47 protein-coding genes and 3 pseudogenes are annotated in these 52,461 nt (G+C 73.3%); 24 read left to right on the forward strand and 26 right to left on the reverse strand.

Annotated features, from left to right (window positions below):
- Window positions 1-169 precede the first annotated feature (169 nt).
- The gene (locus AB0D48_RS19110; RefSeq protein WP_362397722.1) at window positions 170-718 is read right to left on the reverse strand and encodes an ATP-binding protein; all 549 of its coding nucleotides are present in this window, start codon (window positions 716-718) and stop codon (window positions 170-172) included.
- Window positions 719-916: 198 nt separating this feature from the next.
- On the opposite strand from AB0D48_RS19110, the gene AB0D48_RS19115 reads away from it, so the two are divergent.
- Window positions 917-2,053: a PLP-dependent cysteine synthase family protein gene (locus AB0D48_RS19115; protein ID WP_362397724.1), complete on the forward strand. Its 1,137-nt coding sequence runs from the start codon at window positions 917-919 to the stop codon at window positions 2,051-2,053.
- 356 nt (window positions 2,054-2,409) lie between these two features.
- Here the strand turns inward: AB0D48_RS19115 and AB0D48_RS19120 are convergent, their stop codons facing one another.
- On the reverse strand, window positions 2,410-2,901 hold the full coding sequence (locus AB0D48_RS19120; protein ID WP_362397727.1) for an SRPBCC family protein: 492 nt from the start codon (window positions 2,899-2,901) through the stop codon (window positions 2,410-2,412).
- Between the two features lie 475 nt (window positions 2,902-3,376).
- On the opposite strand from AB0D48_RS19120, the gene AB0D48_RS19125 reads away from it, so the two are divergent.
- Window positions 3,377-5,767, forward strand: a complete 2,391-nt coding sequence (locus AB0D48_RS19125; protein ID WP_362397871.1) for a hypothetical protein — start codon at window positions 3,377-3,379, stop codon at window positions 5,765-5,767.
- Here the strand turns inward: AB0D48_RS19125 and AB0D48_RS19130 are convergent.
- The 5 genes from AB0D48_RS19130 to AB0D48_RS19150 form a co-directional block, all read right to left on the reverse strand.
- On the reverse strand, window positions 5,718-8,207 hold the full coding sequence (locus AB0D48_RS19130; protein WP_362397730.1) for a right-handed parallel beta-helix repeat-containing protein: 2,490 nt from the start codon (window positions 8,205-8,207) through the stop codon (window positions 5,718-5,720). The two genes, AB0D48_RS19125 and AB0D48_RS19130, sit on opposite strands and share 50 nt — an antisense overlap.
- Before the next feature lie 102 nt (window positions 8,208-8,309).
- On the reverse strand, window positions 8,310-8,909 hold the full coding sequence (locus AB0D48_RS19135; protein WP_362397733.1) for a hypothetical protein: 600 nt from the start codon (window positions 8,907-8,909) through the stop codon (window positions 8,310-8,312).
- 404 nt (window positions 8,910-9,313) lie between these two features.
- Window positions 9,314-10,138: an MOSC N-terminal beta barrel domain-containing protein gene (locus AB0D48_RS19140; RefSeq protein WP_362397736.1), complete on the reverse strand. Its 825-nt coding sequence runs from the start codon at window positions 10,136-10,138 to the stop codon at window positions 9,314-9,316.
- Window positions 10,139-10,193: 55 nt separating this feature from the next.
- Window positions 10,194-10,700, reverse strand: a complete 507-nt coding sequence (locus AB0D48_RS19145) for a DUF6643 family protein (protein ID WP_362397739.1) — start codon at window positions 10,698-10,700, stop codon at window positions 10,194-10,196.
- Between the two features lie 246 nt (window positions 10,701-10,946).
- A complete protein-coding gene (locus AB0D48_RS19150; RefSeq protein ID WP_362397741.1) occupies window positions 10,947-12,125 on the reverse strand; it encodes a glycosyltransferase in 1,179 nt (392 codons plus the stop codon).
- A gap of 413 nt (window positions 12,126-12,538) precedes the next feature.
- Between AB0D48_RS19150 and AB0D48_RS19155 the strand changes: the two genes are divergently transcribed.
- Window positions 12,539-13,330, forward strand: coding sequence for an aspartate/glutamate racemase family protein (locus AB0D48_RS19155; protein ID WP_362397744.1), 792 nt, complete (start codon window positions 12,539-12,541; stop codon window positions 13,328-13,330).
- A gap of 3 nt (window positions 13,331-13,333) precedes the next feature.
- Here the strand turns inward: AB0D48_RS19155 and AB0D48_RS19160 are convergent, their stop codons facing one another.
- A complete protein-coding gene (locus AB0D48_RS19160; RefSeq protein ID WP_362397747.1) occupies window positions 13,334-14,260 on the reverse strand; it encodes an ADP-ribosylglycohydrolase family protein in 927 nt (308 codons plus the stop codon).
- Entirely contained in the window at window positions 14,257-14,847 is a 591-nt protein-coding gene (locus tag AB0D48_RS19165) for a TetR/AcrR family transcriptional regulator (protein ID WP_362397750.1), read from the reverse strand. The genes AB0D48_RS19160 and AB0D48_RS19165 overlap by 4 nt, the downstream gene beginning before the upstream one ends.
- A gap of 150 nt (window positions 14,848-14,997) precedes the next feature.
- On the opposite strand from AB0D48_RS19165, the pseudogene AB0D48_RS19170 reads away from it, so the two are divergent.
- Window positions 14,998-16,021: pseudogene (locus AB0D48_RS19170) on the forward strand (NAD(P)/FAD-dependent oxidoreductase).
- A 38-nt stretch (window positions 16,022-16,059) separates the two neighbouring features.
- On the opposite strand, the gene AB0D48_RS19175 reads toward AB0D48_RS19170, so the two are convergent.
- Window positions 16,060-16,527: a VOC family protein gene (locus tag AB0D48_RS19175; RefSeq protein WP_362397753.1), complete on the reverse strand. Its 468-nt coding sequence runs from the start codon at window positions 16,525-16,527 to the stop codon at window positions 16,060-16,062.
- Window positions 16,528-16,721: 194 nt separating this feature from the next.
- Between AB0D48_RS19175 and AB0D48_RS19180 the strand changes: the two genes are divergently transcribed.
- The 4 genes and pseudogenes from AB0D48_RS19180 to AB0D48_RS19195 all read left to right on the forward strand — a co-directional run bounded on the left by AB0D48_RS19180 (window position 16,722) and on the right by AB0D48_RS19195 (window position 19,804).
- Window positions 16,722-17,237, forward strand: a complete 516-nt coding sequence (locus tag AB0D48_RS19180) for a hypothetical protein (RefSeq protein ID WP_362397756.1) — start codon at window positions 16,722-16,724, stop codon at window positions 17,235-17,237.
- Window positions 17,238-17,280: 43 nt separating this feature from the next.
- Window positions 17,281-18,924, forward strand: coding sequence for an apolipoprotein N-acyltransferase (lnt, locus tag AB0D48_RS19185; protein WP_362397758.1), 1,644 nt, complete (start codon window positions 17,281-17,283; stop codon window positions 18,922-18,924).
- 9 nt (window positions 18,925-18,933) lie between these two features.
- Window positions 18,934-19,395 (forward strand): annotated as a pseudogene (locus tag AB0D48_RS19190) (NUDIX domain-containing protein); the annotation flags it as partial.
- Window positions 19,396-19,489: 94 nt separating this feature from the next.
- Window positions 19,490-19,804 (forward strand): hypothetical protein, encoded by a 315-nt coding sequence (locus tag AB0D48_RS19195; protein ID WP_362397761.1) that lies wholly within the window; start codon window positions 19,490-19,492, stop codon window positions 19,802-19,804.
- A gap of 16 nt (window positions 19,805-19,820) precedes the next feature.
- Here AB0D48_RS19195 and AB0D48_RS19200 read toward each other — a convergent pair whose 3' ends face one another.
- A complete protein-coding gene (locus tag AB0D48_RS19200; protein ID WP_362397764.1) occupies window positions 19,821-20,585 on the reverse strand; it encodes a trypsin-like serine protease in 765 nt (254 codons plus the stop codon).
- Between the two features lie 264 nt (window positions 20,586-20,849).
- On the opposite strand from AB0D48_RS19200, the gene AB0D48_RS19205 reads away from it, so the two are divergent.
- A complete protein-coding gene (locus AB0D48_RS19205; protein WP_362397767.1) occupies window positions 20,850-22,139 on the forward strand; it encodes a bifunctional GNAT family N-acetyltransferase/ATP-binding protein in 1,290 nt (429 codons plus the stop codon).
- Window positions 22,140-22,235: 96 nt separating this feature from the next.
- Here the strand turns inward: AB0D48_RS19205 and AB0D48_RS19210 are convergent, their stop codons facing one another.
- From AB0D48_RS19210 to AB0D48_RS19230, 5 genes are all read right to left on the reverse strand, one after another.
- A complete protein-coding gene (locus tag AB0D48_RS19210; protein ID WP_362397770.1) occupies window positions 22,236-22,838 on the reverse strand; it encodes a hypothetical protein in 603 nt (200 codons plus the stop codon).
- Window positions 22,835-24,463: a serine/threonine-protein kinase gene (locus tag AB0D48_RS19215; protein WP_362397773.1), complete on the reverse strand. Its 1,629-nt coding sequence runs from the start codon at window positions 24,461-24,463 to the stop codon at window positions 22,835-22,837. Before AB0D48_RS19215 ends, AB0D48_RS19210 begins: the two co-directional genes overlap by 4 nt.
- Window positions 24,464-24,571: 108 nt before the next feature.
- Entirely contained in the window at window positions 24,572-25,828 is a 1,257-nt protein-coding gene (locus AB0D48_RS19220; RefSeq protein ID WP_362397776.1) for a Tm-1-like ATP-binding domain-containing protein, read from the reverse strand.
- A 48-nt stretch (window positions 25,829-25,876) separates the two neighbouring features.
- Window positions 25,877-26,356 carry an NUDIX domain-containing protein gene (locus tag AB0D48_RS19225; RefSeq protein WP_362397779.1) on the reverse strand — a complete coding sequence of 160 codons (480 nt, stop codon included), beginning with the start codon at window positions 26,354-26,356 and terminating at the stop codon, window positions 25,877-25,879.
- A gap of 47 nt (window positions 26,357-26,403) precedes the next feature.
- Complete coding sequence (locus tag AB0D48_RS19230) at window positions 26,404-27,432, reverse strand: cation diffusion facilitator family transporter (protein ID WP_362397782.1); 1,029 nt, start codon at window positions 27,430-27,432, stop codon at window positions 26,404-26,406.
- A gap of 180 nt (window positions 27,433-27,612) precedes the next feature.
- Between AB0D48_RS19230 and AB0D48_RS19235 the strand changes: the two genes are divergently transcribed.
- The 3 genes from AB0D48_RS19235 to AB0D48_RS19245 are packed head-to-tail and all read left to right on the forward strand — an operon-like array spanning window position 27,613 to window position 29,425.
- Window positions 27,613-27,777: a hypothetical protein gene (locus AB0D48_RS19235; protein ID WP_362397785.1), complete on the forward strand. Its 165-nt coding sequence runs from the start codon at window positions 27,613-27,615 to the stop codon at window positions 27,775-27,777.
- Window positions 27,774-28,460 carry a hypothetical protein gene (locus AB0D48_RS19240; RefSeq protein WP_362397788.1) on the forward strand — a complete coding sequence of 229 codons (687 nt, stop codon included), beginning with the start codon at window positions 27,774-27,776 and terminating at the stop codon, window positions 28,458-28,460. The genes AB0D48_RS19235 and AB0D48_RS19240 overlap by 4 nt, the downstream gene beginning before the upstream one ends.
- Complete coding sequence (locus AB0D48_RS19245; RefSeq protein ID WP_362397791.1) at window positions 28,460-29,425, forward strand: serine/threonine-protein kinase; 966 nt, start codon at window positions 28,460-28,462, stop codon at window positions 29,423-29,425. Before AB0D48_RS19240 ends, AB0D48_RS19245 begins: the two co-directional genes overlap by 1 nt.
- Here the strand turns inward: AB0D48_RS19245 and AB0D48_RS19250 are convergent.
- Window positions 29,422-30,693, reverse strand: coding sequence for a streptophobe family protein (locus AB0D48_RS19250; RefSeq protein ID WP_362397794.1), 1,272 nt, complete (start codon window positions 30,691-30,693; stop codon window positions 29,422-29,424). The genes AB0D48_RS19245 and AB0D48_RS19250 overlap by 4 nt on opposite strands.
- A 141-nt stretch (window positions 30,694-30,834) precedes the next feature.
- On the opposite strand from AB0D48_RS19250, the gene AB0D48_RS19255 reads away from it, so the two are divergent.
- A complete protein-coding gene (locus tag AB0D48_RS19255) occupies window positions 30,835-32,124 on the forward strand; it encodes a DUF6777 domain-containing protein (RefSeq protein WP_362397796.1) in 1,290 nt (429 codons plus the stop codon).
- A gap of 33 nt (window positions 32,125-32,157) precedes the next feature.
- Here AB0D48_RS19255 and AB0D48_RS19260 read toward each other — a convergent pair whose 3' ends face one another.
- The gene (locus AB0D48_RS19260) at window positions 32,158-32,727 is read right to left on the reverse strand and encodes a hypothetical protein (protein ID WP_362397799.1); all 570 of its coding nucleotides are present in this window, start codon (window positions 32,725-32,727) and stop codon (window positions 32,158-32,160) included.
- A 611-nt stretch (window positions 32,728-33,338) separates the two neighbouring features.
- On the opposite strand from AB0D48_RS19260, the gene AB0D48_RS19265 reads away from it, so the two are divergent.
- Window positions 33,339-35,414 (forward strand): SpoIIE family protein phosphatase, encoded by a 2,076-nt coding sequence (locus AB0D48_RS19265; RefSeq protein WP_362397802.1) that lies wholly within the window; start codon window positions 33,339-33,341, stop codon window positions 35,412-35,414.
- A gap of 106 nt (window positions 35,415-35,520) precedes the next feature.
- Here the strand turns inward: AB0D48_RS19265 and AB0D48_RS19270 are convergent, their stop codons facing one another.
- Window positions 35,521-36,333, reverse strand: a complete 813-nt coding sequence (locus AB0D48_RS19270) for a DUF4328 domain-containing protein (RefSeq protein ID WP_362397805.1) — start codon at window positions 36,331-36,333, stop codon at window positions 35,521-35,523.
- Between the two features lie 247 nt (window positions 36,334-36,580).
- Between AB0D48_RS19270 and AB0D48_RS19275 the strand changes: the two genes are divergently transcribed.
- A complete protein-coding gene (locus AB0D48_RS19275; protein WP_362397808.1) occupies window positions 36,581-37,933 on the forward strand; it encodes an acyltransferase in 1,353 nt (450 codons plus the stop codon).
- Between the two features lie 19 nt (window positions 37,934-37,952).
- On the opposite strand, the gene AB0D48_RS19280 is transcribed toward AB0D48_RS19275, so the two are convergent.
- Window positions 37,953-39,887, reverse strand: a complete 1,935-nt coding sequence (locus AB0D48_RS19280; protein ID WP_362397811.1) for an ABC transporter permease — start codon at window positions 39,885-39,887, stop codon at window positions 37,953-37,955.
- Window positions 39,888-40,081: 194 nt separating this feature from the next.
- Window positions 40,082-40,894 carry a molybdate ABC transporter substrate-binding protein gene (modA, locus tag AB0D48_RS19285; RefSeq protein WP_362397814.1) on the reverse strand — a complete coding sequence of 271 codons (813 nt, stop codon included), beginning with the start codon at window positions 40,892-40,894 and terminating at the stop codon, window positions 40,082-40,084.
- A 229-nt stretch (window positions 40,895-41,123) separates the two neighbouring features.
- Here modA and AB0D48_RS19290 point away from each other — a divergent pair, with 229 nt between their 5' ends.
- Window positions 41,124-41,522 carry an RNA-binding S4 domain-containing protein gene (locus tag AB0D48_RS19290; protein WP_362397817.1) on the forward strand — a complete coding sequence of 133 codons (399 nt, stop codon included), beginning with the start codon at window positions 41,124-41,126 and terminating at the stop codon, window positions 41,520-41,522.
- 146 nt (window positions 41,523-41,668) lie between these two features.
- Here AB0D48_RS19290 and AB0D48_RS19295 read toward each other — a convergent pair whose 3' ends face one another.
- From AB0D48_RS19295 to AB0D48_RS19310, 4 genes and pseudogenes are all read right to left on the reverse strand, one after another.
- Window positions 41,669-42,103 carry a PTS fructose transporter subunit IIA gene (locus AB0D48_RS19295; protein ID WP_362397820.1) on the reverse strand — a complete coding sequence of 145 codons (435 nt, stop codon included), beginning with the start codon at window positions 42,101-42,103 and terminating at the stop codon, window positions 41,669-41,671.
- Entirely contained in the window at window positions 42,100-42,714 is a 615-nt protein-coding gene (gene dhaL / locus AB0D48_RS19300; protein ID WP_362397823.1) for a dihydroxyacetone kinase subunit DhaL, read from the reverse strand. The genes AB0D48_RS19295 and dhaL overlap by 4 nt, the downstream gene beginning before the upstream one ends.
- Window positions 42,715-42,769: 55 nt before the next feature.
- Window positions 42,770-43,019: pseudogene (locus tag AB0D48_RS19305) on the reverse strand (dihydroxyacetone kinase subunit DhaK); the annotation flags it as partial.
- A 15-nt stretch (window positions 43,020-43,034) separates the two neighbouring features.
- Complete coding sequence (locus AB0D48_RS19310; protein ID WP_362397874.1) at window positions 43,035-44,171, reverse strand: phospholipase D-like domain-containing protein; 1,137 nt, start codon at window positions 44,169-44,171, stop codon at window positions 43,035-43,037.
- An 881-nt stretch (window positions 44,172-45,052) separates the two neighbouring features.
- Between AB0D48_RS19310 and AB0D48_RS19315 the strand changes: the two genes are divergently transcribed.
- The 8 genes from AB0D48_RS19315 to AB0D48_RS19350 all read left to right on the forward strand — a co-directional run bounded on the left by AB0D48_RS19315 (window position 45,053) and on the right by AB0D48_RS19350 (window position 51,642).
- Window positions 45,053-45,403 (forward strand): MerR family transcriptional regulator, encoded by a 351-nt coding sequence (locus AB0D48_RS19315; protein WP_362397826.1) that lies wholly within the window; start codon window positions 45,053-45,055, stop codon window positions 45,401-45,403.
- 648 nt (window positions 45,404-46,051) lie between these two features.
- Window positions 46,052-46,255: a cold-shock protein gene (locus tag AB0D48_RS19320; RefSeq protein ID WP_362397829.1), complete on the forward strand. Its 204-nt coding sequence runs from the start codon at window positions 46,052-46,054 to the stop codon at window positions 46,253-46,255.
- Window positions 46,256-46,578: 323 nt separating this feature from the next.
- A complete protein-coding gene (locus tag AB0D48_RS19325; protein WP_362397832.1) occupies window positions 46,579-48,114 on the forward strand; it encodes a DEAD/DEAH box helicase in 1,536 nt (511 codons plus the stop codon).
- A gap of 46 nt (window positions 48,115-48,160) precedes the next feature.
- Window positions 48,161-48,565, forward strand: a complete 405-nt coding sequence (locus AB0D48_RS19330) for a CBS domain-containing protein (protein ID WP_362397835.1) — start codon at window positions 48,161-48,163, stop codon at window positions 48,563-48,565.
- Window positions 48,566-48,617: 52 nt separating this feature from the next.
- Window positions 48,618-48,929: an SCO5918 family protein gene (locus tag AB0D48_RS19335; protein WP_362397837.1), complete on the forward strand. Its 312-nt coding sequence runs from the start codon at window positions 48,618-48,620 to the stop codon at window positions 48,927-48,929.
- A 261-nt stretch (window positions 48,930-49,190) separates the two neighbouring features.
- Window positions 49,191-49,994, forward strand: coding sequence for an alpha/beta hydrolase (locus tag AB0D48_RS19340; RefSeq protein ID WP_362397840.1), 804 nt, complete (start codon window positions 49,191-49,193; stop codon window positions 49,992-49,994).
- Window positions 49,994-51,280, forward strand: a complete 1,287-nt coding sequence (locus AB0D48_RS19345) for a SpoIIE family protein phosphatase (protein ID WP_362397843.1) — start codon at window positions 49,994-49,996, stop codon at window positions 51,278-51,280. The genes AB0D48_RS19340 and AB0D48_RS19345 overlap by 1 nt, the downstream gene beginning before the upstream one ends.
- Complete coding sequence (locus tag AB0D48_RS19350) at window positions 51,277-51,642, forward strand: STAS domain-containing protein (RefSeq protein ID WP_362397846.1); 366 nt, start codon at window positions 51,277-51,279, stop codon at window positions 51,640-51,642. The genes AB0D48_RS19345 and AB0D48_RS19350 overlap by 4 nt, the downstream gene beginning before the upstream one ends.
- Before the next feature lie 57 nt (window positions 51,643-51,699).
- Here AB0D48_RS19350 and AB0D48_RS19355 read toward each other — a convergent pair whose 3' ends face one another.
- The gene (locus tag AB0D48_RS19355) at window positions 51,700-52,068 is read right to left on the reverse strand and encodes a PRC-barrel domain-containing protein (protein ID WP_362397849.1); all 369 of its coding nucleotides are present in this window, start codon (window positions 52,066-52,068) and stop codon (window positions 51,700-51,702) included.
- Between the last annotated feature and the right edge of the window lie 393 nt (window positions 52,069-52,461).

Raw genomic sequence — 52,461 nt, forward strand, 5'->3', positions numbered from 1 at the left:
CCCCGGGGTCGGACCAGCACGGTTTGGGCCCGGCCCGGCCCGGTCCGGCTCGATCCGGCTCGGTTGAGCCCGGCCCGGCCCGGTCCGGCTCGATCCGGCTCGGTTGAGCCCGTCCCGGCCCGGCCCGGCTCGGTCAGGCCACCGGGGCGGGGCTGCCGCCGGCCGTGCGCTACCCGGGCCTGACGCCGACCGGCGCCGGTACCGACAGGCCTGTCGACACGGCCACCGGGTCCACGGCGACGATCGTGGTCCGGGCGGGTTCCCGTACGGGCTTGGTCCGGAGCCGTACCGGATGCGCCGGAGCCGTCGGCGCGGGGGCCGCCGTGAGCGAGAACCACACCACCTTGCCCGGACCGTCCGGCTGGTGCCGGGCGCCCCAGGCCTCGCTGACCGCCTCCACGAGGGCGAGCCCGCGCCCGCAGGTCTCCAGTGAGTCCGCCTCTCCCGCCCGGAGCACCGGGAGCCGCGGATCGCTGTCGATGACCGAGACCGTGAGCCGCCCGAGGCGGTATTCGATCTCGACGGTGCAGGTCTTGTCCGGTTGCGCGTGGCGGTGGACGTTGCTCAGCAGTTCCGTCACGCCGAGCGCGGCCCGGTCGATGAGCGGATCGAGCTGCCAGTGGCGCAACTGCGCAGAAACGATTCTGCGAATCTGGCCTATGCGCGACGGCAGCGCCTGCAGTTCGACGACGCAGTGCCTGCGGGAATGACTGATCACGGCTGCGACTCCCCGACATGAGTGTTACGGGTGCTGCACCCTCGGTAATGCTCCACCAGGGTCACCCACGGTGCTCCACAGTGCAACCGAACGCGACCGAAAGCGATTCGCATGGAACCCCAAAGTGACTGTTTGTGCAGGTGAGGGAGGTACATTGCGAAAGCAGGGGGTTAATACACGCACGAAGGAGCACGGCGCATGAGCACCACCGGCACCAGCGGTACGACTGCCGCCACCATCGACGTCGACCGCAGCGACGCGGACTACCGCGCCTGGCTGAAGGAGGCCGTCCGCAAGGTCCAGGCGGACGCCAACCGCTCCGCGGACACCCACCTGCTGCGCTTCCCGCTCCCCGAGGCCTGGGGCATCGACCTCTACCTCAAGGACGAGTCCACGCACCCGACGGGCTCCCTCAAGCACCGCCTCGCCCGCTCGCTGTTCCTCTACGCCCTCTGCAACGGCTGGATCCGCCCCGGCCGTCCGGTCATCGAGGCCTCGTCCGGCTCCACCGCCGTCTCCGAGGCGTACTTCGCCAAGCTGATCGGCGTGCCGTTCATCGCCGTCATGCCGCGTACGACCAGCCCGGAGAAGTGCCGCCTCATCGAATTCCACGGCGGCGAGTGCCACTTCGTGGACGACTCGATGAAGATGTACGAGGCGTCGGCGGAGTTGGCCGCGCGTACCGGCGGCCACTACATGGACCAGTTCACGTACGCGGAGCGGGCCACCGACTGGCGCGGCAACAACAACATCGCGGAATCGATGTACCAGCAGCTGCGGCTGGAACGTTTCCCCGAGCCCGCCTGGATCGTGGCCACCGCCGGCACCGGCGGCACCTCCGCGACCATCGCGCGCTACGTGCACTACATGCAGCACGACACCCGCATCTGTGTCCCGGACCCGGAGAACTCCTGTTTCTTCGACGGCTGGACCCGCAACGACCCGGACGCGAGCAGCGATTGCGGCTCGCGCATCGAGGGCATCGGCCGGCCGCGCATGGAGCCGAGCTTCGTTCCGGGTGCAATAGACCGGATGATGAAGGTCCCGGACGCGGCGAGCGTCGCCGCCTGCCGCGCGCTGGAGGCGGCCCTGGGACGCAAGGCGGGCGGCTCGACCGGCACCGGTCTGTGGAGCGCGCTGAAGATCATCTCGGAGATGGTGGCCGAGGGCCGTACGGGCAGTGTCGTCACCCTGCTGTGCGACCCGGGCGACCGCTACCTGGACAAGTACTACTCCGACGCGTGGCTGGCCGCGCAGGGGCTCGACATCGCCCCGTACACGCAGACGATCGAGGCACTGCTGACCACGGGCGTCTGGCGCGAGCCCGCGGCCTGACCGTACCGTGCCCCGCCGCGGGTGAAGTCCCCGTGTTCGGCCGGGAGTCGGCCGGCTCCGTCGTGCGGGCCCGTGAGCCGGCGGCGAACCGGGGGAAGCCCTGACGGGGGCCGATCACGTGGTGCGCGCCGCGATGGCGCCGTCCGAGGTGCGGCCGGACGGCGGCCGGGTGCGGGGATCTGGTCGCCAGGCATCCGGCGCTCCGACGGGGCGGGCGGGCGGCGGGCCCGGGCGGGTGCGGGGAACACGAGGCGGATCGGGAGCGGGGTGCGGGCGTCGCCGTCGGCGTGTACGAGCCGCCACCGCTCCGGCGAGGTGAGCGACGTCCCGCCGCGCACCGGATGACGGGACGGGGACTACTGCTCCGCCCCGCGCCGTACGGTGAGGCGACCGTCGAGCGTACGGACCGCCGTGCGGAAGGAGTGGCCCAGGCCCGGGCGGGCAGCGGCGAGGGCCAGTCGGAAGGCGGCGGGCCCGTCCGCGGCGAACGTCCAGCGGACGTGGGTGCCCGAGCCGGCGGGTGTCAGCCGCCACTCCTCCAACAGGGCGCGGACTCCCCGGGCGTTGGTCTCGTCGACCCGGTACGCGTAACGCTGCTCGGGGTCCGCGGCCATGATCGTTTCCTGGAAGCGCACTCCGCCCATCAGCTTGATCTCGCGGCCCGCGCCGCCGTGCGTGGGGCGGGCCAGCGTGACCGCCCTGAACCACCGCGGCCAGCCGTCGACCTCCTCCGCCAGTGCCGCGTACACGGCCTCGGGCGCGGCAGCGGTCTGCGCGGCGAAGACCAGCCGCACCGGCGCGTCGTCGATGAAGTCCAGCCCCACCGGGCGGAGTCGGCGCAGAGCCATGGCGTTACCCCCTGGGGCGGTGTACGGAAGGCGGGTGCGGAAACGAGGCCGGGCGGAACACGAGTGCGGGCGGAACACGAGTGCGGGCGGAACACGAGTGTGGGGGGAACGCGAGTGCGGGCGGACCGCGGGTGTGGGCGGAACACGAGTGTGGCGCGGCGCCACCATAACTGACCGGCAGTCAGATGTCCGCTCCGGCCCCGAAACCCGCGGCGCGGGGGCTGGGCAGGCGGCACGCGGCGCGGGATGCTGGAGCCGCGCCGATCACGCCCCGCGAGCGGAGGCCGCCTTGCCGGAAGCCCCCAGCCCCGAACCCCCCTCGGCTCCCCGACCCTCCCTGGCTCCCCGACCGTCCGTCGCCCCTGAACGGCCGCCGGCCCCTGAACGGCCGCCAACCCCCGAACCGCCGGCTCCCCGACCGCCCCTCGATGCCGAGCGGCCGCCGGCTCCCGCACCGCCGTCTCCCGGCCCGCCGCTGGCCCCAGAACCGCCGCTCGCCCTCGAACTCCTGGTCCACGGCGTCGCCGGCGCCGCCCCCGCCGAGCTGCTCGGCGACCCCCGCACCGTGCGCGTCACCGGCGACTCCACCGCGGCCGTCTTCCGTCGCACCGAGGACGCCGACGCCGAGGCCCACCCCGAGCACTACCGGGGGCGGCCCGTCCCCGAGGCCTACTGCTGGTCCCGGCTCACCTCCGGCAACGGCGCCCGCGCGCTGTGGCTGCTGCTCCTGCCCTTCATGGTGGCCAACCTCGCCCACTGGGCCCGCCCGGCCACGCCCGCCGCCGACCCAGCGCCGCGCACGGTGCGCACGTACGGGGTGCTCGTACGGATCCTCGCGCTCAGCCTGACCGTGCTGCTGATCGCGGCCGCCTGCGAGGTCGCGCTCGACCTGGTCGCCTGGCAGTGCGCGGGCTCCGGCAGCTGCACCGGCTCCCGCTCCTGGCTCCGCTTCCTCGCGCCCGGCGGCGGCTGGTGGGCACGGCCCGGGAGGCGGCTCGCCCTCGCGGCCCTGGTCCCCGCCGCGCTGACCGGGCTGCTCTGGTTCCTGTCGAACCGCACCTGGAGCGCCTACGAGTCCCACCCGCCGCCCGCCGGCGCCGCCGACCCGGACACCGCGTCGGACACCGCGCCCGCGCTCGGCCGCCCCGGATTCTGGTACGGGCGACGGCTCGTGGCCCGGCTGCGCGCCGCGCACACCGCCGCCGGGCTGCTCACCGTGGCCGCGGCCGTCGCCGCACCCACCGCTCGCCACGACCGCGGGGCCGGTTCCGCCGTACTCGAAGTCCTGGGCTGGGCTGCCCAGTCGCTGCTCGTCGCCGGGGGACTCACCGTGGCCTGGGTCGTCTGCCGGCGCGGCCGCACCGAGGCACGGGCAGACCACCGGCTCGACCGGGCCGCCGTCACCCTGCTGCCCGGCGCCGCCCTCGCGCTCCTCGCCGCCGTCCTCCTGTACGCCTGCTGGCCGCGGCCCGGCTGGACCTCCGCCGGGCGGCTCCCCGGGGACTTCGCGTTCGGGGTCCTGATGCTGGGCCAGGGCGTGTGCGTGCTCGCCCTCACCGGCGTCGCCGCGTACCTGCACCGCCGGGCCCCCGACCCGGCCGCCGCCCTGCACGGCCTCGGCGGGCCCGCCGTCGCCATGCTCGGCTGCGCGCTCGGCGGGGTGATGTCCGGCGGGGTCGCCCAGCGCGTCGCCGACTGGCTGGACGGGGGAGCCACCCCCGGAATGGCCGGAGCGCCGCTGCCCGGGCCGCCCGTACTGCTGTCATGGCAGGCTGCCGTGCTGCCCCCGCTCCTCCTCGTACTGGCCCTGCTCGCCGCCTGGTTCGCGGGGCGCGGAGCCCGGGCCCGGCGCCGGCTCGCCGTGACGGTCGGCGCCGAGTACCCGGGAGAGACGCCGGACGGGGCCCGCAGTCGCCGGATCGCCGGGGCCCGGGCCGCCGCCGCGCTCACCGACTCCGCCCCGTGGTTCGTGGGGGCCGTTTCCGGGATCACCCTGCTGCTCGGTGCGGGCGCGCTAGCCGGAGCCTGGCTCAGCGGCCGGGTTCCGGGTGAGGCGGCACGCGGGACCGGGCCGCTGCTGGAAGGCGCCGCGCGCGCCGCTCAGGACGCCGGGTCCTGGCTCATCGGCTTCGGCTTCGTCCTCTTCGTCACCTGGGGCCGCCGCGCCTACCGGGACCCCGCCGCCCGCCGCACCATCGGCATCCTGTGGGACGTGGGCACCTTCTGGCCGCGCGCCGCCCACCCGTTCGCGCCGCCCTGCTACGCCGAGCGCGCCGTCCCCGACCTGACCTGGCGGATGACCGGCTGGACCGGCCGCACCGGCGGCCGCCTGGTGATCTCCGGCCACTCCCAGGGCAGCGTGCTCGCCGCGGCTGCCGTCTGGCAGCTGCCGCCGCCCGTCCGCCGCCGGGTCGCCCTGCTCACGTACGGCTCCCCGCTCGGCCGCCTCTACGGCCGCTGGTTCCCCGCCTACTTCGGCCGCGTCCCGCTCACCGCGCTGCACCGGGACGTCGACTGCTGGCGCAACCTGTGGCGGGCCACCGACCCCATCGGCGGCCCGGTCCTGCCCGGCACGCGGGAAGGCGTGGACCGCGGCCCGCTGGCCGACCCGCTCGCCTACGGCCGCAGCGCCCGCCACCCGCTGCCCGCGCCGATCCTCGGCCACTCCGACTACCAGGCCGATCCGGCCTTCGCCGCCGAACGCGCCGCCCTGCTCGCGCGCCTGGACGCGGCGGCAGGGGCCTGGGAGCCCCGCCCTGGGGGTCCCCCCGGACGGAGTCCGGGGGAGGTAGCCGGGGGAGTACCGGGTCAGCGCCTCAGCAAGGTGCGGGCTGTCCCGGCAGATCCGCCGGGAACAGCAGGGTGAGTTCGTCCTTGCTCGGCTCCGAGAGCTGGGCCACCCGCCCCGCGTGCCGCTCCACCATCGACTCGAAGGTTTGGCGCGCGGTGCGGCCGTTGCCGAAGGCCGGTCCCTTGGGCAGCTCCGTGAAGTACGTCAGCAGCGCCTCGGCCGTGCCCTCTCCGAGCCGGTACTCGTGCTCCTCCGCCTGCTGTTCCACGATCCGCAGCAGTTCCCCGGGCCCGTAGTCGCCGAAGGTGATGGTCCGGGAGAACCGTGAGGCCACACCCGGGTTCACGGTGAGGAAACGGTCCATCTCCGCCGTGTACCCGGCGACGATCACCACCACCGCCTCGCGGTGGTCCTCCATCAGCTTGACCAGGGTGTCGATCGCCTCGCGGCCGAAGTCCCGGCCCGAGTCCTCCGGCGCCAGCGCGTACGCCTCGTCGATGAACAGCACCCCGCCGCGCGCCCGGTCGAAGGCCTCCTGGGTGCGGATCGCGGTGGACCCGATGTGCTCGCCGACCAGGTCCACGCGGGACACCTCGACGAGGTGTCCGCGCTCCAGCACCCCGAGGGAGGCGAGGATCTCCCCGTACAGCCGGGCGACCGTGGTCTTGCCCGTGCCGGGGGAGCCGGTGAAGACCAGGTGCCGGCGCACCGACGCGGCCTTGAGGCCCGCCCGTTGCCGCCGCCGGCCCACCTCGATCATGTCGGTGAGCGCACGTACCTCACGCTTGACGCTGTCGAGGCCGACCAGCGCGTCGAGCTGGCCGAGTACCTCACCCGAGCCCCGGGCTGCCGCGGGTGCCGTAGTGGTCGCCGTCGCCGTCGCCGTCGCCGTCGCCGCCGTCGCCCCGCCGTCCGGCGGGCCGGCGGGCCGCGCCGGCGGTACCTCCGCCGCCCGGAGTACGGGGCTCTGCCCGGCGGCGATCGTACGGATCCCCGCGTGCGCCCCGGCGAACGCGCCCGAGGCCCCCTGGGCCGCCGCCCTGACGGCTGGCCCGTCGCCGGTGCAGTCCTCGGCGACCGGCCCGTCCTCCGGGAACTCGTAACCCCCGCGCGCACAGCGCTCGGTGTGACAGCGCGCCAGGGTGGTGCGGCAGCCGTCGAGGACGTGGAAGCCGAAGCCGGAACTGCCCGTCACGCGGCAGGCCGTGAAGGTGCCGCGGCCGCCCGCCGACACGTAGAACCCCGCCTCGGCGGGGGAGGTGACCGTGCACCGCTCCAGGGTGGGGTCGGCGCCCTTCGTGACGATCACGCCGGTCTGCACGGCGTCGATGGTGCAGTTGGCGAGGGTGCCCCCGCTGCCGTGGTCGCGGAACCAGGCACCGGTGGCCGCCTCGCGGATCCGGCAGTCGTCGAGCTGCGCTGTGGCCCCGTCGCTCACCGACACCGCGGTGTTGCGCACCTGGGACAGGTCGCTGTCGACCACGTCGACGCGCGAACCCCGGTCCAGGACGAACAGGGCGTCCGGCACGTCGTGTACCCGGCAGGAGTCGAGCGAGACGGCGGCCCCGTCACTGATCCACACCGCCGGATAGTCGCCGGTGCTCTCGTGGATCTCGCAGGAATCGGCGTCGACCCTGGTCCCCGGGTCCCACACCGACAGCCCGTTGCGCCCGAAGCGGCGCACCGTGGTGCGGCTGAGCGTGAGCACCGAACGGGACCGCAGGTCGACCGCGTTCTCCGGGATGTCGTGGATGTCGCAGCCGGCCAGGGTGAGTACCGCGTCGGTGTCGAGGGTGACCCCGTCGGCCGTGGTGCGGTGCACCGCGCAGTCCGTGAGCCGGGCCGTGGCGCGGGCCGCGATCTGCACGCCTGTGCCCTTGATCTCGTACACCTCGCAGCCAAGCGCCTCCAGGCCCGAACCCTCGCCCGTGACCCCGATGCCCGCGCCCGTGGCGTGGTGGATCCGGCAGCGCTCCAGCCGGGGGCGGCCGCCGCCGCGCACCGAGATCCCGGTCTGCCCGGCGGCGACGACCTCGCACTCCTCGAACACCCCGCCGCCGCCGTCCAGTACGGCGATCCCGACCCCGGTCGGATTCTCCACCGTGCACCGCCGCACCAGGGGCCGGGCCCCGGTGCCGCGTACCTCGATGCCGGCCGCGGACCGCGTGCTCACCCGCAGATCGGTGAGCTCGGGAGCGCCTTCCTCCACGAGCAGTGCGGGAGCGGCCCGGTCCTGGCCCTCCAGGTGCAGGTCCTGGACCACGGCCGAGGCGCGCACGGTCAGCGCGACCCCGTCGAGCGGGGCGATCCGCACCGACCCCAGGCCGCCCTCCGGCCCGCGCAGGGTGACGGCATGGTGCAGCACCAGGTTCTCCCGGTAGGTGCCGGGAGAGATGGACAGCACGTCCCCGTCGCCCGCGACGGCCAGAGCCGCCGCCAGCGTCGGGTACTCACCGGAGCGGCGCCGCCATCGCGAAGCCCCGCCGTGCGTCACCTGGACCGTGCCCTGAGCCATGGTGCTGTCGTGCCCCCACCCTCTTACTCGCCGCGCCGCATGTGCGGACGGTCTGGTCTGGCCGGTCCACCGTAGCGCGCGCGGGGCCGGTGAGTTGCCAGGTCAACTGCCCGCGCCCGCCCGGCCCCAGTCCGGCCCGGCCGCCGCCCACGCGCGGTCCAGCCGTATGTACCGCCGATGCATGAGCCGCCGTACGACCAGCCGGCGGACCGTCTCGACCAGTACGGCCGCCGCCATCGCCGCGGCCAGGCCCGCCACCCCCGCGTGGACGGCGGCCGAGGACGGGTCGAGCGGCTGCCCCACCAGCCTGCCGTGCGCATCGGTCCATATCCGGAACCGCTCGCCGGGGCGCGGCGGTTCCTCCGCCGCCGGCACCGTGCCCTCGTGACTGCTGCCGTCGGGAGCGGTCCACGAGGCCACGATCTGCGTACGGTGCGGGGCCGTCTGCTGCGGGGAGGGATCGGCCGACGCGTCCGCCGCCGGTTCCCGGGCCGGCCGGACCACCACCGCCGGAACGAGATGCCGCTCCTGCCGCTGTTCCCGCGCGGCCCGCTGCAGCGTCCCGTCCACCTGCACACCCGCGACCCAGCCGATGGCCGGAGCCACCAGCAGGACGCACACCAGCGCGGCGAACGCCACCCACGCCTCGAAGAGATCGGTCGGCCGGCGCAGCGGATTGCGCCGCCAACGCCACACACCCATTGCTGTCCACACGGTCCGGCACCCCCTTCGCCTCCGTCTGCCTGCGCGTCCAAGCCTTCCGCATGCCCCGAAGACGCGCATTCCGGGACGCGCGGGACCTGTGTCACCCGATCCGGTGCCGGTCCCCGGCGCTGGTCATGCGCCGGTGCCCGTGCCGAATCCCCCGGGTCTTCACCTGTCCTGACTGCTCCAACGGCGTGGTCGCACCGGTTGGTTCCAGCCCGGGGGCGGAGCCCCCCGAAGGTGTCATTCCGGCGGCCTTCCACGGCCGCACGACTGGTCATTCGTGACGGTCATGGGTGACGGTCGTTAGCGACAGGCCGTCTGCGGCAGGCCGTTCGCGAGAGCTCTTCCGCGACCGGTCTCTCGCGACGAGTCGTTCCTGCCGGGGCGTTCGCGACGCGTCATTCCAGGATCCGGACCTCGTCACCGACGCGCACCGTCCCCAGCCGCACCGGCACCAGCTGCCGCCCGAACGCCAGCGACTTCCCGATCCGCCGGTGCACGGCCAGGGTCTTCAGCGGCTCCTTGCCACGTTCCGCCGTCCCCTGGTCGGTGGTCGTGACGATGCACCGTCCGCACTCCCGGACCCCGCGGAAGACGGCATCGCCGATCGCGACGCGCTGCCAGCCGTCCTCCGCCCAGGCCTCCGCCCCGGCGACCACCACATTGGGGCGGAACCGGTTCATCGGCAGCGGGCCCTCCTGCGGATGATCCCCCTGCGCGATCAGCGCGTTGAGCGCGTCCAGCGAGGCCAGGGTCGTGATCAGCAACGGATACGCGTCGGCTAGGCTGACCGTTTCGCCCGGCAGGGCGTAGTCCGGATCCACGGGCCGTCGTACGGCCGGATCGTCCAGGTGCACCAGCCGTGCCGGCACCCCGAGGTACGTGCTGAACCAGTCGGCCGCGGCGCTCGCCGCGACGACGGTCTCGACCTTCTTCCCGAACAGCACGACCGGCTCCAGCGTCCCCGGTCCGGGTACCTCCACGACCAGTTCCGTCATGCCGGGCGCCGACACCGCGATCCGGCCGCCGTCCGCCGGACGGGCCGTGGCCAAGGCCAGCCGCGGCTGCTGACGTTGGGTGATGACGGTTCCCCCGGAGTCGACCAGCGCCCACCGCCGGTCCCCGGACAGCCCCCAGGGCTCCACGGCCACCTCGTCGGGAGCGGTCCCCGCTACTGATTTGACGGGATGGACGTGAAGCGCCTGGACATGCAAGTTCGACATGGGGGCATCCTGCCAGCCGCCCCCTCCACCGCCCCAGCGGATTGACGCTCCTCCGTCAGTAGCCGCGCCCCTGGTACGGGCGGCCGTACGGGTCTTCGTACGAGGCGGCCGGCACCGGCGCGGGCGCCTGCATCGGACGCGGCGCGGCCGGGCGCATGGCCTCGTACCCGGTGGCCGCGGCGACCGGACGGGGCTGCTGCGGCTGGGGCTGCGGCATGTATCCCGCGCGGGCGGCCATCGGCTGCTGCTGCGGGATGTAGGGGGCGGGAGCGTGCTGAAGCGGCATCGGCTGCGGTGTGCCCTGCTGCTGGTACGGGTAGCCGTACGCCGGGGACTGCTGCTGCGGCATCGCCGGCGGCAGCGCCGGCAGCGAGGACGCGAGGGCCGGCAGGTACCCACCGCTCGAATACCCGGCGCTCGGGGAGTCGTAGGCGGCAGGGACGCGGATCGGGGCGATCTGCGGAGTGCCGCGTTCGGCGACGAGGGAGTCGTAGATGGGGGTGTCCGGGAAGGAGGGCGCGGAGTAGTAACCGCCGCCATAAGTGGAGCGGGGGGAGGTCATGGGACCTAAGTTAAGCCCACGACTTCACGGGGTCCATAGCGAGGTGCTCCGAACACCGCCCTGACCTGCATATTCGCAGGTCAGGGCCACAGCTTTCAATTGGCGTTCACGTGCACGATTCGCCACTTCCACCCCATCTTGTTCCCACTCGTACTCACCGGTTGTGCAGTGCACCGACTTGGTGCTGACGCAGCGTCACAAGCCGGTGACCTCGGATGACACTGTTTCGGGCAGTAGTTCGCCGTTTCAGGCGTCGCTGGGCCGGGCATAGGTACGGCCCTTCCATGCCGCGCCGCGCCCCCGGTAGTGCTGGACGGCTGAGTCGACGGTCATCAGGAGGTACAGCAGTGCGGTGAACGGAAGCAGCGGTGCGAGGGCGGCGGGCTGCCCGTAGTGGCGGAGCATCGGCAGGTAGGTGCCGGCCATCAGCAGCCAGGCCAGGCCACCGGCCCACGCGATCGCCGGGTGCCCGGTCGCGAGCCCCGCGAGGAGGGCGGCCGGGGGCACGAGGTAGACGAGCGCCAGGCCCGCGACCGTCCCGGCGAGCAGGAGGGGCTGGTGGCGCAGTTGGGCGTAGGCGCTGCGCGAGACCATCCGCCACAGGTCGCCGAGCGCGGGGTAGGGGCGCACACTGTCGACGCGCTCCGCCAGTCCGAGCCAGATCCGGCCGCCGGAGCGCTGGACCGCGCGGGCGAGCGAGACGTCGTCGATGACGGCCTGGCGGATGACGTCGGGGACGCCGGCCCGCACGGCTGTGTCGGTGCGCAGCAAGACGCAGCCGCCGGCGGCCGCCGCGGTGCGGGCGGTGGGGCGGTTGATCCAGCGGAACGGGTAGAGCTGGGCGAAGAAGTACACGAAGGCGGGTACGACGAGCCGCTCCCAGAGGCCGACGACGCGGAGCCGGGCCATCTGGGAGACGAGGTCGAGGTCGGCGGAGGTCGCGGCGGAGACCAGCTCGCGGAGGCTGTCGGGCTCGTGCGCGATGTCGGCGTCGGTGAGGAGGAGGTAGTCGGGCTCGGTGGCGTGCGCGGTGCGGGCCAGCGCGATGCCGTGGCGCAGGGCCCAGAGCTTGCCGGTCCAGCCGGGGGCGGGGTCGCCGGGCGAGGTGACGGTGAGCGGGAGCCCGGGATGTTCACGGGCGAGGCGCTGGGCGAGGGCGCCGGTCCCGTCGGTGCTGCCGTCGTCGACCAGGACGACCTCGGCTTCGCCGGGATAGTCCTGGGCGATGAGGGAGGGCAGGCTGCGGGGCAGCACCTCGGCCTCGTCCCGCGCCGGGACGACGATCGCGACGGAAGGCCAGCGGGCGGGGGCGGTGCGCGGGGGGAGGCGGACGTCGGTACGCCAGAACATGCCCTGGGCGAGGGTGAGCCAGAGCCAGGCGGCAAGGGAGGCGTAGGCCGCGCAGGCGGCGGTGAGGAGGCCCATGGCGGCAGTGTGCCGGGCCGCGCGGGGCGTGTCGCGCATCCCGCCCACACCGGGTGCGGCGGGGCCTCGGCGGCCGGGCCGTGGTCGGTGTGCCGGGCCGCGCGAGCCTCGGCTTGCCCGGGGGTGCGGTGGGCCTCGGCGGCCGGGCCGTGGTCGGTGTGCCGGGCCGCGCGAGCCTCGACCTACCCGGGGGTGCGGTGGGCCTCGGCGGCCGGGCCGTGGTCGCCGGGGGTTTCCCACGGGTGCCTTGCGGAGCACCGGGGTGCGGCGGGGGCGCGGGACGGCCGGCCGCGGTCGGGCTGCCGGCGGTCCACCACGGCGCGGGCGGTGGGCAGGGGCGCGGCGGGGCGGGCCGGGAGGGTGTCGGGGGTCGGGGGAGGGGGTCCGGAGGGGGTGTCGACTAAGGTGGGCGGGTGAAGATCGCGCTCATGGACTCCGGAATCGGCCTCCTCGCGGCGGCCGCGGCGGTGCGGCGGCTGCGGCCGGACGCGGATCTGGTCGTGTCCAACGACCCCGACGGGATGCCCTGGGGACCGCGGACCCCCGCCGACCTCACCGGGCGGGCCCTCGACGTCGCCCGGGCCGCCGCCGCGCACCGCCCCGACGCGCTGATCGTGGCCTGCAACACCGCCTCCGTGCACAGCCTGCCCACCCTGCGGGCCGAGCTGGAACCGGGCATTCCGGTCATCGGGACCGTACCGGCGATCAAGCCCGCCGCGGCCGCCGGCGGGCGCGTGGCGATCTGGGCCACCCCCGCCACCACCGGTAGCCCCTACCAGCGCGGACTGATCAGCGAGTTCGCCACCGGTGTCCGCGTCACCGAGGTGCCCTGTCCCGGGCTCGCCGACGCCGTGGAGGCCGCCGACGAAGCCGCCGTGACGGCCGCCGTCGCCGCGGCCGCCGCCCTGACGCCGGCCGACGTCACCGACGTCGTGCTCGGCTGCACGCACTACGAGCTGGTCGAGGCCGCGATCCGGGCCGCCTTGACCGCCCGGACGCGGGGCGCGGAGCTGGTCTTCCACGGTTCCGCCGAGGCCGTCGCCGTCCAGGCGCTGCGGCGGATCGGTACCCGCCCCGAGCCGGCCCTGCCCGTTACCGGCAGCCTGACCGTCCTGCGCAGCGGGCGCCTCGGGACCCTTCCGGCCGCCGCACTCGGGTACGCCGAGGGGCGGCTGCTCGCGGCCCAGGGCGCGGCCGTCGGCTGACCCTCAGCCGGGCCCGGCCGACGCCAGCCGCCGGGCCAGCCCGCGCAGATCGTCCGCGCCCAGGACCCGGTCCCCGAACCCGGGCAGCGGTACGTGCAGCGCGGTCGTCCAGTGCTCCGGGATCGCCCGTTCCCCGTAGCGGGCCCCGGCAAGGGCTCCGGTCACCGCGGCCACCGTGTCGGTGTCCCCGCCCAGGTCCACGGCGGCCCGTACCGCCTCCGCGAATCCGCCCGTCGTCCGGAGCGCCCACACCGCCGAGCCCAGGCAGGGCCACACCGCCCCGTTGAACTCGGTCGCCAGGCCGGGGTGCCACGCGGGGTCCAGTACACGTCCGTACCGCTCGCGGTGGTCCGGGTGGACCGCGGCGAGCGTCGCGGGCAGGGCGGCCAGCGGGTCGGCGCCGTCCAGGGCCACGCGCACCAGCTCGTGCAGAACGGCGGTGCCCTCCCAGGCGGCCCGGTCGCCGTGCGTCAGCGCCGCGATCCGCCGGGCGGCGTCCATGGTCCCGTCGCGTCCGGCTCCCGCGAAATAGACCGCCGAGGTGGCCGCGCGCATCAGCGAACCGTTGCCCGCCGCCCGGGCGTTGAGCTGGAAGTGCAGGGCGGCCGCGAGGTCCCAGGGCTCGCCGTTCGTCAGTACGTCCTCAGTCTGGAGGCCGATGTCCTTGGGCCGGCCGGCCGCCCACCGCTGGAACCGTCCGAAGACGTCCGGGAGTTCGAGACCCCTGCACTCCAGCAGGGACTCGCCGACCAGGACCGCCATCTGCGTGTCGTCCGTCGCCTCGCCCGGATCCCACCCGCCGCCGCCCCGCATCTCCTCGCCGCGCGTGCCGAGTTGCCCCGGCGGCCCGAACTCGTACGGCGCGCCCAGCGCGTCGCCCGCCGCCGAGCCGAGTACGGCGCCCACGGCCCGGTCGAGCCGGGAGGTCACCGCGCCTCCCGGGCGCATACGGAGGCCAGCAGGCCACGGGTGAAGAGGTCGAGGTCGTCCAGGCCGGCCGCGGCCAGTGTGTCCGGAGTGCCGGCCAGCAGGTGGGGGATAGTGCCGTGCAGGGCGAGGGTGAGCGCGCGAGCCTGCTCGGGCGCCGCCGGCAGTCCCGCAGCGCGCAGCAGGTACGCGTACGACGCGAAGTCCGAAGCCGCGATCGGGTCCAGCAGTGTGGCCAGCCAGGGCCGCCGGGTCGCCTCGGTCTGCAGCTCCAGATAGGCCAGGACGCGCGGCCGCCCCGGACCGGCCACATCCCGCAGCAGCCCCGCCAGCAGCGCCGCGAGTTCCCGTGCGTCGGCCGGTCCGGGGCCGGCCCCCGCCAGGGCGGCGGCCATCGCCCGGTACTGCTCCAGGCAGCGTTCGGCCACGGCCCGCAGCAGCGCGTCGCGGGTCGGGAAGTAGTTCTTGGCCGTGCCCGTGGGCACGGCGGCGGCCGCGTCGACGGCCCGGTGTGTCAGCCCGCGCCCGCCCGCCTCGGCCAGTACGGCGATCGCCGCGTCCCGCAGCCGGTCCCTCCGGTCCTGATTCACGTTGCCAGCATAACCACGGCCGTGGTACCACAGATGTAGTACCACGGCTGTGGTGATCGCCCGGTCGTGAGGTGGGCGGGAAGGGGTTGGTTGGCCGTGGCTACAGGGGCAGCGACAGGGGCAAGGGCAGGCGGCACGGGAACGGCCCTCGTGGTCGGGGCGGGCGTCGGCGGCCTCGCCACCGCCATCGGCCTGCGCCGCGCGGGCTGGACGGTGACCGTCCTGGAGCGCCGGGCCGCGCTCGAACGCTACGGAACGGCCTTCGGGATCCACCCCACCGCCCAGACCGCGCTCGACCGGCTGGGCCTCGGCGACGCGCTGCGGGCCCGCGGCGTCCCGTACCGCGACGCCCGGATCCGGCGCCCCGACGGCAAGGTGCTGGCCGCGCTGCCGCTCGAACGGATCGAGCGCAAGGCGGGACGTCCCGAACTGCTCATATCCCGGCCCCACCTGATCGACGCACTGCTCGCCGAACTCGGCCGGCTCGGCGGCGCGGAGATCACCTACGGACGCCGCCTCGCCGACCCGGCCGGTCTCCCGGCCGACCTGATCGTCGGTGCCGACGGGATCAACAGCGTGGTCCGTACTGCATACTTCGGCCGGCGCAGCGGCCCCCGCGAGATCGGCACGGTCGCCTGGATCGGCATCGCCGGATTCGAGACCGGCGTGTACGGCGAGACCTGGGGCGAGGGCCGCTTCTTCGGGATGACCCCCGTCGAGCCCGGCCGCACCAACTGGTACGCCGCCGTCCCCGAAGCCACCAGCGCCGGCGAACTGTGCGACGCCTTCGCCGACTGGCACGACCCCGTCCCGCGCCTCCTGGCGGAGACGGACCCCGCGACCTGGATCCGGTACGAGATGCGCCACCTCCACCCTGCGCTGCCCGCCTTCGTCGCCGGAGGCCGCGGCCCTCGTCGGGGACGCCGCCCACGCCATGACGCCCAACCTCGGCCAGGGCGCCTGCACCGCCCTCCTCGACGCCGAGGCGCTGACCCGCGCCGTAGCCGACGGCGGACCGGCCGGGCTGCCCGCCGCCCTGCGCGCGTACGACGCCGAGCGCCGCCGCAGCGCCCAGCGCGTCGCCTTCGCCTCGCGCAACCTGCACCGCTTCACGACCGGCCGCCGCCCGGCCCTGCGCGACGCGCTCGTCCGCCTGCTCCCGGGCGCCGGCTGAGGCCTGCCTCCGGCCGCTGCCTGCGTGCCGCGCCGCGGCTACGCCCCGGCGAGCCGGCGCTCCAGCTCCTCCCCGGAGACCTCCTCCAGGTGGGTCAGGAAGACCCACAGGTGCCCGGACGGATCCCGCAGGATGGCGGTCCGGTCGCCGTGGAACTGGTCCGTCGGCGCCTGGACCAGCTCCGCGCCGGCCGCCACGGCGGTCCGGGCGAGCGCGTCCACGTCCGGTACGAACACGTGCAGGGCGACCGAGGTCCCGCCCAGGGCCGCAGGTGTGGTGAAGGGGCCTTCGGAGGTGTCGCCCAGCATCAGGACCGCCTCGCCGATCCGTATCTCGGCGTGCAGCACCCCGCCCTCGGGGCGATCGATCCGGAATTCCTCGACGGCGCCGAACGCCCGGACGTAGAAGCTGATCGCGGCGGGCGCGTCGGCCACCATGATGTGCGGCACCACCGCGGTGCGGTAGCGCTCGGGAACAGTGCTCTCAACTGCCTGGTGAGTGGTCATGCCGAGGACCGTAGAACCTCAAGTTTGGTTCAGGTCAAGCGCGGGCAGGCACGTGACGCGTCGAGTCGAGCGCGGGGAGGCCCCGTGTCGCGTCGGGTCGAGCACGGGCAGGCCCCGTGTCGCGTCGAGTCGGCGCTGGGCGAAGCGGGTGAGAGGCGGTGGCGCGCATGCGGAACGTGAGTACGCTGCTACTCATGACGGGTCACCCTCCGGGTCCGCTCTGGACAGGCCGGGCCTCCAACCGCGCGCAGTGGCTGCTCGCAGCCGCCGGTGCCGCCTGTCTGGCGCTCGGCATCGAGCTCGCCGTCGACAACGCCTGGACCTCCGGCATCGTCCCGCTGCTCATGTCCGTGATCGGCTGCCTCGCCGTGGGGCTCCTCATCCTCTACGGCACCCTCGCCTTCGTCCACGTGGCCGTCACCGTCGACTCCGAGGCCCTCGAGGTCCGTTGCGGCCACGTCGGACTGCCACGCCGCAGGATCCGCCTCACCGAGGTGGCGTCCGCCGAGTTCATCCCCCGGATCACCCCCCAGCAGTGGGGCGGCTGGGGCTACCGCTGGCGCCCCGAGAAGGGCACCGCGGTCATCGTCCGGCGCGGCGAGGGGCTGGAGGTGAAGCTCGGCGACGGGAAGCGCTTCACGGTCACCGTCGACGACGCCGAGAACGCCGTCCGGGTCATCCGCACCCACCTCAGGGCCCTCGCCCGCTAACCGCTTACCGGCCTCCGGCGCGTAGGGACGTACACTCCGCCAGATGAGCAGCAGTGTGACCCGCGCGGCCGGGAACGAGCCCGCGCACCCCGCCGCCGGAGCCCGGACCGAAGCCGCGGAGCGCCCCGCCCCCACCCCGAAGCGGAAGGGCGCCGCGTTCGTGCGCGCGGTGCTCGCCGCCGTGGCGGGGGTGCTGCTCTACCTCAGCTTCCCGCCCCGCCCGCTGTGGTGGCTGGCCCCCCTCGCGCTCGCGCTGCTCGTCGGCTGCCTGCACGGCCGCCGCGCCCGGGCCGGCTTCGGCCTCGGATTCCTCGCCGGGCTCGGCTTCCTGCTGCCGCTGCTCGTCTGGACGGGCGAGGAGGTCGGTCCGGGGCCGTGGCTGGCGCTGGCCGCCGTGGAAGCCCTCTTCATCGCTCTCACCGGCCTCGGCATCGCCCTCGTGAGCCGGCTCCCCGCCTGGCCGCTGTTCGCCGCCGCCGTCTGGGTCGCGGGCGAGGCCCTGCGCGCCCGGGCCCCCTTCGGCGGATTCCCCTGGGGCAAGCTCGCCTTCGGCCAGGCCGACGGCGTCTTCACGCCGATCGCCGCCCTCGGCGGCACCCCGGTGCTCTCCTTCGCCGTGGCCCTCTGCGGATTCGGCCTGTACGAAGCCCTGCGCGTCGCCCTCGGCCACCCCCGGCGGGCCACCGCCGCCCTGGCCGCGCTCACCGTCGCCGCCCCCGTCGGCGTCGGCCTCGCCGCCCGGCCCCTCGTCTCAGACGCGGCCCAGGACGGCACCGCCGTGGCCGCCGTCATCCAGGGCAACGTGCCGCGCCTGGGCTTCGACTTCAATGCGCAGCGCCGCCAGGTCCTGGACAACCACGTCAACCGCACGATCCAGCTCGCCGAGGACGTCAAGGCCGGCCGCGCCCCGAAGCCCGACTTCGTCGTCTGGCCGGAGAACTCCTCCGACCTGGACCCGTACTCCCAGCCCGACGCGTACGAGGCCATCGACAGGGCGGTCAAGGCCATCGGCGTGCCCGTCGCCATCGGCGCCGTCGTGGCTCCCGAGACCGGCCCGCTGCGCAACACGATGATCCTCTGGGACCCGGTGGCCGGCCCCACCGCGACCTACGACAAGCGGAAGATCCAGCCCTTCGGCGAGCGCATCCCGATGCGCTCCTTCGTCCGGCTCTTCAGCGCCGACGTGGACCGGGTGCGCCGTGACTTCGGCCCGGGCAAGGACCCCGGCGTCTTCGACATGGCCGGCAGCGGCGTCGGCATGGTCACCTGCTTCGAGGCCGCCTTCGACGACGCCGTCCGCTCCACCGTCCGGGACGGCGCCCAGGTGATCGCCGTGCCCAGCAACAACGCCACTTTCGGCCGGACCCAGATGACCTACCAGCAGCTCGCCATGGACCGGGTCCGGGCGGTCGAGCACAGCCGCACCGTCCTCGTCCCCGTCACCAGCGGCGTGAGCGCGGTGATCCGCCCCGACGGGACGATCGTGCGGCAGACGAAGATGTTCACCGCCGACGCGCTGGTCGCCGAGATCCCGCTGCGCTCCACCCGCACCCCGGCCACCGTCGTGGGGCCGCTGCCCGAGTACGCGCTGCTCGTCCTCACCGCGGGCGGGCTCGGCTGGATCCTGGCCCGCCGGATCCGCGCCCGCGGGCGGTCTGATGCGGGGGCCGCCGCCCCGGCCTCGTAGGGTCGGGGGATGACCACTCCCGATTTCATCCGTGAGATCCGCGCCACCGCCGGGCACCGGCTGCTCCTGCTGCCCGGGGTCACGGCCATCGTCCTCGACGACCGGGGCCGGGTGCTGCTCGGCAGGCGCTCCGACACCGGGCGGTGGTCCGTGGTCGGCGGGATCGCCGAGCCGGGGGAGCAGCCCGCCGAGACCGCCGTGCGCGAGGTGTACGAGGAGACGGCGGTGCGGTGCGTTCCCGAGCGGGTGGTCCTCGTCCAGATGCTGGAGCCGATCACCTACCCCAACGGCGACGTCTGCCAGTTCCAGGACATCACCTTCCGCTGCCGGGCGACGGGCGGCGAGGCCCGGGCGAACGACAGCGAGTCGCTGGAGGTGGCCTGGTTCGAGGTGGACGAGCTGCCCCCGCTGGAGCGCTTCGCCCTGGACCGCATCCACCAGGCCCTGCGCGACGAGCCGACCTGGTTCGAGGCACCCGCCACGGAACTCGCCGCCGAGTTGGCCCCCGTGCCTGCCACGGAGCTCGTGGCCGAGCCCGCCACCGGCCGGGCCGGTCAGTCCGCCGATGCCTGAGACCGGCCTGCGGGCCGAACTGGCCCGCGCCCTGGCCGAGCGCGACGAGGCCCTGCGCGAGATCGCCCGCCTGAGGGCGGAGGTCGACGCGCTGAAGCAGCCGGGCGACGACAGCTCCGAGCGGTGGTCGAAGATCGACTACCTGCTCTTGGAGGGGCGCCGGATCCAGGCCCTGCAGAGGATCCGGGACGAGCACGCCTGCGGGATCCCGCAGGCGCTCGAACTGGTGAACCATCGCCTGCTGCGCCTGCGGGAAGACCGGCCGGACGACTTCGTGGAGGGTGCGCACGAGCTGGAACCGCGCTGAGGATGGCGGAGCGGCGTCAGCCCGCGTCTGCCGCCTCGCGGTAGAGCTCCACCGCCTGGTCGCCCATCACCGCGCTGTACGAGACCTCCGGGACGGTGCCGCCGCCCTCGTGGCCGCCGAGGACTCCGGCCAGCGCCCCGTCCACCAGCCAGGGACTGCCGCTGGTGCCGCCGCTGAGGTCCGGGCAGTCGACGCGGCGCTGGGTGCCCGAGAACAGGGCCGTGGTGTTGGAGCAGCGCAGCGGGGTCTCGTCGGTGCGCGGGTACCCGATGACCGTCACCGTGGCGTCGGCGGGCTGCTCGGCGGCGACCGGGAAGCCGCCCACGAGGTCCTCGACCGCACCGGACCGCCCGTCGTCCACCGGGGCCACCGTCGCGAAGGCGATGTCGTCGTCCGGGTTCTCGCCGTCCGTCCAGCCCGGGGCGACGTGGACACTCGTGACCTTCCACACGCCGTACGGGGCCTCGCCGTCCCGGTAGCCCGGCGCGAAGTAGGTGGTGTCCGGCTCCCCCAGGCAGTGCGCGGCGGTGGCGATCACATCGCGGTCGTCGCTCTGCACCACCGAGGCGGTGCAGAAGTGGCCGCCGTCGAGCCCGCCCGAGAAGAGCGCGCCCACCCGGTCCGCCATGGCGCCGGGCAGGGCCTGCGCGGTGACGCCGAGCGGCGGCCCGGCCGCGGCGTCGGGCACGTCCACGCTGACCAGCGCGGCCATGGCGGCCAGCGCCAGCAGGATCCTGGACGCCCGCCGCGCACGGGTGCGGCGGGCCGGTCGGGGGAGCATCCGCTGGATCATGTTCCGACCCTGCCCGCCGAACCTGTGTCCGGAGGGCGGTGTTCCGTATGAATCCCCTGTGAATCCCGTGAACCCGATGTGAAACCCCACCCACGGCCGGACAAGTTCCACGGACGGGGCGTGGGCGGGAGCCACCGGTCTATGGACGACCCGGACGGTTTCGGGCCCCGCTGTTGTGCACCGCGGAGCGTGATCGTCCGCCCCGGCCGCCCCTAACCTCGCCGCAGGAGCACGAACGAGGGGCGGTACCCGGTGAACTGGCTCATCCACGACTACCGCGAGAGCGATCTCGCGGCGGTCGTCCATCTGATCGACACCACGGCGGAACTCGGCCAGGAGTCCGTCTTCTCGCTCGCCGAGTGCATCAGCGCCCTCACCGACCGGCAGCCCTGCGTGGTCGCCGTCCACCAGGGCGTTCCGATAGGCGCGGCCCTGGCCTGCGTCACCGGTGAGCGCGCCTGGGTGATGCGCATCGCGATCGCCGCGGGCTGGCGCGGCCGGGGCCTGGCCAGCGCCCTGCTCGTCGAGCTGGAGCGGCGCCTCGTCGCCGCCCGCGTCGGCAGGATCGCGTACGTCCTGCCCGAGGAGGATCTGCTCGGCGAGGGCCTCCTCAACGCCGGCTACACGCGGCAGCCGGCGGTCGCCTACTTCGAGAAGACCGAGCCCCTGCACGGGTCGGCAGCCGGTCTCCTCGACGACCTCGGCGGCCGCTTCCTGCCCAGCGACCTGTGGGCCGAGGTCGCCGGCATGGAGAAGGAGAAGGACCTCATCGAGCGGCGCGTGGTGCTGCCGCTCGCCGAGCCGGAGCGGGCAGCCTCGCACGGCGTGCGGCCGCCGCGCGCCATCACCCTGTTCGGCCCGCCCGGCACCGGCAAGACCACCTTCGCCCGGGCCATCGCCTCCCGGCTCGGCTGGCCCTTCGTGGAACTGCTGCCCTCCCGCCTCGCCGACGAGGGCAACCTCGCCGCGGCACTGCGCGACGCCTTCGCCCGGATAGCCGAGCTGGAGCGGGTCCTCGTCTTCATCGACGAGGTCGAGGAGATCGCGCCCGTACGCTCCGAGCCCGCGCAGCCCGGCGGGATCCACGGGGTGACCAACGAGCTGCTCAAGCTGATCCCGGGCTTCCGGGAGGGCGACGAGCGGCTGCTCGTGTGCGCCACCAACTCCATCCGCTCCCTCGACCCGGCCTTCCTGCGGCCCGGGCGCTTCGACTACCTGATCCCGATCGGCACCCCCGACGCCGGGGCGCGCGCCGCGATCTGGTCCCGCTACACGGCGGGGCGCGCGGACGTCGACGTATCGGCCCTGGTCGCGGCGACCGAGCTGTTCACGCCCGCCGACATCGAGCACGCGGCGCGGATCGCGGCGCAGGTGTCCTTCGAACGGGACCTGGAGGCGGTGGGCGCGCGGGGTGCGGCTGCCGCGCAGCTCGGCGCGGGCACGGAGGACTACCTGGCGGCCGTCGCGCAGTGCCGGCCGACGGTGACCCCGGCGATGACGGGGGAGTTCGAGGCGGACATCAGCGCGCACGCGCGGTTCTAGACCCGGTTCCAGACCCTGTCGTCGAAATCCCGCCCGGTGCGCGATGCCCGGCGGCCTCTCCCTGGCCGGACGGCCCGGCCGTACTGGCCGGAAGGCCTACGGGCGGCACCGGTACGTGAACTCCACCGCGGCCGTGCGCTGCTCGGGCGAGAGCAGTTCGAGTTCGGCCCTGGCGGGGTAGGTCCCGGCGCCGCGGAAGGTCCACAGCAGGTGCAGCCTGGCCTCCCGCTGCCCGCGCGGCACCCGCTCGGTCAGCGGCTCGGAGCGGGTGCCGTCGCTGCGGAGCCAGCGGTACGTGAGGGTCCCCGGGCGCCCGTTCGTCCGTACGACGGCGACCACGTCGGCCGCCGCATCGCAGGCCGGTCCCCCGGGATCGGTGGTCACGGCCACGTCCCGGACGGCGAGGGCCGGCCCGTACCGCTGCCACCCGAGGTACGCGAGGACCGCGAGCAGGACGACCGCCGCGAGGGTGTACCGGCGCAGCCCGGCGCCGCGCCGGCGCCGGGCACCGCGTACGGCGGTGGCGGAGACGGGGAACGGCGCGGGCATGGCCGCCGTGACCCCGGGACCGAACCGGAGCACCGATCCCTCGACCCGGTCGGGGGCCACCTCCGGTGCCGCCGGAGGCCCGGAGAACCAGTGGCTGCCGAGGACGGTGGCGCTGTAGTCGTCGTCCTGCGGGGCGCGGGGATCGCTCATCGGGGTGCCTCCTGGCACCGCAGCAGGTACTGCGAGTCGGAGGCGGACCTGTTGCCGGCCGCGGGCTTGGTGGTGACCCTGACCCCGCCGTAGCAGCCGCGACCGCGGGTGAAGGTGTGGGCCTGGACCACGGGGGCCGCCGAGCCGGACTGGACGACGACCGTGTCCGAGCCGTCGGGCACGGAGTAGGCGCCCTGCTCGCTGCCCAGGAACCACTCCAGTACGACGGTGACCGGCCCCGCGCCCTGGGTGGCGAGCGTCACGGTCGCCTCGCCCCGGTAGAGGCCGGGCTCGAGCGAGACGCCGATCTTCGTGACCTTCAGCGTCGGGGTGGGCGTCGGCGTGGGGGTCGGGGTGGGAGTCGGCGCCGTCGACCAGCTCACCGTCGGCTTCGGGGTGGGGGTCGCGGACACGGTGGGGGCGGGAGTCGGCGACGGCGAGGCACTCGGGGACGGCGAGGCACTCGGGGACGGCGAGGGGCTCGCGCTCGTGGAGGGGGAGGCCGGGACGTGCGGGCCCGGGGCCGGTGAGCCCGGTCCGGGCGGGGCCGCGCTCGTCGTGGCGAACGCGCTCACCGCCGAGGCTCCGCCCGGGGCCGCGCCGACCGCGTCCGTCGTGAGCACCAGCACCGTTCCCAGCACCAGCGCCGCCCCGGCCGCCAGCCAGCCGCGCCGCCCGGGGGCCCAGCCGGAGCCGCTGCTCAGCGTGGTGGTGGCCACCGCGGTGGTGCCCTCCGCCGCGGCACCCGCCGAGGGGAACAGCAGCGGCAGCAGCGCGGCAAGCGCCGCCAGCTTGCGCTGGCCGCGCTCCTCCCACTGCGGCCCGTACGCGGCGAGGGCCACGCCCTCCAGTTCCGTCACGAAGGCCTCGGCGTTCTCCGGCCGTTGCTCCGGCTGCTTGGCCAGACCCCGCCGGATCAGCGGGCGTACCGGCTCGGGGGCCTCGGTCTCCGGAACCGGCGCCTCTATGTGCTGGACGGCGAGTTCCGCGAAGTTCTCCCCGTCGTACGGCTTGCGCCCGGTGAGGCATTCGAAGAAGGTTGCCGTCGCCGCGTACACGTCCGCCGCGGGCGAGGCCGGCCGGCCCTGCCACTGCTCGGGCGCCATGTAGGCGGGGGTTCCGGCCACGCCCGGTGTGGTCCCGCGGCCCGCCGCGATCCCGAAGTCCACCAGCTTGGACGAGCCGTCTGCGGCGACCAGCACGTTCTCCGGCTTGTAGTCGCGGTGGACCACGCCCTCCCGGTGCGCGGCCGCCAGTCCGAGGAGGGAGCCCTTCAGCACCACCAGCGCGGCCTCGGCGTCCGCCCGCCCGGCCTGCTTCAGCAGCGCGCGCAGGGAGATGCCGTCCACCAGCTCCATCACGATGGCCGCGCCGCCGGGCGACTCCACGTACTCGTACAGGCCCACCACGTACGGCGAGCGGAGCCCGCCGAGCAGGCGGGCCTCGGCCCGGAACTCGCCGACGAAGGCCGGGTCCCGGCGCAGCCGGTCGCTGAGGTACTTCACCGCGACCGCCGTGCCCGTACCGTCGTGCACGGCGAGCACGACACGGCCGCTGCCACCCGACCCGAGTTCCCGGACCTCCGTGTAACCGGGGACCGACCACGCTGTCCGCGTGTCCTTCATCGCTTCCCGCCCCCTGTCGACCGCGCCCTGGGGTCGGCCGGTCGTCGACCGGCCAACACCAGGGACACCGTTTCCGCCAGGGCCGGTTCCCAACCGTGCGGGGGCGTCTCAGGCGGCGGCCGACACCGCGCCGATCATGGTGTGCAGCCGGTCGGCCGCCGCCCGTCCGAAGGCCGGGTCGTTGATGTGGGTGTCGTAGTCGTAGAGCCGGGCGGCGCTGCCCCGCAAGCCGTCGCGCAGCGCCGAGAACAGGGCCCGGTCCGCGCCGGGGTCATGGTAGGGGCCGCCCGGCGCGCCGAGCGTGGACAGTCCCCGCAGCGGCACACAGACCGCGGTGGGGCCGGTGGCCGCACGGAGTTTGGCGGCGACCCTGCGGCCCAGTTCCGCGCACTCGGCCTCGGTCGTACGGATCACCGTGATGGACGGGTTGTGGACGCGGACCCGCCGGTAGCGGGCCCGTTCGGGCAGGGTCTCCAGCGGGCCGAACTTGACCATGTCCAGCGCGCCCAGGCTCACCACCTGCGGAATCCCGGCCCGCCCGGCCGCACTGAGCCGGTCGGGGCCGGCGGTGAGCATGCCGCCGCACAGGTCGTCGGCGAGCTCGCTGAGGGTGAGGTCGAGGACCCCCGCGAAGATCCCCTGGCCGGCCAGGGTCTCCAGGGTGCGGCCGCCGGAGCCGCTGACGTGGAAGACCAGTACCTCGTAGCCCAGTTCGGTCAGCCGCTCGCGGGCCGCGTCCACGCCGATCGTGGTCACGCCCGCCATGCTCGCCGCGATCAGCGGGCGGCCGCCGGCGCCCAGCCGCGCCGGGCGGGGGGTGTCCAGACAGGCGCGGCCGAAGGCCTTGGCCATGGCGGCGACCGCCTCCACCGCGTTGGCCAGGACGGGCGCTGAGATGCTGTTGATCCCCGCGATGTCCACGACGCTGTACATCATCGTGATGTCCGCGGAACCCACGTACGGCGCGACGTCGCCGGACGCCATGGACGAGACCATCAGTTTCGGTACGCCCAGCGGCAGGGCGCGCATCGCCCGGGTGGCGATGGAGGTGCCGCCGCTGCCGCCGATCCCGAGCACCGCGTGCACCCGGCCCTCGGCGTGCAGGCGTAACAGGGTCGCCTCCGCGCCCTGGGCCATCGTGGTGACGGCCGCGCCCCGGTCGGCGGCCGCGCGCAGTTCCGACAGTTCCGTTCCCGCGGCCCGGGCCACCGCTTCACGCGGTACGTCTGCGGGCACCCGGGGCTCGCCCATCACTCCCGTGTCGACCAATATCACTTCGACGCCGGCGCGCAGCAGCCTCTCGCGCAGCCAGCCGTACTCCACACCCTTGGTGTCCAGGGTTCCCACCAGCACGACGTTCGTCATATGTGCAATGTCCATGCAGGTGGGGATTGCTGGCAAGTAAAGGTCGAGTCAACCCTTCAGGAGCATCAACAAGCGCTCCAGGAACGGGATTTGGGAAGCCATCAGCTTGTTTTCCGCCACCGTGGGAGTGAACCAGGCCACCCGGTCCAGCTCGGGGAACTCCTGTACGGTCCCGGAGTGCGGCGGCCATTCCAAGGAGAAGGTCCCGGGCACCATGAGCGCGGGGTCGAGGTCCGCCTCCACCGCCCAGATGGTCACCAGCTTCCCGCTGGACAGCCGCACGTCACCGAGTGGCAGGTACTCGCCGTCCGGGGGCGGCAGCCCGATCTCCTCGGTGAATTCCCGGCGGGCCGCGTCCCGCGGCGTCTCGTCCGGCTCGTACTCGCCCTTGGGGATGGCCCACCCCCCGGCGTCCCGCCCGGCCCACAGCGGGCCGCCCATGTGGCCGAGCAGGACCTCGACCCCCGGCTCCGAACCCCCACCCGTACGGCGGAACAGGAGCAGTCCGGCACTGCGCTTGTGCGTCATGCGTCCATCTATGCCCCGCGCGCCGGGTACTCAGTGATCCCCGCGCTTCAGTGCTCGTGCGGGCCCTGCCGGTGGACCGGACCGTGCGAGTCCGCGCAGTGGGGGTCCTCCGGCGTCTCACCCGCGCGGCCGACGGTGAGGAGGGAGTCCTGTACGTGGTCCACCTGGAGGGTGGTGTGCGTGATCCCGTACTCCTTGGCCAGAAGCCGTTCCAGGTCCCGGCGCACCGCGTGGCAGTCGCCCGCCGGCTCGACGAGGACGTGCGCGGAGAGCGCCGCCTGCCCGGAGGTGATGGTCCAGATGTGCAGGTCGTGCACCTCGGTCACCGGCGGGTGCCCGACGAGCCGGTCGCCGACCGCGTCCGGGTCCACATGGGCCGGGGCCGCCTCCAGGAAGATCCGGCCGGACTCGCGCACCAGCCCGTAGCCCGCCTTCACCATCAGCACCACCACCACGAGGGTGGCGATCGCGTCGGCCTGCCGGAAGCCGGTGGTGAGCACGATCAGACCGGCGACGGCCGTCCCGATGAAGGCGAACAGGTCGTTCAGGATGTGCTGGTAGGCGCCCTCGACGGCCAGCGAGGACCGGTTCGCCTTCGAGATGCACCAGGCCGCGGCCACGTTGACGACGATGCCCGCGAGCGCGGTCACCAGGACCAGTCCGCCCTCCACCGGGGGCGGATCCATCAGCCGCCGCACCGCCTCGTACGCGAGCCAGACCGCCAGCAGGAGCAGCGTCAGGCCGTTGGCCTGGGCGGACAGTATCTCCGCCCGCTTGAGGCCGTACGTGAAACCGCCGCGCGCCGGACGGGCTGCGAGCCGCATCGCGATCAGCGCGAGGACGATCGAGACGGCGTCGGTCAGCATGTGGGCGGCGTCGGAGATCAGGGCCAGTGAGTGGGCCACGATGCCGACGACGACCTCGACGGCCATGAACGCGCCGATCAGACCGAGCGCGATCGCCAGCCAGCGCCGGTCGGCATCGGCGGCCAGGCCGTGGCTGTGACCTCCGTGGCCTCCGTGGCCGTCGTGCCCGCCGTGGCCGTGGCCCTCGTGCGCGTGGTCGTGCGCGCTCATCGCGTCCCCCGTCTCCCTCGCGGCGCCCGTTTGTTCGGTTCCGACGCGTGAAGTGAAGCGCACCGCGACGCGATCGGCAAAGGCTGCAACGGGGACCGTTGTCATTACCCATAAGACGCCTCTGACCTGCGGCTATGTGTGACCGGTGCCGGGCCCGTCGGATCGTGGGAAAATTTGCTCATGGTCCAGCGCCCCGGTGTGCCGAGCGCGCCCCAGCTCGCCCTGGAGACCGACCTGGGCTCCAGGGACATGAGTCCGGGGCCGTCGGTGCTCCACGGAGTGCCGGCCGACCGGCTGCCGCGCGGGTACGAGCCCGCCCTCATGCGGAAGCAGGACTGCCCATGACGAACCCGGAGGGCGCCCTCGACTTCCAGCCCACCCATGTCGTGCCGCAGTCGGGGCTGCCCGCCTGGGAAGAGCCCGACGTCTCCCGGCCGACGGAGCCCCTCGATCCGTTCCTGCCCGTGCAGCTGCTGTCCCGGCGCGGGGAGTGGGGCGAGGTCCTCTGCTCCAACGGGTGGTCCGCCTGGGTGGACGGGCGGCTGCTGGTCGCCGTTCCGCAGCCGCCGCCGACCACCGGTGGGCGGTCGCCGGGGCGGGCCGAGGATCCGGGCCCGCAGCTCGCGCGCAGCGTGGACGCCGTGGACCGCTACCGGCGGGCCGTCGCCGACCTCGCCTCGGGGCGCGCGGACGGCGAGGCCTTCCGGCGCGCCGTGAAGGGACTGCGGGCCGGCGTGGTGCTCGACGGGGAGTCCGTGTGGCTCTACGACGAGGCGGCGGGACGGTGGATGTACGGCGACGGGGCCCGCCTGGCGACCTTCGCGGTCGTCACGGGACCGGGCGCCCCGTCCGGGCCGGAGCCACCGTCGGGGCCTTCGGATCCGGGCGGCGTGGCCGACGTACGAGCGGGTCCGCCACCGGCCGGTCCGCCACCGGCCGGTCCGCCCGCGGACCGGCATGACGCCGAGCCCGAGCGGAGCGTGGCGTACGACCCGACCCGCATCGTGGACACGCCCGGAGACCGGTGATGGAGCCGGACCCGGTCGGGGGGCGCCCCTCCGACCTGCGGGGCAAGCGGATCGCCGGGTACGAGGTGGAGAGCGAGATCGGGCGCGGCGGGATGGCCGTCGTCTACCGGGCGCGGGACCTGCGCCTGGACCGGACGGTGGCGCTGAAGCTGCTGGCCCCCGAACTGGCCCGGAACGACACCTTCAGGCAGCGCTTCGTCCACGAGTCGCGGGTGGCCGCGGCCATCGAACACCCGCACATCGTGCCCGTGTTCGAGGCGGGGGAGGCGGACGGGCTGCTGTACATCGCGATGCGGTTCGTGCCCGGGCAGGACCTGCGGGCGATGCTGGACGGCACCGGCCCCCTGCCGGTGGACACGGCCGCCCGGATCGCGGGGCAGATCGCCTCGGCGCTGGACGCGGCGCACGACCACGACCTGGTGCACCGGGACGTGAAGCCGGGCAACATCCTGATCGCGAAGGGGACGGACATCGACTACCCCGAGTACGCGTACCTCACGGACTTCGGGCTGACGAAGAAGTCGCTGTCGCTGACCGGGTTCACGAGCGTGGGGCAGTTCGTCGGCACCCTGGACTACGTGGCTCCGGAGCAGATATCCGGGAAGCCGGTGGACGGCCGGTGCGACGTGTACAGCCTGGGGTGCGTCGCCTACGAGACCCTGGCAGGCGGCCCGCCCTTCGAGCGGGACGACGACATGGCCCTGCTCTGGGCCCACCAGTACGATCCGCCGCCGCCGCTCACCTCGCGGCGGCCCGGGCTGCCGGACGCGCTCGACGAGGTACTGGCGAAGGCGCTGGCCAAGTCGCCGGAGGACCGGTGGGGCACCTGCCTGGAGTTCACCGGGGCGCTGCGGCGGGCCGGGACGGCCGCCCGCCCGCCGACCCGGGCGGCACACGCGCCGGGGCCCGCGGACCCGCCGCCGCCACCCCCGCGATGGGCGTTGCCGGTGTTCGAGAGGACCTAAGGGCCCGGGCCCTGGAGGTGCGGGGGCGCGGCGGGTTCGTCGACGCGGCCGTGGTGGTGGAGGGGGCGGGCCAGGAGGGCACCCATGAAGCCCGCCACCGCGCCCCACAGGAGGGCGAGACCGACCGTGCGCCACAGTACTGGTTCGAGCAGAACCTCGCCGCCGAGGCCGTCCACGTCGCCGACGCCGATGCCGAGCAGCGTGAGGCCGAACCGCGCCTCGACCCGGGCCAGCAGGCAGACCGTCAGAGTGGCGAGGGCCAGGGCCGCGCCGAGGCGCAGGGCCTGCTGCCGGGGGCGGACGTGGGCGGAGGAGCGTACGGCTGCCAGGACGCCGGCGGCGAGCAGCAGGACGACGGCCACCGCCACCAGCCACCACGCCCGGGAGTCCCGCTCCGCGAGTGAGGCCACGTCGACCGTGGACGTGCCGGGGCCGCGCACCGCCCGGTCCAGCAGGTTCGGCATCGGCAGCCCGAAGGGACCCTCGACCTTGCCTTCCCAGGCACCGCCGAAGCCCAGGGTGAGCGCGGGCCAGGCGAGGTTCGGCAGGCCCAGCAGGACCACGGCGAGGGTGCGGGCGGCATGGCCCTGGGTCGCGGCCACGACCAGGCCGACACCGATGCCGAGGGCCACGTACGCGAGCAGCAGCGCGACCGTGGCGGAGGCCGCCGGGCGCACCGCCGTGTGGAAGCGGACCAGCCCGGCCGGGAGCGGTGCGCCGCGGGAGACCAGCAGGACGACCAGCAACAGGCCCAGGATCCACAGCAGTCCGAAGAACAGGGTGGCCGGAAGATCCGCCCGGAAACCCACTGTCGGGGCGGAGTCGAGGAGTTCGACGATCTCCCCGATGGGGGAGTCGCCGGTGGAGATGCCGAAGGTCCGGCGGGCGAGCAGTGCGGCACCCGCGAGCGCCGCCAGCCAGAGCAGCATCAACGGGGCGGCCCGGGACAGCAGTTCACGGGGCCTGGCCACGGCCCGGTGGTGCAGCGGCCGCAGGAAGCAGTACGCCGTGGTGAGGGCTCCGGCCAGGCTCACCGAGAGCGGGAGCACGGACAGGCTCGCGTCGGCCCCGGCCAGGAAACCGGCGCCCCCCGACACCTCGACCGAGCCGCCCGCCGCCAGCACGACGACGGCGGCGACCACCCGGGGGAACGCGCCGCCCGGCAGCTCGCCCGCACCGGCACAGGCCAGCCCGGCCGCGGCGACGGCGGCCATCACCAGGAATCCCGCCAGCACCGCGACCACGGCATCACGCCAGGAACGGCTCACAAACCACCGTAGGCAGCCCCGGTACACGGACACCACCTGAATGGCGCACCCGATGGTGCGCTGGAGTGACGGGTGTCCGGAGACTGCCAGGTATGGGCCCGTGAGTGCTGGTTCATTGTGCGGAGCATCCAGGAGGCATCGGTGACCACGGAACCTTTGGGCACACCGCCACCGGACCGCCCCACCGGCCCGCCCTCCGGGCCGCTCTCGGGTGACCGGCAGGGCGCCCCGCCGCCGCCACCCCCGCCTCCGCCGCCGGGGGGCTCGGGCGGATACGGGTCGGGGTCCGGGCCGCACGACGAGCCCGGCCGGAAGCCGTGGTGGCGGTCCGCGCCCCGGCTGGTGACCGCGCTCGTCGCCGTGGCCGCGGCCGTGGCGCTGGCCCTGGTGCTGACCCGGCCCAGCGGTACCCCGGGCCAGGGCAGCGAGGTCTTCCTGCAACCGGCCGGCTCCGCCGGGCAGGACCCGTTCACCGAGTCCACGGCCAGGACCCAAAGTGTCCAGGAGCCCCAGCCCGCTCCCAGCAGTGCCGCTCCCGCGACGGCCACCACCGCCACGCGCTCCGTCAGCGGCGCCCAGCCGGGCCTGTACGGCGGCACCCAGGACCTGGCGAGCTGCGACGTCGAGAAGCAGATCAAGGTGCTGGCGGCGGCGCCCGTGAAGAACAGCGCCTTCGCCTCGGCCCTGGGCATCCAGCCGGGAGACGTCGACGGCTATCTGCGCTCCCTCACGCCGGTCGATCTGCGGCTGGACACCCGGGTCACCAACCACGGTTACAAGGACGGCGCCGCGACCGGCTACCAGGCCGTGCTCCAGGCGGGAACGGCCGTGCTGGTGGACGACAGAGGCGTGCCCCGGGTGCGGTGCGCCTGCGGGAACCCGCTGGGGCAGCCGGTGCCCCTGAAGCCCGGCTCGAAGCGGTACGGGCAGCCGTGGGCCGCGTACCGCCCGCAGAACGTGGTGGTGATCGCGCCTTCCGTGACCATCGTCAACAAGATCGTGATCTACGACCACGCGAACCACCGCTGGTACCAGCGCGACCGCGGCGCGAAACCGGAGCGCGACAAGCCCGTCGCACCTCCGGTGGCTTCGCACCCGCCGGTGACCACGCTCCCGCCCGTCACGTCGCCCGAAGCGTCCGGCACCTCCACCCCCACCGACCAGCACACGGGCACGCCTTCCGAGGAGACGGGCACGCCTTCCGAAGACACCGGAACACCCTCCGAAGAGACGGGCACTCCTTCCGAAGACACCGAGGTGCCCACCGAGAGGCTCCCGGTGGTGCCCACCGGGAGGCCCCTGCCGGGGCTGACCGACGGGAGCGGTGCACCGCGCGAGAGCGGGCCCACGACCTCCGAGCCGGCGGCGCCGACGAACCCGTCGGCGCCGCCGTCCTCTCCCCGCACGGGGCCGACTTCGCCTTCCCCGTAGCCGATCGAGAAGCGGGCCCGTGGCCTTCGTGCCTCAGTGGCGGCCGGTGCGGCAGAACTTGTCGAAGGCGCTCTGGGCGCCGGCGATGAAGCCCTGCTGGAACGCGTCCTCGACCGCCTGGTCCTGCGCTCTGAGGCCGGGCTTCTTGTGCGGCTTGGGCTTGGAGCTGGCACAGTCCTCCTGCGCCGCGGCCTTGCCGGCCTTGACGCCCTCTCTGAAGCCGTCCGCACGGGCCTTCCTGATGGCGTCCCTGTCCGTCTCCTTGTCCGCCTTGAGCACGGTGCAGTTCTTGAAGCCACCGCTCGCGGGCAGGATGGTGAACTCGGTGCTCTTCTGGAAGCGGACCACCGAGAAGGAACCGTCGGCCTGGACACCCTCCAGCTCTCCGACGCCCTCACCGCCGTCGATCTTCAGGGGCAGGTCCGCGGGAACCCAGCCGGAGCCGCTGATGGTGATGCTCAGGCCGTTGTCGGCGGGCTTCACCGTGCAGGTGCCGATGGCGGGGGCCGCTGTCGCCGCCGGAGCCAGGGCGGCCATGCTCCCGGCCAGGAACGAGCAGGCGATCAGAGAAGTGACTGTGGTGCGACGGCTGCGCCGGTTCATGGTGATGGTCCTCGCTCACGGAGTTGCGGAGGGAGAGGAGTTGGGGAAACGGCCGTAGGGCGACGGCGTGGGTCGCGCGAGATCGCCACGGGCGCACCGCGGCCTTCGGGGCAGCCGGCCGGCGTACCGACCGCGGCCCCGGGACTCTCCCTCCGGCCGCCGCACGAGTGGCGGCGGTCTGGGCTGTTCGGAAGGCGCCCGTCCTTTTCATCGTCCCCCGGTCGGGCCGGGGTGTCGACCGGGACGGCGGCCGTCGCGACGTAGGCGGGTCCGCCCCGCCCGGTGGCCGGTGCGGCGCAGGCCGTCGCCGTCCCCGTAGGTACACGCGGTCGGTGGCGTCCGGCCTTCCGCGGCCGCGGAAGACCGGCTCCGAGGTACGGGACGTGGAGGGGGAGTTGCCGGCCACGGGGCCCGACCGGCTTTTCTACGCCGGGTACTTGTCGCAGTGCGAGGTCCGGCGTCACCACGGGTCGGTCCGGTACGCCGGGCGGTGCCGCGGCAGCGGCGGACGGGGCCGGCCCGGCGAGCCCGGCGAGCCCGGCGAGCGCGGTGAGCGCGGTGAGCGCGAGGCGGCGCAGGCGCCGAGTGGGCGGGGGTGAGACCCTGGCTGCATGGCCCAGAGGGGACAGAACCCTGAGGTCGACTGGCCCGCGCGGCCGGATACGAGCCTTGCGCTCAACCGCATGGGCACGTTCGACTGGGACCTCGACAGCGGGCGGATGTACCTGGACCCGACCGCCCTCGAGGTCCTCGACCTGCGCCAGGACGAGTTCGACGGGACCAGCGCGGGGCTGTGGCCGCGCGTCCCGCCCTCCGACGCGGCCCGGCTCGACGCCCGGGTCGCGCAGGCGCTCAAGGACGGCCGCAGCCACTACGGGGCGTACGTCCGCATCCGCGGCAGGGACGGGACCCGGACCTGGACCCACATCCAGGGGCACATCATGCGGGACCCGCAGGGGCGCCCGTACCGCGTCATCGGGATCCTCCGGGACGCCGCCCACGACCCCGGCGAGCCCGGCGCCGCCGGGGGCGAGGCCGAGGGCCGGCGCCGGATGACCGGTGTCGTCGAGCGGACCACGGCCATCCTCGCCCACGCCCGCACCGTCAACGACGTGACCGACGTCCTCAAGGACCCGCAGGCCCTCGGACACCTCGGCGCGGTCAGCGTGATGCTCGGCATCGTGGACGGCGGGCGCATCCACCTGGTCGCCGAGGGGCAGCTGGGCTCGTACGTGCCCGAGATCGAATACACGCGGATCGACGCGGAGTTCCCGATGAGCGAGGCCGTGCGCAGCATGCAGCCGGTCCTGCTGGCCTCACGGGAGGAGTTCGAGACGCGCTACCCGCTGCTGTGGCCGTACATCGAGCCGCTGTCCGTCCGCAGCGGGGTCTACCTGCCGCTGATCGCCCAGGGCCGGCCCATCGGCGCACTCGGGCTGCTGTACGGCCGCGAAGGCCACTTCACCGCCGAGGAGCGGAACCTCCTGATGGCGCTCGGCAGCGGCATCGCGCAGAGCCTCCAGCGCGCCATCCTCTTCGAGCAGGAGCACGACCTCGCGGAAGGCCTCCAGAGGGCCATGCTGCCCCGCCGGATCCCCGAGGTGCCGGGTGCGCGGATCGCCGTACGGTACCGGTCCGCCCGGATGGGGCGGGACATCGGCGGCGACTGGTACGACGTGATCCCGCTCGGCGAGGGCCGGGTGGGGGTGATGATCGGCGACGTGGAGGGGCACGACACGGACGCGGCCGCCGTCATGGGCCAGCTGCGCATCGTGCTCCGCGCCTACATCACGGAGGGACACACCCCCGGCACCGCGATGGCGCGGGCCTCGGTCTTCCTGCGCGAGCTGGAGACGGAACGGTTCGCCACGTGTACGTACGCCGAGGTGGACCTCACCAGCGGAATGCTCAGGATGGTCCGCGCCGGCCACCTCGACCCGGTCGTGCGGCGCGGGGACGGCAGCTGCCATCGCGTCCAGGTGGCCGGCGGGCTGCCGCTCGGGCTGCCGCCGCGCGAGCAGCCCGGGACCGGCTCGGGCTACCCGGTCACCAGCCTCGAACTGCACCCCGGCGACACCTTGCTGCTCTGCACGGACGGCTTGATCGAACGGCCCGGCGCGGACCCCGACAGCGGCATGCGCGAGCTCATGGCCGCGGTCCACACCGGCCCGGTCGACGTGGAGGAACTCGCCGACGTGCTGTGCGACCTGGTCGGCGACGCGGGTGGCGGGGACGACATGGCCCTGCTCGTACTGCGCCGCCGCGGCACGCCCACCGGACGCGGCGGCGGTCCGTTGCGCCAGCGGCTGGAACCGGGCGACACGGAGGCCCCCACGATGGCCCGCCACCTGATCCGGGCGGCGGTGGCCGCCTGGGGAGCGGCGGACATGGCCGACGAGATCGAACTGGCCGCCGACGAGCTGATGACCAACGCCCTGGTCCACACGGAGGGCGGCGGCGACGTCGGCATGCGGCTGACCGCGGACGGGCGGATCCGGATCGAGGTCGAGGACTCCAGCAGCGCCCTGCCGCGCCCGCGCGAGGCGGGGGACTGGGCGGTCTCGGGGCGCGGGCTGCTCCTGGTCGACCGGCTGGCGGACGCCTGGGGCGTGGAGCCCCGGGGCGGCGGGAAGTGCGTGTGGTGCGAGTTCTCCGTCGCCGCCCCGGAGCGTGAAGGCGCCGGCTGAGCCGTGCGCGCCGGACGCGGGTGCGTGGGACCGGGGCCGCGCGGGACCGCGGGTGCGTCGGACGGCGGGCGCGTCAGACGGCGGACGCCATGGGACCGCGGGTGCGTCAGACCGCGGCGTACGGGCCCTGCGCGGCCTTGGTGTTCTGCAGGGCCGTGAGCTTGCGGACGAACAGGACGGCGAACACGGCGGCGGCGACCATGAGGAGGTCGGCGGCGATGCCGACGAGGGAGGCGTCCCGAACGGCCGCAGGGGTCTCGGCCCGCTTGTACATCTGGGAGAAGACGCGGTCGAAGCACAGCGCGGCGACCCAGACCGTCCACCAGGCCGTGAGGGGAGCGCTGGAGACGTGGCGGTAGGAGCCGTCGGGTCCGAGCTGGGTGCTGGCCGTCCAGATCTGCCGCGCGGTCCGGAAGGGGAGGAACAGGTTGCCGACGGGGATGAACCAGGCGCCGATGGCCCAGCCGCGCCCCTGGGAGAAGGCGTCGGGGCGGAATATCTCGCCGTTGACGCGCACGCGGTAGAACCAGACGATGAAGACGGTCGCCGTGGCGAGCATCGCCAGGAGCTGCAGGCCCCCGGCAAGGCCGGTGAGGATGTCCGACAGGTCGAGCGTGCCCTCCGCGACCTGGCCCGGATCCGCGATGACGTCCTTCATCAGCGACCAGGCGAACATGTTGGCGCCGGCCGAGAACAGGTCGATCGCCGCCGCGACGGACAGCAGGACGGTCAGCGCGGTCGCGAGGCCCTGCGGTGAGCGCAGCACGTCGACGGGTGGCGGACCGGGGTACACGGGCTGCCCGGGGTACGGCTGACCGGGGTGCGGCTGTCCCTGGTAGGGCTGAGCGGGATACGGGGCGGCCGAGGTGTACGGCGGCTGGCCGGGCGGCGGCGGTGAGCCGGGCGCGCTGAAGGACATGACGGAGAACCCCCCACGGGAACGTGTGAACAAGCGAATGGCCCGCTGACCGGCGCGGACACGGCTGAAGATATGCCAGCTGCGCGACCGGAGTCCAAAACGTTTCGCCCGGTGGCGCCGGGCCGCCACCGGGCGACTTGGGCGTGGGTCCGCTGCCCGGCCGTATGCCTGACATCACAGCGCGCCGGCGGCAGTCGCGAGGGCGGAGGCGGGAGGGCCGGCCGGGGCGTCGGCTATGGTCCCTGCCGTGAAGCTCATACCCCTGAGCGCCCGACGGGCGTCCGCCCCACCGGCTGCCGCACCCGGTTCCCGGCTCGGCTGGCTGGACGCCCTGCGTGGCATCGCCGCTCTGATCGTGGCACTGCACCATTTCGACGTGCTGAGGATGCTGCCCTTCGGGGGTATGGTCCGGCGGAACTTCGACACGGGCCTGTTCGGCGTCATGCTCTTCTTCATCGTCAGCGGCTACATCATCCCGGCCTCGCTGGAGCGCAGGGGCGACGTGCGGGGCTTCTGGATCGGCCGGCTCTTCCGCATCTACCCGGCCCTGATCGCCGGCCTGGTCCTCTCGATCATGATGCTGCCGGACGGGGACGGCTCGGTCGCGCTGCTGCGCACCGGTGACGACCTGGCCTCGCTGGTCGCGAACGGCCTGATGCTCCAGGACCTGCTCGGCGTCATCAACGGCATGAACGTCACCTGGACGCTCTGCTACGAGATGGTCTTCTACTTCTTCGTCACCGCCCTGTTCACCCGCGGCCTGCACCGGCACAGCGGGCCGATCGCGGTGGCGCTGGCCGGCGTCGCCCTGGCGGCCGGGACGGCAGTCGGAACCCAGCTCGTGAGCGCGGAACTCGGTTCGACCCGGCTGCTCCTGCTGATCGTGACGCCGATCGTGCTCGTCGGCCTCGCCGGCGTGCTCAGCGGCAACCGGATGCTGACCGGGACGGGCGCCCTGCTGCTCGCCGGTATCGGCCTGGTGCTGGTCACGCTGAACAGCCGGGCCCCCGCCTTCGAGACCTGGATGATCTTCGCGACCATGTTCGCCGGTACCGTCGTGTACCGGGCGCAGCACGGTCAGCTCGCCCGGGTCCCGGCCCTGCTCTCCTGCGGCTTCGTCATCGTCGTGGGCGTGCTGGTCGGGTGGCTGTACAACCGGGGCGAGGCCCTGGACCGGACCTGGTCCTCGGGCTGGAAGGCCTGGTCGGTCGCCTACCTCGCCGCCTGGGTGCTCTTCGGCATCGGCTTCCTGCTCCGGGGCCGCCGCTTCCCGAAGGTGCTGACCTGGCTCGGCGCGATCAGCTTCTCGGTGTACCTGCTGCACATCCCGCTGCTGCGCACCGTCGAACCGCTGGTGGGCGTGCCGCCGCAGCCGTCTTCGACGCTCGGCCGGATCGCCTGGACGGCGATCTTCCTAGGCGTCGTGGTGGCCGCGAGCTACGTGATGTACCGCCTGGTGGAGATGCCGATGCAGCGCCTCGGCCGGCGCGTGCAGAAGGCGGTGGACCGCCGGTGGCCGCGCACCGCACCGGCGGCCCCGCAGCGGCTCCCGGAGCCCGAGGGGTCCGGCCGCGAGCGGGCGCCCGCCACGACGGGCTGAGCCGGAGCGCCCGGGAAGGTCAGAGGCGCACCAGCGTGACCTCGGTGGCCTTCACGCTGGTCCACACCTCGGCGCCGTCGACGATGCCCAGTTCGGCGGCCGCGTCGGGGGTGATCTCCGCGACCAGATCGGGCGCCTCGGCCGAGCCGACCAGCACGCGCAGCCGGCTGCCGACCGCGGTGATCTCCCGTACGGTTCCCGGCCAGACGTTACGGGGACTGCCGCCCGGGCGGTCCCGGTGCACGGACACCGCCTCCGGGGCGATGATCGCGAGCGCCTGCGCCCCCTCGGGCAGGGCCTCGGCGACGACCAGCCGGCCCCCCGCCGCCAGGGCGAGCCCGTCGGCCGACGCCGTGCCCGGCCAGGCGTTGCGCCCCAGCATCCGCGCCACCCACGGGGAGCGCGGGTGCCGGGTCACCTCGGCGGGAGGCGCGTCCTGGAGGGTCTGCCCGTCGGCGAGTACGAGGACCCGGTCGGCCAGCGAGACCGCCTCGACGGGATCGTGCGTGACGATCAGGCAGACCCCGCCGAAGCCGGCCAGATGCGTGCGCAGCGTGTGCCGTACCTGGGCCCGCGTCGTCTGGTCGAGGGCGGCGAGCGGTTCGTCCAGCAGCAGCAGCCGGGGCCGGGCGGCCAGGGCGCGGGCGAGGGCCACGCGCTGGGCCTGGCCGCCGGAGAGCTGGGCGGGCCTGCGCTGGGCGAGGTGCCCGACGCCGAGCCGGTCCAGCCAGGCTTGCGCCTCCCGCCGGGCTTCGGCGCGCGGCACCCGGCGCGCGCGCAGCCCGTACGCGGTGTTGGCCAGGGCGCTCAGGTGCGGGAACAGCGCGCCGTCCTGCGGGACCCAGGCGACCTGCCGCTTGTGCGGGGGCAGCGCGGTGACGTCGGTGTCGCCCAGCCGGAGCTCGGCGTGGGCCCGCGGGGTCAGGCCGAGCAGGGCTCGCAGCAGCGTGGTCTTGCCGGCGCCGTTCTCGCCGACTACGGCGATGGTGGTGCCGGGTCCGGCGTCGAGGGTGAGCCGGTTGAAGCCGGTGACGGCGGCGTGCAGGGGCCAGTGGGCGGTCGCCTCCGGCGCGGCACCGGCCGGCGGCGGCGCCGGTACGGACGGACCGTCGGTTGCCGGCTGCGCCTCGGTCTGCTCGCGGGCGCCGGGGGCCGGGGCGGGCGAGCCCGCCCAGCGGCCGCGCAGGGCGATCAGTACGGCCATGGCGATCGCGAGGAGCAGCAGGGAGACGGAGGTGGCGGCCTCGGGCTGGTCCTGGAGCAGCAGGTACACCTGGAGCGGAAGGGTCTGGGTGGTGCCCGGCAGGTTTCCGGCGAAGGTGATGGTCGCGCCGAACTCGCCCAGCGCGCGGGCCCAGGTGAGGGCGGCGCCGGCGATCAGGCCGGGGGCCACCATGGGCAGGGTCACCGTGAAGAACACGCGCAACGGCGAGGCGCCGAGGGAGCCGGCGGTCTCCTCGTAGCTCTGCCTGAGCCCGCCGAGGGCGCCTTCCAGGCTGATGACGAGGAACGGCATGGCCACGAAGGTGGCCGCGACGACGGCGCCCGACGTGTGGAAGGGCAGGGTGACCCCGAACGTGCCCTCCAGCCAGGGCCCGAGCAGACCGCGCCGGCCGAAGCCGAGCAGCAGGGCCACACCGCCCACGGTCGGCGGCAGCACCATCGGGAGCAGGACGAGCGAGCGCACGAAGGCCTTGCCCCGGAACTCCACGCGGGCCAGCAGCCAGGCGAGCGGCACGCCGAGGAGGAGCGAGAGGCCGAGGGCCCAGAAGGACACCACGAGCGAGAGGTTCAGGGCCTGGACGACGCCGGGGCTGGCGAGGTGGGTGCCGAGCTCGCTCCACCGGGTGCGGGCGAGGATGCCGATCAGCGGCAGCAGCAGGAACGCGGCGGCGAGCAGCGCCGGGAGCGCCAGGGTCACGGGGGGCCGGGTGCGGGTGCGGAGTCTGCTCATGGGGAGTTCCTGGCTCGGGGGGCGGCTGCGGGGGAAGCGTACGTGGGCGTCCCGGCCGTGCGGGCGCCCGTACGGCCGGGAGCGGCGCGTGCACGCGAAGGGGCTGTCCGTCCCCCCGGACCGGACAGCCCCTCTCGGCGGGCGGCGGGCGGCGGGCGGCGGGCAAGCGGCTCAGGCCCCAGCCCTGTCGCCCGCTACGCCTGCTGGAAGCCCGCGTCCTGGAGGATCTTCTGGGCCTCCGGGGTGCTGAGCCAGGCCACGAACGCGGCCGCGGCCTCGGGGTTCTTGGACTGCTTCAGCGTGGCGGCCGGGTAGGAGGCCACGGCGTTCTGCTCGTCCGGGATCTCCACGGCGGCGACCTTGTCGCCGGACTTGGCGGAGTCGGTCTTGTAGACGAGGCCCGCGTCGGCTTCGCCCAGCTCGACCTTGCTCAGTACGGCGCGGACGTTGGGCTCCTGGGAGACGGGCTTCACCGTGACGCCCTGCTTGTCCAGGATCTCCTTGCTGTAGCGGCCCACCGGGACCTCGGGCGCGGCCAGCACGACCTTGATCTTGGTGTCGGCGAGGTCCTTGAGGCTGGTGATCTTGAACGGGTTGCCCTTGCCGGTCGCGATGACCAGGCGGTTCTTGGCGATGACCTCGGGGTCGCCCGTCTCTGCCCCGACCCCGTCCATGGTCTTGGTGTCGGCGGTGACCAGGGCGTCGGCGGGCGCGCCCTGCTTGACCTGCGCCGCGAGTTCCTGCGAGCCGGCGAAGGAGAACGTGACCTTCGTACCGGGGTGGGCCTTCTCGTACGCGGCGCCCGCGGTCTTGAAGACGTCCGTGAGGGAGGAGGCGGCGAGGACGGTGAGGCTGGCGGCCTTGGGCGCGGCGGAGTCCGACGCCGAAACTCCGGCGGAGGCGGCGGCGACGGGCTTCTTGTCGCCGCCGTCATTGCCGCAGGCGGCCAGCGGAAGGAGCAGGACGGCGGTCAGCGCGGCGGCGGCACGGCGACGGGTCGGGGACATGGGCTGATGCTCCTCGGTCGGGTCGGCGGCCGGCGCGGTGCCGGGACCGACGGTCCCGGTGCAGGCGCGGTGGATCTGCGCGTTTGGGACCGCATGTGCGACAAGGTAGAGGCACTGTTGGCGCATTTGCAATTCTCTTCGGATCATCTCCATGGCAGATGCCGGGGATGTTGTGGCATCCGCCAAAAGTCGTTCCACGGAGGCGCGCCCGCATCGCTAGAGTCGGGGCATGGCTGATGAGGCAACGGGAACAGGGGCGGAAACGGGATCCGTACGCGTGGACGCGTGGATCTGGTCCGTGCGCCTGACGAAGACCCGCTCGACGGCGGCGACCGCCTGTCGGGCGGGGCACGTGCGGGTCAACGGGGAGCGCGCCAAGCCGGCGCAGCCCGTACGCGCGGGTGACGAGGTCCGGCTCTTCCACGCGGGGCGCGAGCGGATCGTCGTGGTCCGCCGGCCAGTGTCCAAGCGGGTGGGCGCGCCGGTCGCCGCCGAGTGCCTGATCGACAAGAGCCCGCCGCCACCGACGCCGGTCGAGGCCGCGGCGGTCGGCATCCGCGACCGAGGCGCCGGCCGCCCGACGAAGCGCGAACGCCGGGAGATCGAAACCTTGCGCGGCCGCCCGTAGCCTCCGGCGGAGCCAGGGCGCACGGCCCCGGGCCGCCAGGCCCCGAGGCTCTGGCGTACGGCTTCGGGGCTGGCGGGCCTGGCGTACGCTGGCGGTTCTGGCGGTTCTGGCGGTCCTGGCCGGGCTTGCGGGCTTCGGGCCGGGGGTCAGGTCTTGCGGTAGGAGTATGCCTCGGCTGCGGCCGATTCGACTGCCGGGAGGGGGGCTCCCGCGGAGGCGGCGACCACCGCCGCCACCGCGCCCTCCAGGAAGGGCGCGTCCACCAGCCGGGACCCCGGGGGGAGTTCGTCATCCGCCAGCAGTGCTTTGACCGTGAGCACGGAGCTGCCGAGGTCCGCCAGGAGGGCGATCCCGGCGCCACGGTCCACCTCGCGAGCGGCCGCGAGGATGCCCTCCGCGTTCGTGCCGAGGCCGCCGTCGGCCGTTCCGCCCGCCGCCGCCACCGGGGCCATGGGGGCGTGCGGGCCGCCCACCGCGAGGCCGCGCGCCAGATCGGCCACCGCCTCGGCGACCCGGGCGCTGTGCGACACCAGCACGATGCCGACCAGGCCGGGCTCCGCGCCCCCGTCCGCGCCCGTCACCGCGGGCCGTCCGACGCGTCCGCCACGTCCGCCAGCGCACCGAGGATCAGCGCCGACGAGGTCGCACCCGGATCCTGGTGCCCGATGCTCCGCTCGCCCACGTAGCTGGCCCGGCCCTTGCGCGCCCGCATCGGTACCGTCGCCTGCGCCCCGTTGTCCGCCGCGTCCCCGGCCGCCCGGTACGAGGTGCTCAGCGCGGCGACCCCCGGCACGAGGGCGTCCAGCATGGTCTTGTCGCCCGGCGCGGCCCCGCCGAGCTGGGCCACCGCGCCCACCCCCGCGTACAAGGCCTCGCGCAGCTCGTCGTCGGAGACCTCGGCGTCCTCCCCGAGCTCCTTGCCGGTGCGGCGCAGCAACGTCCCGTACAGCGGCCCCGAGGCGCCGCCGACGGTCGAGATCAGGGTCCGCCCGGCGAGCTGCAGCACCGCGCCCGGCGTCGCCGGAGCCTCCGTGTCCAGGGCCGCCCGTACGGCGACGAAGCCCCGCAGCATGTTGCTGCCGTGGTCGGCGTCCCCGATGGGGGAGTCGAGCTCGGTCAGCCGGTCCGCCTCGCGCTCGACCGCTGCCGCGGCGGCCGCCATCCATCGCCGGAAGAAGTCTGCGTCACGCACCGGATCTCCTCGCCTCGCGAACGTGTGGCCGGTCCCACCGCCACCTTAGGCCGTGTCACCGGCCCCAGCGCAGTGCGGCGGTCTGCACGGGTGCGTCCCCCAGGCGCCGGAGTTCTCCATCGGCCCGGCACAGGGCCACCGAGCAGCCGGCCGTGTCGAGGGAGGTGACGTGGTTCCCGACCAGCGTCCGGGCGACGGGTACGCCGCGTGCGTCCAGTACCCCGCGCGACCTCGGCGTGGAACCCGTGGGGCTCCAGCAGGGGTGTGGCGCCCATCCCGTTGACCAGGGCCAGGGCCGGCCCGTCGGCAGCGTGCGGTGGTTACAGGAACCGGCGGATGGGGATGACGGCAAGCTCTCGCAGCCGTTGCGCCGCAGAGCGGCGGTTCCAGCGCGCTGGATCCATCTTCTCGCTGGCCTGCAAATCCTCGTCGAAGTGGCGGTCCAGGGTTGCGGTGAAGTCTTCGTCCAGGACCGCGAGCATGACCTCTTCGTCGTGGTCCAGGGAGCGACGGTTGAAATTGGTGGAGCCGATGAGTGCCGCGATCTGGTCGACGGTGATGACCTTGGCGTGCATCATCGTCGGCTGATATTCGAAGATCTTCACTCCGCAGGCCTGGAGGTCCGCGTAGAAGTTCTGACCGGCCAGCCGGCAGACCCGCTTGTCGCTGTGGGGGCCAGGCAGGAGTATCTCGACCTCGACCCCCCGACGTGCTGCTGCGCACAGCAGCTCGATGAAGTGGGCGTCCGGGGCGAAGTAGGCGGTGGACAAGCGGAAGCGTTGCTGGGCGGATTCGATGGCGACCCGGATCAGGGTCTGCATGTCCTGCCAGCCGATGCTGGCCGAGCCCCTGACCACCTGCACCACTGCCTCGCCCTGCGGCGTGTGGCCGGTGAAGCGGTCCCGGTCGTCGAAGAGGGTGTCGTGGCACTCGGCCCAGTTCTGTGCGAAAGCGGCGGCAACGCCGTCCACGGCGGGCCCGCGCAGCTGGGCGTGGGTGTCGCGCCACTCGTTCTCGTTGCGGGCGTTGCCGCACCATTCTTCGGCGATGCCGACTCCGCCGGTGAACGCCGTCTGTTCGTCGACGACAAGCACCTTGCGGTGGCAGCGGTGGTTCTGCTTGAGCGGGGAGAGGTGGAGGGGCTTGCGGAACCACGCCACCTCGGCCCCGGCGTCCTCCATCAGATCGAGCAGGTCCTGTTCGATGAGCCGGCTGCCGAAGCCGTCCAGCAGCAGCCGTACCCGGACGCCCGCGCGGGCCCGGTCCGCCAACGCCTGGGCGAACTGGCGCGCTATCTCGCCGCGCCAGTACACGAATGTCATCATGTCGACGGTGTGTTCGGCGGCGCGGATGCTGTCCAGCATCGCCGGGAAGATCTCGTCCCCGTTGCGCAGGGCAAGCAACGCGTTTCCTTCGGTGGCGGCGATCCCGATCAGCCGCTCGAGGCGGCGCCGCATCCGCTGTTTGCGCTCGGCCACCGGCAGCACCGGCGCGGCGTTCGTCCCGCCGGGCAGATGCGACCTGCTGGTTGCACTCGTCATGACTCCACCTGACCGGTCGGGGAAGACCGCCCCGCACGTCCGGCAACCGCCGGGGCGAGCCGACTGTACACAGCCGCCAGACAGCGAATGGGCGGGGGCCTCCCCTCATCACAGCGGCGCCGGACATCGCCCACGGCACCATCCGGCTGTTCCGCACTCGCTCAGCTCGCGCCCGGGCCTGCGACCCGTATCCGCACGGTGCAGGGCGCCCGCCCGTCCGGCCCCCGTCCTGTTCGAGACCGATTACCTCTCCGTCGAACACGCGAAAATCTATGTTGGCCGAAGTAGACATTCGGCGATGGCCTGGCTATGGTTTCTCTCGTAGTCCAGAGAGACAGCAGGGCCCGGCAGAGATGAACTGCCGGGCGCAGTGCCCGCAAGTGCAGTACGCAGGACGGTGCGGCGGTGGAGTTCCGAAGCCAGGGTTGTTGCAGCACGGCGACGGGGCTGACGACCGGACCGGGTGGCTCGCAGTGATCAGGGGCCGCCGTGAGCAGTACCAGCAGTACGCAGTTTCCAGCTGGGTAAGTGGTTGATCACCGAGGGAAGAACGGAGGAGCAGCGCCATCAGGATCGCCCGGGCGGAAGTCGTGAGCCTGGGTACCGCAGGACATCGATAGTGAGGTGGTCTCCGGTCGAGCAACTGCGATCCCCGCACCCCCGGCATCGTTCAAGTCGGGCATGCGGAAACAGAAGGCCGGCTCAGAACTCGCGTCGGCAGATGGTGTAGAAGTTCCTTCGGGGCCCTGGTGCCGTACGGCACCAGGGCCCCTCCACGTGTTTCAGAGAGAGGTGCAATGACAGCAGAGAATCCGACAGGCCCGCTCGGCGGCCACCTGGACGACGACGACTACCCCGCGTACACCATGGGTCGTGCCGCCGAGATGCTCGGCACCACCCCGGGCTTCCTCCGCGCCATCGGCGAAGCGCGTCTGATCACGCCGCTCCGCTCCGAGGGCGGCCACCGCCGCTACTCCCGCTACCAGCTGCGCATCGCAGCCCGTGCCCGGGAGCTCGTCGATCAGGGCACCCCCGTCGAGGCCGCCTGCCGCATCGTCATCCTCGAGGACCAGCTCGAGGAAGCCCAGCGCATCAACGCCGAATACCGCCGTGCCGCCGGGTCGTCCAGTCCGCCGACCGCGGTCTGAATCGAGCGGGCTCGCCGGTCTCGGCGGGCCGCGCACCCGCGAGCGTCGGGGCGTGGCGCGTGCTCGCTTCCCGTGGGTGACGGTGCGTGGGCGTGTGCCGTCTTCGTCAGCTGTCGTGTTCGGAAGCTCTCTTTGCCCATGCCCTTGGTGTGGGTGTTTTGCTGTGTACCTTTCCCGCCCCGCCCGCAGAACCGCGTGCATCGCGCTCGGCGCGTACGCAAGCATCAGGGCCGCGCAGCTGTTCTGCGCGGCCCTGATTCCGTGGCGAGATGGTGTGCGTGTAGGAGGCCGACGCCGGTTCAGCGTGCCGCAGCGCTTCGAGCGGCGGACGGCAATCACTCTGCCCCAAACGTCGTACCCGGGCTTGTCAATATCTGTCACCGCGATGCAAGGATTTAGCGGTCCATGCGGAGAGAGTTTTTAGCGCAGCGGTCAGGGTGAATTATGCTGGCGTACGCAGACCGCTACGGCATGCTATTGTCGATCTCAGTTGCAGTTGTGGTTCCCAAAACTCAAGCGCCCCCCAGTCGGCCTCCGGCCGATGGAAGCGCTTTATATTTCCGGTCATTTTCCGGGCGGGGCATCATCGCGGCGACACGGCGTCCGTGCAGTGCGGACCCCGATGTACTGCCCCAAAGGAGATATGACATGGCTGCTGGCACCGTGAAGTGGTTCAACACGGCAAAGGGTTTCGGCTTCATCGAGCAGGACGGTGGCGGCCCTGACGTGTTCGCCCACTTCTCCAACATCGCCGCCCAGGGCTTCCGTGAGCTGGCCGAAGGCCAGAAGGTCACCTTCGACATCGCACAGGGCCAGAAGGGCCCGACTGCCGAGAACATCGTTCCCGCCTGACGCTGACACGAAATTTGTAGCTGGGGCCCGCATCCTTCGGGGTGCGGGCCCCAGCTGCAGGCATCTTCCGCACCGGGTTCACCTGCGGGATGCCCAGCACCACCCAGGGGATTTCCTCCAGGATGCAGACCTCTTCGGAGCTGCACCCGAGTCGATGGCCGGAATTTCAGGTCCGGCATCGCCCATTTTCAGTGTCTGTGCCCGCACGTATTCCCTGCGGCCAGATTCACTTTCGCATTCCATTCGGCCCGTCTTGCGATTCCTCGCGCTGCTCTTCTGCTGCCGGAATTCCTTGATACGCGCCGCATCAAGGAAGGTTCTGAATGAACCCCGCACGTACGAACCAGCGCTCCGCTCGCACCCGCAGCCGTACCGGCGGCCCCGCTTTCGGCTCCGCCGCCGTTTCCGGCCGGGGTAGCCGCTTTGGTTCAGCCGCCCCGACCCGTTCAGCCGCCCCGACCCGTTCGGGCGGTCCGAGCCGCTCGGGCGGCTACGGCCGACGGCCCGCAGCGGTGCAGGGCGAGTTCGCCCCGCCGAAGACGATCACCCCCGGCCTCCCTGCCGTCGAGGCCTTCGGCGACCTGGACATGCCCGGGGAGCTGCTGGCCGCCCTCGGCGCGCAGGGCGTGAGCGTGCCGTTCCCGATCCAGGGGGCCACCCTGCCCAACACCCTCGCGGGCCGTGACGTCCTGGGCCGTGGACGCACGGGCTCCGGCAAGACCCTGGCGTTCGGTCTCGCGCTGCTGGCCCGCACCGCCGGGCAGCGCGCCGAGCCCCGCCAGCCCCTCGCCCTGATCCTCGTACCCACGCGTGAGCTGGCCCAGCAGGTGACCGACGCGCTCATTCCTTACGCCCGCTCGGTGAAGCTGCGCCTGGCCACCGTCGTCGGCGGGATGTCGATCGGCAAGCAGGCCGGAGCACTGCGCGGCGGAGCCGAAGTCGTCGTCGCCACCCCCGGCCGCCTCAAGGACCTGATCGACCGCGGTGAATGCCGGCTGAACCAGGTCGCGATCACCGTCCTGGACGAGGCCGACCAGATGGCCGACATGGGCTTCATGCCCCAGGTCACCGCACTCCTGGACCAGGTGCGCCCCGAGGGTCAGCGGATGCTGTTCTCCGCCACCCTGGACCGCAACGTCGACCTGCTGGTGCGTCGCTACCTGACCGACCCGGTCGTGCACTCGGTGGACCCGTCGGCCGGTGCGGTCACCACGATGGAGCACCACGTGTTGCACGTCCACGGCGCCGACAAGCACCGGACGACGACGGAGATCGCGGCGCGCGAAGGCCGGGTGATGATGTTCCTGGACACCAAGCACGCCGTCGACCGGCTGACCCAGGACCTGCTGAACAGCGGTGTCCGGGCCGCCGCCCTGCACGGCGGGAAGTCGCAGCCGCAGCGCAGCCGCACCCTCGCCCAGTTCAAGACCGGGCACGTCACCGTGCTGGTCGCCACCAACGTCGCCGCCCGCGGTATCCACGTCGACAACCTCGACCTCGTCGTCAACGTGGACCCGCCGACCGACCACAAGGACTACCTCCACCGCGGCGGGCGCACCGCCCGCGCGGGCGAGTCCGGCAGCGTCGTCACACTCGTGACGCCCAACCAGCGCCGCGACATGACCCGTCTCATGGCCGCCGCCGGCATCGTCCCCCAGACCACCCAGGTCCGCTCGGGCGAGGAGGCGCTGAGCCGGATCACCGGCGCCCAGGCCCCCTCCGGAGTCCCCGTCACCATCACCGCGCCGGTGTCCGATCGGCCCAGGCGCGGCGCAGGGTCCCGCGGCCGACGCGGTCCCGCTTCGGCGGCCCGGCGCGTGAACGTGCGGCAGTCCGCCTTCAACGCGGCGGCGGCCTGAGAACCACGTGATCAGGAAGTTGACCCATCTCTGCAGGAGGCACGTTTTGACGCTGGTCCAGATGCAACCCCGCTCGGCGAGGGCCAACCCTGTGTACCGGACGGCGGACGATGCCGTGGAGGCGGCCGTCCCGCAGGTCTGTGACGACATGACGGTCGAGGTGGCCCTGTCCGTCATGGCCAGTGCCCGTACGGCACATCTGCTCGTCTGCGACGAGGACGGCCTGTGCACCGGGCTGGTCACCCAGGCCCGGCTCGCCGCCGTCCGTGACGGCGCCGCGTACACGGACCGAGTGCAGCTGCGCGATGTCCTCGGCGACCGCGGGCCGTTCACCTCGCCCCTCACCACGACGGCCGAAGCCGAGCACGCGATGCGCTACCGCCGGCTCGACGCCCTGCCCGTCGTCGACGAACAAGGCAGTGCCCTGGGCGTCCTCGCCCTTGCACGCTGAACCGCCTCACCGCGGTCGGACCGTTCTCCTCCTCCTCTCCCTGTGAGGCACCATGCGCTGCGTCATCGCCCGCTTCCCGTTCGACCTCACGAAGAGCGGGGTCCTGGAAACGATGAAGGGCATCAGGCCCGAACCGATCACCGGCGAATCCGTGACCGTCGGCCGCCGCACCTACCCCGTCAAGCAGGTCGGCCAGGTCGTCACCCGCCAGGACCGGCGTGACTTCAGCGCCGGCGAGGTCGTCCGGGCCATGACCCAGCTCGGATTCACCTGCCACGGCCTTCCCCGGGCCGCCGCGCCCACGCGCGTCCTCAGCCCGCTCCAGCAGGCTTCCGCGATGCTCGGCGTCCCCGTGACCGTCTGACCGACGGGACCGGCGCGAGCCACACCAGCACAGCAATGAGGGACCGACCGGTGCACGCCGGTCGGGCCTTTCCCGCGTGGTGCGGTTCTGGGGACGGCGCAGCGGCCGGAGGAACCGAGATCGCCCAGCACTCAGGCGCTGACCACCTCGATCGCGGCGCCGCACCCCACGTACTCACCCCGCCTCCCTGCAAGGCGTGAGCGCGCACCGCTGGATTCCGGCGGCAGCGCTGATGCTCCAGGCCAACTGACAGGATGACCGATGGATATCCTCCGCAGGAACAACGTGAAGGTCAGCGGATCACCCGGCAGCCCCGTGGTGGTGCTGGCGCACGGGTTCGGCTGTGATCAGAACATGTGGCGCCTTGTTGCCCCGGCGCTGGCCGAGGAATTCCAGGTGGTCCTGTTCGACTACGTGGGTTCGGGCGGCTCCGACGCGTCCGCTTGGAGCGCCGAACGCTACGGGTCCCTGGACGGTTATGCCCGCGACGTGATCGAGGTGTGCGAGGCCCTGGACCTGCGGGAGGTGGCCTTCGTCGGGCATTCGGTCAGCGCGATGATCGGGGTCCTCGCGGCGGCCGCCGCCCCTGAGCGGCTCTCCTCCCTGGTCATGGTCGGCCCTTCACCGTGCTACATCGACGACGACACCTACCGCGGCGGCTTCAGTGCCGAGGACATCGACGAACTGCTGGAGTCGCTCGAGTCGAACTACCTCGGCTGGTCGGCCGCGATGGCGCCGGTGATCATGGGCAACCCCGAACGTCCGGAACTGGGGGAGGAGCTGACGAACAGCTTCTGCGCCACCGATCCGGCCATCGCCCGCGTCTTCGCCCGCACCACGTTCCTTTCCGACAGCCGCGACGACCTGAAGTCGGTGAAAGTACCGACGCTGGTACTGGAATGCTCCCAGGACGTGATCGCGCCGCGGGAGGTCGGCAGCTACGTCCACGCTGCCGTTCCCGGAAGCCGCCTGATCACCCTGGACGCAACGGGTCACTGCCCCCAGCTGAGCGCTCCCGAGGCCACCGCGTCAGCCATCCGTAGGTTCCTGCGGGAGCTGCCGTGATGGGCCGCACCGCACAGAACCCTGAGCGGCCCGAGGGCGAAGAGTCGGCTACCGACGCGGTGTTCTCCTCCCTGCTGGAGGACACCGCCGAGGAACTCTACGAATCGGCGCCCTGCGGCTACTTGTCCACCCTGATGGACGGCACCATCGCCCGGATCAACGGAACGCTCTTGGACTGGCTCGGCCTCACGCGCGAGGAAATCGTGGGCCGCAAACGCTTCACCGACGTCCTCACGATCGGCGGCAAGCTCTACCACGAGACGCACTTCGCGCCGCTCCTGCGGATGCAGGGAAAGATCAGCGAGATCGCGCTGGAACTCAAGGCGTCGGGCGGCGGGCGCCTCCCGGTCCTGGTCACTTCCCGCGTGAAGACGAGCGGCGACGGCGAGCCGATGCTGATCCGCACCACCGTCTTCGACGCCCGCCAGCGCCGCGCGTACGAAGGCGAACTGCTCCGGGAGCGCCAAGTCGCGGAGGAAGCCCGCCGGCAGGCCGAAGCGGACCGGGAGCGGCTGCGTGACGCACTCGCGGTGCTCCAGCAGAGCCTGCTCCCCGCTGCCCTGCCCGCGGTGCCCGGAATGGAAGCGGCCTCCTACTACCACACCGCCTCCGTCGACCGGCTCGGCGGAGACTTCTACGACCTGTTCCCGCTGGACGACGAGCGCTGGGCGTTCTTCCTCGGCGACGTCTGCGGCAAAGGCCCCCAGGCCGCAGCAGTGACCTCCCTGACCCGCTACACCCTGCGCGCCGCCACCCTCCACGATTCCGACCCCATAGCCGCGCTGACCACCTTGAACACCGTGCTCCACGAGCGGTTCACGGGTGGGGACCCGCGCTACTGCACCGCAATCTTCGGCATTCTGGAACCCGACGCCACCGCTGGTACGACAGCCGTGCACCTGGCGTCCGGCGGCCATCCCCCCGCACTCGTCGTGCGTGCGGACGGCCAGGCCGACTACCTCCCCACCCCGGGCGGCCTCCTCATCGGAATCCTGCCCGATCCCCACTTCACCTCTGCCGAGACCACACTCGGCCCCGGTGACTCCCTCCTCCTCTACACCGACGGCCTCACCGAAGCCCGCGTCGGCACGAACCGCGAGCTCTACGGGGAAGACGCCCTGCGCACCTTCACCGCCGGCCTCGCCCATGCCGGGCCACGTGAGCTGATCACCGCCCTCACCGGTCTCCTGGACGGCTTCGGCGAAGGCCTGGACGACGACACAGCTCTGCTCGCCCTTGGCGTGCCACATCCCATCCCCGTTGCGCGAGAGCACGATCTGACATGAGCCTCCTGACGATCACCGCCCGAGACGCCACCACCGGCCCCGTACTGGAAATCGCCGGCGACCTCGACTACGACCAGGCCCCCCGCCTTCGACAGGCCGTGACAACCCTCGGCCTGGAACCAGGACAACGCCTCGTCCTGGACCTCTCCCGCATGCAGTTCTGCGACTCCAGCGGCATCACCGCCCTCATCGCCGCCCGCACCCACGCTGTCGCCGCCCAGGCCGACATCGCCCTGGCGGCCGTCCCCGACAACACGATCCGCATCCTGCGCATCGTCGGCCTCGACCGGGTCTTCACCATCCACCCGGACCTCGACACGGCCACGACACACCGAGACGCAGATTCCCGGCTGCAACCATGACGACGCCGGCCCGGCACCCAGGGGGTGCCGGGCCGGCGCCATCATGTGGGAATGCGATCAGGCGGGGCGGCCGCCGAAGGGGGCGCCGGTGCCGTAGTAGGTGCCCAGCTCTTCCCGGTAGCCGGCGTCGCCGAGGTGCTTGTCCCGGTGGAACTCGGGGGCGGCCTTGATCTGTTCCTTGGTGCGGCCCACGAAGACCTTCTTGTCCTCGGGGTCGATCCTGACGACCGTGCTGGCAGGGAGGAGGACCTCCTTGCCGAAGATCCAGGGGCCGGTGTCCACGACCAGGTAGGCGTCACCGACCTCGTCGGAGTGCTTGTCGACCTTGCCGATGTCCCCGTCGGTCGCCTCGACCTTGTAGCCGGTCAGGTCCGTACCGGTCAGGTGGCCTGCGGTCGGCTGGTAACTCCACACATGTTCAGTCACGCGAAAACAACTCCTCGGTCAATGGGGAACGGAGGGGAAATGCTTCTCCACCGCTCCTCCTTTTTCCGTACGTCACACGCGGCGGGTCTTGCGTTCCGCCTGGACTTCGCTTGCCCCGCTTTCACTGCTTCACGCACCCGGATGGTATGCGGGACCGGGACGGCCGCCGATCGTGGAGGTGAGCAGGTCCCCTGCTGCGTCACGACGACCGCCCCGGCTGTTCTCCGAATGCCCTTGATGTCCGCCTTCACTGGTCATGGGGACACCCGGCCCGCACACGACGACATGGCGGTGGGGGGGGGGCCCCCCCCCCCCCGGGGGGGGGCGCCCCCCCCCCCCCCCGACCGAAAAAAGCCGGGGTGGGCTGTCGAGAACCGCGCCAAGACAAAAAGA

The organism is Streptomyces sp. NPDC048269 (assembly GCF_040652395.1).
GTDB lineage: Bacteria > Actinomycetota > Actinomycetes > Streptomycetales > Streptomycetaceae > Streptomyces.

Bases quoted from the DNA above. Each gene is read 5' to 3' on its own strand.
- AB0D48_RS19200 (WP_362397764.1), bottom strand. From the start codon at position 20,585: ATGCTCCCCCGACCGGCCCGCCGCACCCGTGCGCGGCGGGCGTCCAGG.
- AB0D48_RS19175 (WP_362397753.1), bottom strand. From the start codon at position 16,527: ATGACCACTCACCAGGCAGTTGAGAGCACTGTTCCCGAGCGCTACCGC.
- AB0D48_RS19270 (WP_362397805.1), bottom strand. From the start codon at position 36,333: ATGTCCTTCAGCGCGCCCGGCTCACCGCCGCCGCCCGGCCAGCCGCCG.
- AB0D48_RS19140 (WP_362397736.1), bottom strand. From the start codon at position 10,138: ATGTCGAACTTGCATGTCCAGGCGCTTCACGTCCATCCCGTCAAATCA.
- AB0D48_RS19230 (WP_362397782.1), bottom strand. From the start codon at position 27,432: ATGAGCGCGCACGACCACGCGCACGAGGGCCACGGCCACGGCGGGCAC.
- AB0D48_RS19335 (WP_362397837.1), top strand. From the start codon at position 48,618: ATGCGCTGCGTCATCGCCCGCTTCCCGTTCGACCTCACGAAGAGCGGG.
- AB0D48_RS19215 (WP_362397773.1), bottom strand. From the start codon at position 24,463: ATGAAGGACACGCGGACAGCGTGGTCGGTCCCCGGTTACACGGAGGTC.
- AB0D48_RS19260 (WP_362397799.1), bottom strand. From the start codon at position 32,727: ATGAACCGGCGCAGCCGTCGCACCACAGTCACTTCTCTGATCGCCTGC.
- AB0D48_RS19150 (WP_362397741.1), bottom strand. From the start codon at position 12,125: ATGGGCCTCCTCACCGCCGCCTGCGCGGCCTACGCCTCCCTTGCCGCC.
- AB0D48_RS19180 (WP_362397756.1), top strand. From the start codon at position 16,722: ATGACGGGTCACCCTCCGGGTCCGCTCTGGACAGGCCGGGCCTCCAAC.
- AB0D48_RS19320 (WP_362397829.1), top strand. From the start codon at position 46,052: ATGGCTGCTGGCACCGTGAAGTGGTTCAACACGGCAAAGGGTTTCGGC.
- AB0D48_RS19265 (WP_362397802.1), top strand. From the start codon at position 33,339: ATGGCCCAGAGGGGACAGAACCCTGAGGTCGACTGGCCCGCGCGGCCG.
- AB0D48_RS19340 (WP_362397840.1), top strand. From the start codon at position 49,191: ATGGATATCCTCCGCAGGAACAACGTGAAGGTCAGCGGATCACCCGGC.
- AB0D48_RS19220 (WP_362397776.1), bottom strand. From the start codon at position 25,828: ATGACGAACGTCGTGCTGGTGGGAACCCTGGACACCAAGGGTGTGGAG.
- modA (WP_362397814.1), bottom strand. From the start codon at position 40,894: ATGTCCCCGACCCGTCGCCGTGCCGCCGCCGCGCTGACCGCCGTCCTG.
- AB0D48_RS19345 (WP_362397843.1), top strand. From the start codon at position 49,994: ATGGGCCGCACCGCACAGAACCCTGAGCGGCCCGAGGGCGAAGAGTCG.
- AB0D48_RS19280 (WP_362397811.1), bottom strand. From the start codon at position 39,887: ATGAGCAGACTCCGCACCCGCACCCGGCCCCCCGTGACCCTGGCGCTC.
- AB0D48_RS19325 (WP_362397832.1), top strand. From the start codon at position 46,579: ATGAACCCCGCACGTACGAACCAGCGCTCCGCTCGCACCCGCAGCCGT.
- AB0D48_RS19225 (WP_362397779.1), bottom strand. From the start codon at position 26,356: ATGACGCACAAGCGCAGTGCCGGACTGCTCCTGTTCCGCCGTACGGGT.
- AB0D48_RS19210 (WP_362397770.1), bottom strand. From the start codon at position 22,838: ATGAGCGATCCCCGCGCCCCGCAGGACGACGACTACAGCGCCACCGTC.
- AB0D48_RS19130 (WP_362397730.1), bottom strand. From the start codon at position 8,207: ATGGCTCAGGGCACGGTCCAGGTGACGCACGGCGGGGCTTCGCGATGG.
- AB0D48_RS19135 (WP_362397733.1), bottom strand. From the start codon at position 8,909: ATGGGTGTGTGGCGTTGGCGGCGCAATCCGCTGCGCCGGCCGACCGAT.
- AB0D48_RS19195 (WP_362397761.1), top strand. From the start codon at position 19,490: ATGCCTGAGACCGGCCTGCGGGCCGAACTGGCCCGCGCCCTGGCCGAG.
- AB0D48_RS19245 (WP_362397791.1), top strand. From the start codon at position 28,460: ATGGAGCCGGACCCGGTCGGGGGGCGCCCCTCCGACCTGCGGGGCAAG.
- AB0D48_RS19310 (WP_362397874.1), bottom strand. From the start codon at position 44,171: ATGCGGCGCCGCCTCGAGCGGCTGATCGGGATCGCCGCCACCGAAGGA.
- AB0D48_RS19240 (WP_362397788.1), top strand. From the start codon at position 27,774: ATGACGAACCCGGAGGGCGCCCTCGACTTCCAGCCCACCCATGTCGTG.
- AB0D48_RS19235 (WP_362397785.1), top strand. From the start codon at position 27,613: ATGGTCCAGCGCCCCGGTGTGCCGAGCGCGCCCCAGCTCGCCCTGGAG.
- AB0D48_RS19315 (WP_362397826.1), top strand. From the start codon at position 45,053: ATGACAGCAGAGAATCCGACAGGCCCGCTCGGCGGCCACCTGGACGAC.
- AB0D48_RS19120 (WP_362397727.1), bottom strand. From the start codon at position 2,901: ATGGCTCTGCGCCGACTCCGCCCGGTGGGGCTGGACTTCATCGACGAC.
- AB0D48_RS19115 (WP_362397724.1), top strand. From the start codon at position 917: ATGAGCACCACCGGCACCAGCGGTACGACTGCCGCCACCATCGACGTC.
- AB0D48_RS19290 (WP_362397817.1), top strand. From the start codon at position 41,124: ATGGCTGATGAGGCAACGGGAACAGGGGCGGAAACGGGATCCGTACGC.
- AB0D48_RS19350 (WP_362397846.1), top strand. From the start codon at position 51,277: ATGAGCCTCCTGACGATCACCGCCCGAGACGCCACCACCGGCCCCGTA.
- AB0D48_RS19145 (WP_362397739.1), bottom strand. From the start codon at position 10,700: ATGACCTCCCCCCGCTCCACTTATGGCGGCGGTTACTACTCCGCGCCC.
- lnt (WP_362397758.1), top strand. From the start codon at position 17,281: ATGAGCAGCAGTGTGACCCGCGCGGCCGGGAACGAGCCCGCGCACCCC.